The sequence below is a fragment of the Corynebacterium sp. HMSC074E01 genome, assembly GCF_001808885.1.
Classification (GTDB): Bacteria; Actinomycetota; Actinomycetes; order Mycobacteriales; family Mycobacteriaceae; genus Corynebacterium.
This window is the reverse complement of record NZ_KV794821.1, coordinates 222,275-279,945: the sequence shown is the minus strand read 5'-3', so window position 1 is coordinate 279,945 and position 57,671 is coordinate 222,275. Positions and strand designations below refer to the sequence as shown.

45 protein-coding genes, 3 tRNA genes, 1 other RNA gene and 1 pseudogene (1 of these 50 cut by a window edge) are annotated in these 57,671 nt (G+C 61.7%); 15 read left to right on the top strand and 35 right to left on the bottom strand.

Features of this window, described 5'->3' with window-relative positions; genetic code table 11:
* A protein-coding gene (locus tag HMPREF2537_RS02425) for a hypothetical protein (RefSeq protein WP_070525231.1) crosses the window boundary here: on the bottom strand, positions 1 to 62 show its beginning. 1,390 nt of this gene lie to the left of the window's left edge; only the first 62 of its 1,452 coding nucleotides appear in the window; the start codon lies at positions 60 to 62; its stop codon lies off the left edge, out of view.
* Positions 63 to 188: 126 nt separating this feature from the next.
* Positions 189 to 1,745 carry a catalase gene (locus tag HMPREF2537_RS02420; RefSeq protein WP_070525230.1) on the bottom strand — a complete coding sequence of 519 codons (1,557 nt, stop codon included), beginning with the start codon at positions 1,743 to 1,745 and terminating at the stop codon, positions 189 to 191.
* Between the two features lie 174 nt (positions 1,746 to 1,919).
* Here HMPREF2537_RS02420 and HMPREF2537_RS02415 point away from each other — a divergent pair, with 174 nt between their 5' ends.
* Both HMPREF2537_RS02415 and HMPREF2537_RS02410 read left to right on the top strand, forming a co-directional pair.
* Positions 1,920 to 2,468: an RNA polymerase sigma factor gene (locus tag HMPREF2537_RS02415; RefSeq protein ID WP_070525228.1), complete on the top strand. Its 549-nt coding sequence runs from the start codon at positions 1,920 to 1,922 to the stop codon at positions 2,466 to 2,468.
* Between the two features lie 278 nt (positions 2,469 to 2,746).
* Complete coding sequence (locus HMPREF2537_RS02410) at positions 2,747 to 4,069, top strand: YkvI family membrane protein (protein ID WP_070525226.1); 1,323 nt, start codon at positions 2,747 to 2,749, stop codon at positions 4,067 to 4,069.
* A 79-nt stretch (positions 4,070 to 4,148) separates the two neighbouring features.
* Here the strand turns inward: HMPREF2537_RS02410 and HMPREF2537_RS02405 are convergent, their stop codons facing one another.
* Both HMPREF2537_RS02405 and HMPREF2537_RS02400 read right to left on the bottom strand, forming a co-directional pair.
* Positions 4,149 to 5,186, bottom strand: a complete 1,038-nt coding sequence (locus HMPREF2537_RS02405) for an aspartate-semialdehyde dehydrogenase (protein ID WP_070525224.1) — start codon at positions 5,184 to 5,186, stop codon at positions 4,149 to 4,151.
* 19 nt (positions 5,187 to 5,205) lie between these two features.
* On the bottom strand, positions 5,206 to 6,471 hold the full coding sequence (locus tag HMPREF2537_RS02400; protein WP_070525222.1) for an aspartate kinase: 1,266 nt from the start codon (positions 6,469 to 6,471) through the stop codon (positions 5,206 to 5,208).
* Between the two features lie 146 nt (positions 6,472 to 6,617).
* Here HMPREF2537_RS02400 and HMPREF2537_RS02395 point away from each other — a divergent pair, with 146 nt between their 5' ends.
* Entirely contained in the window at positions 6,618 to 7,490 is an 873-nt protein-coding gene (locus HMPREF2537_RS02395) for a DMT family transporter (protein WP_070525220.1), read from the top strand.
* Here the strand turns inward: HMPREF2537_RS02395 and HMPREF2537_RS02390 are convergent.
* Positions 7,487 to 8,689, bottom strand: coding sequence for a mannosyltransferase family protein (locus HMPREF2537_RS02390; protein ID WP_070525279.1), 1,203 nt, complete (start codon positions 8,687 to 8,689; stop codon positions 7,487 to 7,489). The two genes, HMPREF2537_RS02395 and HMPREF2537_RS02390, sit on opposite strands and share 4 nt — an antisense overlap.
* 227 nt (positions 8,690 to 8,916) lie before the next feature.
* Between HMPREF2537_RS02390 and leuA the strand changes: the two genes are divergently transcribed.
* The 5 genes and pseudogenes from leuA to HMPREF2537_RS02365 all read left to right on the top strand — a co-directional run bounded on the left by leuA (position 8,917) and on the right by HMPREF2537_RS02365 (position 16,544).
* The gene (leuA, locus tag HMPREF2537_RS02385) at positions 8,917 to 10,731 is read left to right on the top strand and encodes a 2-isopropylmalate synthase (protein ID WP_070525218.1); all 1,815 of its coding nucleotides are present in this window, start codon (positions 8,917 to 8,919) and stop codon (positions 10,729 to 10,731) included.
* Positions 10,732 to 11,042: 311 nt separating this feature from the next.
* Complete coding sequence (locus HMPREF2537_RS02380) at positions 11,043 to 12,803, top strand: hypothetical protein (RefSeq protein WP_070525216.1); 1,761 nt, start codon at positions 11,043 to 11,045, stop codon at positions 12,801 to 12,803.
* Positions 12,804 to 12,907: 104 nt separating this feature from the next.
* A pseudogene (locus HMPREF2537_RS02375) lies at positions 12,908 to 14,113 on the top strand (DNA polymerase III subunit epsilon); the annotation flags it as partial.
* A 369-nt stretch (positions 14,114 to 14,482) separates the two neighbouring features.
* Positions 14,483 to 15,772, top strand: a complete 1,290-nt coding sequence (locus HMPREF2537_RS02370) for a Mur ligase family protein (protein WP_070525213.1) — start codon at positions 14,483 to 14,485, stop codon at positions 15,770 to 15,772.
* Positions 15,765 to 16,544, top strand: coding sequence for a type 1 glutamine amidotransferase (locus tag HMPREF2537_RS02365; RefSeq protein WP_070525211.1), 780 nt, complete (start codon positions 15,765 to 15,767; stop codon positions 16,542 to 16,544). Before HMPREF2537_RS02370 ends, HMPREF2537_RS02365 begins: the two co-directional genes overlap by 8 nt.
* A gap of 23 nt (positions 16,545 to 16,567) precedes the next feature.
* Here HMPREF2537_RS02365 and recR read toward each other — a convergent pair whose 3' ends face one another.
* The 6 genes from recR to ffs all read right to left on the bottom strand — a co-directional run bounded on the left by recR (position 16,568) and on the right by ffs (position 22,436).
* Positions 16,568 to 17,224, bottom strand: a complete 657-nt coding sequence (gene recR, locus HMPREF2537_RS02360) for a recombination mediator RecR (protein WP_070525209.1) — start codon at positions 17,222 to 17,224, stop codon at positions 16,568 to 16,570.
* Positions 17,225 to 17,339: 115 nt separating this feature from the next.
* Positions 17,340 to 17,720 (bottom strand): YbaB/EbfC family nucleoid-associated protein, encoded by a 381-nt coding sequence (locus tag HMPREF2537_RS02355; RefSeq protein ID WP_010190004.1) that lies wholly within the window; start codon positions 17,718 to 17,720, stop codon positions 17,340 to 17,342.
* A 57-nt stretch (positions 17,721 to 17,777) separates the two neighbouring features.
* On the bottom strand, positions 17,778 to 20,390 hold the full coding sequence (locus tag HMPREF2537_RS02350) for a DNA polymerase III subunit gamma and tau (RefSeq protein WP_070525207.1): 2,613 nt from the start codon (positions 20,388 to 20,390) through the stop codon (positions 17,778 to 17,780).
* A gap of 32 nt (positions 20,391 to 20,422) precedes the next feature.
* The gene (locus HMPREF2537_RS02345) at positions 20,423 to 20,899 is read right to left on the bottom strand and encodes a suppressor of fused domain protein (protein ID WP_083298950.1); all 477 of its coding nucleotides are present in this window, start codon (positions 20,897 to 20,899) and stop codon (positions 20,423 to 20,425) included.
* 85 nt (positions 20,900 to 20,984) lie between these two features.
* A complete protein-coding gene (locus tag HMPREF2537_RS02340) occupies positions 20,985 to 22,256 on the bottom strand; it encodes an aspartate aminotransferase type Ic (RefSeq protein WP_070525206.1) in 1,272 nt (423 codons plus the stop codon).
* Positions 22,257 to 22,337: 81 nt separating this feature from the next.
* Positions 22,338 to 22,436, bottom strand: an RNA gene (gene ffs / locus HMPREF2537_RS02335) — signal recognition particle sRNA small type.
* Positions 22,437 to 22,602: 166 nt separating this feature from the next.
* On the opposite strand from ffs, the gene HMPREF2537_RS02330 reads away from it, so the two are divergent.
* Positions 22,603 to 22,691 (top strand) — tRNA-Ser (locus tag HMPREF2537_RS02330).
* 264 nt (positions 22,692 to 22,955) lie between these two features.
* Here HMPREF2537_RS02330 and HMPREF2537_RS02325 read toward each other — a convergent pair.
* Positions 22,956 to 23,291, bottom strand: coding sequence for a hypothetical protein (locus tag HMPREF2537_RS02325; protein ID WP_070525204.1), 336 nt, complete (start codon positions 23,289 to 23,291; stop codon positions 22,956 to 22,958).
* A gap of 11 nt (positions 23,292 to 23,302) precedes the next feature.
* A complete protein-coding gene (gluQRS, locus tag HMPREF2537_RS02320) occupies positions 23,303 to 24,244 on the bottom strand; it encodes a tRNA glutamyl-Q(34) synthetase GluQRS (protein ID WP_070525275.1) in 942 nt (313 codons plus the stop codon).
* Positions 24,245 to 24,302: 58 nt separating this feature from the next.
* On the opposite strand from gluQRS, the gene HMPREF2537_RS02315 reads away from it, so the two are divergent.
* A complete protein-coding gene (locus tag HMPREF2537_RS02315) occupies positions 24,303 to 25,613 on the top strand; it encodes a hypothetical protein (protein WP_070525202.1) in 1,311 nt (436 codons plus the stop codon).
* 25 nt (positions 25,614 to 25,638) lie between these two features.
* On the opposite strand, the gene HMPREF2537_RS02310 is transcribed toward HMPREF2537_RS02315, so the two are convergent.
* From HMPREF2537_RS02310 to HMPREF2537_RS12980, 9 genes are all read right to left on the bottom strand, one after another.
* Positions 25,639 to 26,136 (bottom strand): hypothetical protein, encoded by a 498-nt coding sequence (locus tag HMPREF2537_RS02310; RefSeq protein ID WP_070525200.1) that lies wholly within the window; start codon positions 26,134 to 26,136, stop codon positions 25,639 to 25,641.
* Positions 26,133 to 27,143, bottom strand: a complete 1,011-nt coding sequence (locus tag HMPREF2537_RS02305; protein WP_070525198.1) for a TRAFAC clade GTPase domain-containing protein — start codon at positions 27,141 to 27,143, stop codon at positions 26,133 to 26,135. Before HMPREF2537_RS02305 ends, HMPREF2537_RS02310 begins: the two co-directional genes overlap by 4 nt.
* Positions 27,143 to 28,102, bottom strand: a complete 960-nt coding sequence (locus HMPREF2537_RS02300) for a hypothetical protein (RefSeq protein ID WP_070525196.1) — start codon at positions 28,100 to 28,102, stop codon at positions 27,143 to 27,145. The genes HMPREF2537_RS02305 and HMPREF2537_RS02300 overlap by 1 nt, the downstream gene beginning before the upstream one ends.
* A gap of 18 nt (positions 28,103 to 28,120) precedes the next feature.
* Positions 28,121 to 29,824, bottom strand: coding sequence for a GAP1-N2 domain-containing protein (locus HMPREF2537_RS02295; RefSeq protein WP_070525195.1), 1,704 nt, complete (start codon positions 29,822 to 29,824; stop codon positions 28,121 to 28,123).
* 2 nt (positions 29,825 to 29,826) lie between these two features.
* Complete coding sequence (locus HMPREF2537_RS02290; RefSeq protein WP_070525194.1) at positions 29,827 to 32,217, bottom strand: SaeA-related protein; 2,391 nt, start codon at positions 32,215 to 32,217, stop codon at positions 29,827 to 29,829.
* Between the two features lie 23 nt (positions 32,218 to 32,240).
* Positions 32,241 to 35,078, bottom strand: coding sequence for an AAA family ATPase (locus tag HMPREF2537_RS02285; RefSeq protein WP_070525193.1), 2,838 nt, complete (start codon positions 35,076 to 35,078; stop codon positions 32,241 to 32,243).
* Positions 35,078 to 38,743 (bottom strand): tubulin-like doman-containing protein, encoded by a 3,666-nt coding sequence (locus HMPREF2537_RS02280; RefSeq protein WP_070525191.1) that lies wholly within the window; start codon positions 38,741 to 38,743, stop codon positions 35,078 to 35,080. Before HMPREF2537_RS02280 ends, HMPREF2537_RS02285 begins: the two co-directional genes overlap by 1 nt.
* A 70-nt stretch (positions 38,744 to 38,813) precedes the next feature.
* On the bottom strand, positions 38,814 to 41,714 hold the full coding sequence (locus tag HMPREF2537_RS02275; RefSeq protein WP_070525190.1) for a VWA domain-containing protein: 2,901 nt from the start codon (positions 41,712 to 41,714) through the stop codon (positions 38,814 to 38,816).
* Positions 41,714 to 42,373: a hypothetical protein gene (locus HMPREF2537_RS12980; RefSeq protein WP_246820194.1), complete on the bottom strand. Its 660-nt coding sequence runs from the start codon at positions 42,371 to 42,373 to the stop codon at positions 41,714 to 41,716. Before HMPREF2537_RS12980 ends, HMPREF2537_RS02275 begins: the two co-directional genes overlap by 1 nt.
* Positions 42,374 to 42,814: 441 nt before the next feature.
* Here HMPREF2537_RS12980 and HMPREF2537_RS02265 point away from each other — a divergent pair, with 441 nt between their 5' ends.
* Together HMPREF2537_RS02265 and HMPREF2537_RS02260 are read left to right on the top strand one after the other, a co-directional pair.
* Entirely contained in the window at positions 42,815 to 43,549 is a 735-nt protein-coding gene (locus HMPREF2537_RS02265) for a queuosine precursor transporter (protein WP_070525188.1), read from the top strand.
* 176 nt (positions 43,550 to 43,725) lie between these two features.
* A complete protein-coding gene (locus HMPREF2537_RS02260) occupies positions 43,726 to 44,451 on the top strand; it encodes a sortase family protein (RefSeq protein ID WP_070525186.1) in 726 nt (241 codons plus the stop codon).
* Here HMPREF2537_RS02260 and tgt read toward each other — a convergent pair.
* A complete protein-coding gene (gene tgt, locus HMPREF2537_RS02255; protein WP_070525184.1) occupies positions 44,439 to 45,722 on the bottom strand; it encodes a tRNA guanosine(34) transglycosylase Tgt in 1,284 nt (427 codons plus the stop codon). The genes HMPREF2537_RS02260 and tgt overlap by 13 nt on opposite strands.
* Before the next feature lie 6 nt (positions 45,723 to 45,728).
* Entirely contained in the window at positions 45,729 to 48,161 is a 2,433-nt protein-coding gene (locus HMPREF2537_RS02250; protein ID WP_070525182.1) for an MMPL family transporter, read from the bottom strand.
* Between the two features lie 181 nt (positions 48,162 to 48,342).
* Between HMPREF2537_RS02250 and HMPREF2537_RS12745 the strand changes: the two genes are divergently transcribed.
* The gene (locus HMPREF2537_RS12745) at positions 48,343 to 48,510 is read left to right on the top strand and encodes a hypothetical protein (protein ID WP_168162394.1); all 168 of its coding nucleotides are present in this window, start codon (positions 48,343 to 48,345) and stop codon (positions 48,508 to 48,510) included.
* A gap of 48 nt (positions 48,511 to 48,558) precedes the next feature.
* On the opposite strand, the gene HMPREF2537_RS02245 is transcribed toward HMPREF2537_RS12745, so the two are convergent.
* The 4 genes from HMPREF2537_RS02245 to HMPREF2537_RS02230 all read right to left on the bottom strand — a co-directional run bounded on the left by HMPREF2537_RS02245 (position 48,559) and on the right by HMPREF2537_RS02230 (position 50,014).
* Positions 48,559 to 48,649 (bottom strand) — tRNA-Ser (locus HMPREF2537_RS02245).
* Between the two features lie 92 nt (positions 48,650 to 48,741).
* The gene (locus tag HMPREF2537_RS02240) at positions 48,742 to 48,939 is read right to left on the bottom strand and encodes a CsbD family protein (protein ID WP_070525180.1); all 198 of its coding nucleotides are present in this window, start codon (positions 48,937 to 48,939) and stop codon (positions 48,742 to 48,744) included.
* Positions 48,940 to 49,032: 93 nt separating this feature from the next.
* Positions 49,033 to 49,476: a nucleoside deaminase gene (locus HMPREF2537_RS02235; RefSeq protein ID WP_070525274.1), complete on the bottom strand. Its 444-nt coding sequence runs from the start codon at positions 49,474 to 49,476 to the stop codon at positions 49,033 to 49,035.
* A gap of 34 nt (positions 49,477 to 49,510) precedes the next feature.
* Complete coding sequence (locus HMPREF2537_RS02230) at positions 49,511 to 50,014, bottom strand: tRNA adenosine deaminase-associated protein (protein ID WP_070525179.1); 504 nt, start codon at positions 50,012 to 50,014, stop codon at positions 49,511 to 49,513.
* 39 nt (positions 50,015 to 50,053) lie between these two features.
* Here HMPREF2537_RS02230 and HMPREF2537_RS02225 point away from each other — a divergent pair, with 39 nt between their 5' ends.
* Positions 50,054 to 51,082, top strand: a complete 1,029-nt coding sequence (locus tag HMPREF2537_RS02225; RefSeq protein WP_070525177.1) for a prephenate dehydrogenase — start codon at positions 50,054 to 50,056, stop codon at positions 51,080 to 51,082.
* Positions 51,083 to 51,544: 462 nt separating this feature from the next.
* On the opposite strand, the gene HMPREF2537_RS02220 is transcribed toward HMPREF2537_RS02225, so the two are convergent.
* The 7 genes from HMPREF2537_RS02220 to HMPREF2537_RS02195 form a co-directional block, all read right to left on the bottom strand.
* The gene (locus HMPREF2537_RS02220) at positions 51,545 to 51,733 is read right to left on the bottom strand and encodes a hypothetical protein (RefSeq protein ID WP_070525175.1); all 189 of its coding nucleotides are present in this window, start codon (positions 51,731 to 51,733) and stop codon (positions 51,545 to 51,547) included.
* 11 nt (positions 51,734 to 51,744) lie between these two features.
* Positions 51,745 to 52,863, bottom strand: coding sequence for a trypsin-like serine protease (locus tag HMPREF2537_RS02215; RefSeq protein WP_070525173.1), 1,119 nt, complete (start codon positions 52,861 to 52,863; stop codon positions 51,745 to 51,747).
* Entirely contained in the window at positions 52,863 to 53,768 is a 906-nt protein-coding gene (locus tag HMPREF2537_RS02210; protein WP_070525171.1) for a DUF418 domain-containing protein, read from the bottom strand. Before HMPREF2537_RS02210 ends, HMPREF2537_RS02215 begins: the two co-directional genes overlap by 1 nt.
* Before the next feature lie 137 nt (positions 53,769 to 53,905).
* On the bottom strand, positions 53,906 to 54,139 hold the full coding sequence (locus HMPREF2537_RS12975; protein WP_246820192.1) for a hypothetical protein: 234 nt from the start codon (positions 54,137 to 54,139) through the stop codon (positions 53,906 to 53,908).
* Between the two features lie 18 nt (positions 54,140 to 54,157).
* On the bottom strand, positions 54,158 to 54,364 hold the full coding sequence (locus tag HMPREF2537_RS12970) for a hypothetical protein (protein ID WP_246820190.1): 207 nt from the start codon (positions 54,362 to 54,364) through the stop codon (positions 54,158 to 54,160).
* Between the two features lie 78 nt (positions 54,365 to 54,442).
* Positions 54,443 to 54,515, bottom strand: a tRNA-Arg gene (locus tag HMPREF2537_RS02200).
* 164 nt (positions 54,516 to 54,679) lie between these two features.
* Positions 54,680 to 56,254, bottom strand: a complete 1,575-nt coding sequence (locus tag HMPREF2537_RS02195) for an SLC13 family permease (protein WP_070525169.1) — start codon at positions 56,252 to 56,254, stop codon at positions 54,680 to 54,682.
* A gap of 412 nt (positions 56,255 to 56,666) precedes the next feature.
* On the opposite strand from HMPREF2537_RS02195, the gene HMPREF2537_RS02190 reads away from it, so the two are divergent.
* On the top strand, positions 56,667 to 57,575 hold the full coding sequence (locus HMPREF2537_RS02190) for a DUF559 domain-containing protein (protein WP_070525167.1): 909 nt from the start codon (positions 56,667 to 56,669) through the stop codon (positions 57,573 to 57,575).
* Positions 57,576 to 57,671: the final 96 nt, after the last annotated feature.

Here is a 57,671-nt window from a genome sequence, read left to right as displayed (position 1 = left end):
ATGAGAGCGCGGGCGCCAATTTTCCGGTTGGCATCTGCAGGGCTGGCTAGGCGTGAGGTCATGTAAAAGAAACTATCGTTCACGCTGCACAAAAGCGGTCAGGCGCGCGGAAAAGCCCCGCCAGGAATGAACCTGGCGGGGCTGATTAGCTCACCGATGCGACGGGATTAACACTCCTGTGTTAATCCCTACTTCTTTTCAGCAAAGAGCTCGCGCACGCGCTTGCCCAGCTGCGGGGAGACAGCGTCCCAGTAAGCGTAGACACGCTCCTCGGTCTCCGGGGACACACCGGCCATAGCGTTGGTGATGTTGTCCGCCAGGCGTTCCTTAGCGCCGTCGTCATAGACGTTCTCGTACAGGTCGGTGGCCTGTACGGTGTCGTTGTCCTCGGCGTGGCGGACGTAGGGCGCGCGAACCAGGTCGATGCCTGCCGGATCCGGGTTGACGTAGAGATCCGGAGCGGTGGTGGTCTCCTGCTCCTTGAAGCGCAGGTTCTCATCGCCGTCCATGTAGCCGCCGCCCTTGGCGTGGCGGTTCGGCGAGTAGACCGGATCCTCCGGGGCGTTGAACAGGTACTGCATCGGGCCCTCGTGCTCATAGGTGTTGACCTGGTTGAGCGGCTGGTTCACCGGCAGCTGCTTGTAGTTCGGCCCGATGCGGTAGCGCTGCTGGTCAGCGTACGCAAAGACGCGTGCCTGCAGCATCTTGTCCGGGGACAGGCCAATGCCCGGGACGATGTTGGACGGATCCAGGGCAACCTGCTCAATCTGCGCGAAGAAGTTGCGCGGGTTGCGGTTGAGTACGAAGTATCCGACATCCACCAGCGGGTAATCCTTCTTGGACCAGGTCTTGGTCAGGTCGAAGGGGTTGAAGCGGTACTCTTCAGCCTCCGCCACCGGCATGATCTGAACCTTGACGTCCCAGACCGGGAAATTGCCTTCCTCGATGGCGTTGTAGAGGTCCTCGCGGTGGTAGTCAGCATTCTTGCCGGCCATCTCCGTAGCTTCAGCGTCGGTGAAGTTCTCCACGCCCTGGCGGGTCTTGAAGTGGTACTTCACCCAGAAGGCATCGCCGGACTCGTTGACCCACTGGAAGGTGTGGGAGCCGTAGCCGTTCTGGTGGCGGGTGGTCTTCGGGGTACCGCGGTCACCCATGAGGTAGGTCACCTGGTGGGTGGTCTCCGGGTTGCGGGTCCAGAAATCCCACTGCATGTCAGCATCGCGCAGGCCGTTGGCGCCCAGACGCTTCTGGGAGTGGATGAAGTCTGGGAACTTAATGCCATCACGCAGGAAGAAGACCGGGGTGTTATTACCCACGATGTCGTAGTTGCCATCCTCGGTGTAGAAGCGCAGCGCGAAGCCGTGGACGTCACGCCAGGTATCCGGGGAGCCCTGCTCACCGGCAACGGTGGAGAAGCGACCCATCATCGGGGTCACGGTGCCCTTCTGGAAGAGCTTTGCCTTGGTGTAGGCGGAGACGTCCTCGGTAACGTGCAGCTCACCAAAGGCGCCGTGGCCCTTAGCGTGCGGGGTACGCTCCGGCACACGCTCACGGTTGAAGTGCGCCAGCTTCTCAATCAGGTGGATGTCATTGAGCACTACCGGGCCGTTCTGGCCAGCGGTGATGCTGGTGTTTTCAGTAGCAACCGGCTGACCGGAAGGGCGGGTAGTGTTCGGGCCGCCCGGGGCGCGCTGCCCCTTATCTAGAACCTTGTCTGCCGCGGACTCATTCGAAGCGTTAGTCATGGGGTTAATGCCTCCTAAATCGGTTGATAATTTGCTTTACATTATCAATCACGGACCTTTCATAGTCTAGCCATAAAAAATGACCTACGCAACAGTTTCTGGGGTTGCCAGAGCTCACGGACTTGAGCCCCTAGTGCCCAAGCCCCTCATCCCCCGACTGGTAAGTTATGGGAGGTGAAACGACACTCCGAGCGCGACGATGCGCGCGTCACCGACCTCGCCCTCAAGGCAGGCCGTGGCGATCGCGCAGCCCTCACGGAGTTCATCAAGTCCACCCAAGATGACGTCTGGCGCCTGCTTGCACACCTTGGGGGCCCAGACATCGCGGACGATCTCACCCAAGAGACCTACCTGCGCGTCATCGGCGCACTCCCCCGCTTCGCCGCCCGCTCCTCAGCGCGCACATGGCTGCTTTCGCTTGCCCGCCGCGTATGGGTAGACAACATCCGCCACGACATGGCCCGCCCACGCAAGTCCAGCACCGAATACGAGGACGCCGCCGCCCTTGCCGCGACCCCCGAAAACTCCGGCACGTGGAGCGAGTGGATCGACGCCCGCGCACTTATCGACGCCCTCCCGGACGACCGCCGCGAAGCCCTCATCCTGACCCAGGTGTTGGGCTACACCTACGAGGAGGCCGCGAAGATCGCCGGGGTTCGCGTGGGCACTATTCGCTCCCGCGTTGCCCGCGCCCGCAAGGACCTCATCGACCAACGCGGCTAATCGTTATCGAGCCGTTACAAATGGGCATGGTCGGCCACAGAACCTGCACCTACATGCGCCAAACGGCAAATTCTCACACCCTCGCCACTGCCGCTCCTTAAAGAAACCGCGGTCTCAGCTGGAAAATACCTATCGAACACACCTAATCTTTTTCGAGGCACACGTGATAAATCGATAGTCGAACCGGGCCCGCGAGGCTTTCCCAATTGCCCGCACCACACCTTGGGTTGTGATGGCATTCCCCCGGCGCGTGTGAGATTGAGAGACCTCTTTACTTTATGTGGAAACGCGCAGTGGCCATTTCCATGGCCTTCATTGGTGTCGTCGTCGGCGCCGGTTTTGCCTCCGGCCAGGAAGCACTCCAGTACTTCGTGGCTTTCGGAAACATGGGCCTGTGGGGCGTGCTTCTCGCCTCCGCCCTCATGATTATTACTGGTGTGGCCATTTTGCAGCTTGGCTCCTACTTCCAGGCCGACGAGCACACGGCAGTCTATGACAACATCAGCGGGCCCATCGTCTCCCGAATCTTGGACTGGGGAACGTTGGCCACTCTGTTCTCCATCGGCTTCGTCATGTTCGCCGGTGGTGGCTCCACTATTAGCCAGCAGTTCGAGGGCGTGCCCATCTGGGTCGGCGGCGCCATCATGCTCGTGCTCGTCCTGCTGGTGGGCCTCCTCGATGTGGATAAGGTCAGTAACGTCATCGGCGCGATTACGCCGTTCATCATTATCTTCGTGGTTCTGGCCACCGGCTACACCATCATCGTGACCGACGTGGATTGGTCCAGCGCCAATGACTTTGCTGTCAGCAACGTCGAAAGCCCCCTCAGCAACTGGTGGCTGGCCGCGTTGAACTACACCGGCCTCAACGTCATGTGCGCGGTCTCAATGTCTATCGTCATCGGCGGCAACATCCTAGATAACCGCGCTGTAGGCATCGGCGGCCTCATCGGTGGCTTCTTCTACCTGCTTCTGCTCGCTCTCCTCGTGGTTTCCCTCTACATGGTGGCGCCGGAAGTCTATAAGCAGGACCTGCCGGTGCTGACGCTGATCAACCACGTGAACCCGGTCCTGGGTTACTTCATGACCTTCATCATCTACGGCATGGTCTTCAACACCGCCATCGGCATGTTCTACGCCATGGGCAAGCGCCTGACCCGTAAGAAGCCGAAGCTCTTCTACCCCGTCTACGCGGGTGCTTGCGTTGTGGGCTTCATCCTCTCCTTCATTGGCTTCAAGCAGCTGGTTTCCAGCGTCTACCCGATTCTGGGCTGGATTGGCCTGCTCATGATCGCCGTCATGGTCATCAGCTGGATCACTCAGCGCGACAAGATCACCTCCGAGTCTGACCGCCGCGTGCGCGCCCGTACCTTGGTCAAGCGCCGCCTGGACCCGCGCGAGCACTTCACCAAGAAGAACGAGCGCGAGCTGCGCAAGCTGGCAGCGGCCTCCAACATGGAAACTGAAGAATTCGTCTCTGCCGTGGCCGAGGAAATCCATGAGGAGCTCGAGGCTGACGATGAGATTGAATACGACCGCGAAGACCCAGACCCCTCCGTGACCTTTGTGGAACACACCAAGCCCGAGGTCCCGAAGGACTAGCGTTTCCTGCTTAGAAAAGAGAAGAAAAGTCCGCCACCAGAGTGATATCTGGGGCGGACTTTTCTTGTTATTGCGGCGCTTAAACCAGGAGCTCCGCAATCTGAATGGTGTTGAGCGCAGCACCCTTGCGCAAGTTATCGCCGGAGACCACGAAGACGAGCCCCTTGTTGTCCTCGACCGTCTGGTCTTGGCGGATGCGACCCACCAAGGAGAGGTCGATGCCAGCTGCCGCCAGCGGAGTCGGCACATCGACAACCTTGACGCCCGGCGCGGCCGAGAGCACCTCGCGGGCCTGCTCCGGGGTAATCGGCTTCTCGAACTCCGCGTGCACCACCATGGTGTGGCCGGTGAATACCGGGATGCGCACGCACGTGCCGGATACCTTCAGCTCCGGGATACCCAGGATCTTGCGGGACTCGTTGCGCAGCTTCTGCTCCTCGTCCGTCTCCTCGGTTCCGTCATCGACGAGGTTGCCGGCCATCGGCAGCGCGTTATACGCAATCGGGGCGACGTAGGGGCCCAGGTCCTCCTCGGAGACCTCGAGTGCCGAGCCGTCGTGCACGAGCTCAACGTTGCGGTCACCGATGGAGGCGACCTGCTTGACCAGGGTCTCCACGCCCGCCAGGCCGGAACCTGAAACAGCCTGGTAGGAGGCGACGCGCATGGTGGTGAGACCGGCGACGTCGTGCAGCGCCTTGGTGACCGGCATGATCGCCATGGTCGTGCAGTTCGGGTTAGCGATGATGCCCTTCGGGGTGTTGCTCTTCTCCTCCGGATTCACCTCCGAGACGATGAGCGGCACGTCCGGGTCCTTGCGCCAGGCAGAGGAGTTATCCACCACGATGGCACCGGCTTCAGCGAAGAGCGGGGCGTATTCCTTCGAAGTGCCACCGCCGGCGGAAAACACGGCGACGTCGATTCCAGCGAGGCTTTCGACGGTCTGCTCTGCCAGGTCTTCCACGACAACCTTGTCCTCGCGGAAGATGAGCTCCTGGCCCGCCGAGCGGGCGGAGGCAAAGAATCGAACCGTATCGGCCGGGAAGTTGCGCTCCTCCAAGAGGGTGCGCATCACGCGGCCGACCTGGCCGGTGGCGCCTACAACTGCAACAGTGGTCATGACCTTAACTCCTTAAACTTTAGCGTCCGGTACCAGCATAAACGGTGGCCTCTTCCTCGCCACCCAGCTGGAACTTCTCGTGCAAAGCAATGGCTGCCTTTTCGAGATCAGCCTCGCGGGTCAGCACGGAAATGCGGATCTCGGAGGTGGAGATGAGCTCCATGTTGACCCCAGCATCACGCAATGCTTCCGTGAAGTCAGCGGTGACACCCGGGTGGGACTTCATGCCGGCACCGACGAGGGAGACCTTGCCCACCTGGTCGTCGTAAAGCACGTTGGCCCAGTGCCCCTCCTCCTTGAGCTTGGCCAGGATCTCCATTGCCTTCGGGCCATCCGAGCGCGGGCAAGTGAAGGTGATGTCGGTGGTACCGGATTCCAGGGAAGAAACGTTTTGCAGGACCATGTCAATGTTGATCTCAGCATCCGCGATGGCGCGGAAGACCTTGGCTGCCTCGCCGGGGCGGTCCGGGATGCCCAGAACGGTGACCTTGGCCTCGGAACGGTCGGTAGCGATACCGGTTAGTACTGCTTCTTCCACGGGGATATCCTCCATTGATCCGGCAATCAGCGTGCCGGGGTCGGTTGAATAAGACGAGCGAACTCGAAGGGGAACGTTGAACGCGCGAGCGTATTCGACGCTGCGCAGGACCAGAATCTTGGAGCCGACGGCAGCCAACTCCAGCATCTCCTCGAAGGAGAGTTGCTCGAGCTTCTGGGCGTTATGGACAATGCGGGGGTCGGCGGTGTAGACGCCGTCGACATCGGAATAAATCTCACACACGTCGGCCTTGAGCGCTGCCGCCAGCGCCACCGCGGTGGTATCTGAACCGCCGCGGCCGAGGGTGGTGACGTCACGCGATTCCTTGTTGACACCCTGGAAACCCGCGACGATGCAGATCTTGCCTTCTTCCAGTGCTTCGGTAAGGCGGCCCGGGGTGACGTCAACAATGCGGGCGTTTCCGTGGCGCTCGGTGGTGAGCACGCCGGCCTGGGAGCCGGTGAAGGATTGCGCCTGCGCGCCCAAGGACTCCACCGCCATGGCAACGAGCGCATTGGAGATGCGCTCGCCAGCGGTCAGCAGCATGTCCATCTCGCGCTGCGGCGGGACGGGGTTGACCTGGGCGGCGAGGTCTAGGAGCTCATCGGTGGTATCCCCCATGGCGGAGCACACGACAACCACGTCGTTGCCCTGTTTCTTCGTCGCCACAATACGCTCCGCCACCGCGCGAATGCGCTCTGCGCTTTCGAGGGAGGATCCCCCGTATTTCTGTACGACTAGGGCCACTGATGGTCCCACCTTTCCTGTTTGTGAGGGCCAATATCTGTTCACTACCCAATACCTATAGACCGGCAGTCAACTCCTTTAGCCTACCGCCCTTTCGCTACCATCGAAACACGTACTGGGTATTAATTCCAGGTAGGGTAGAAACGATGCTTTCAAACCTGGTTGCCGTTGCTTTCGCACTGGCCTCGGCACTAGTCGTGGCCTGGGGCACTGTCATACGCCACCGAATCGTGTTGGACGCCAGCTCCAGGAACGTCATGCGCACAGCAATTCGCACGCCTCTGTGGTGGATTGGCACCGGCGGCGCCGTCGTTGCCTATGCCTTGCAGCTCATCGCACTCCACTTCGGCACATTGCTCATTGTGCAGCCCATCCTCGTCCTGTCCTTGATGTTCACGCTGCCGCTCGCCGCGTGGTATTCCCGCCGGCCGATGCCGGCGCGGGAGGTCTTCTGGTGCCTGGCACTGACCATCGCGGTGGGCATCATGGTGGTCTACGGGCGCCCCACCGCAGGCTTGACGACGCCCACCTGGTCCCAGTGGTGGCCCGCCTTCGCCCTCGGCGCACTGACACTCACCGCACTCTTTGTGGCGGCCTATAACCGGCCGGAGGAAGCCGCACTCGCGCTCGGCAGCGCGTGCGGCATCCTCTACGGCTACGTGGCACTCGTGGCCAAGGCGGTGGTGGACGTCCTCTCACACCAGGGCATTGCGCCCTTGCTGGCTAGCTGGGAGCTCTATGCGCTCATCGGACTGGCCGCTGCCGGCACGGTCATCCAACAGTATTCCTTCCACGCCGGCGCTTTGGCGCACTCCCTTCCCGCCATGACCATCATGGAGCCCATCGTGGCTTTCGGCTTGGGCTACTGGGTCCTGGGTGAAAAATTTCAGGTCGAGAGCGTTGCGGGGTGGTGCGTGATGGGCGCATCACTCATCATCATGATCGCGGCGACGATTGTCTTGTCGCGCGTTCCGGTCAACCCGGGAAGCACTCGGCGCGCGGAGCAAAGCCCGCGCTAAATCGCCCACTCAAAGACCACCAGCATGTAAGCGGAGAACCACGCTGACCACAGAACCCACGCTCCGCAGGCAGCCCACAGCACGCGCGGGCGCCACGCCGCGGCGGCGCACACAACCCACGGCAGCACCAGAATGATCGCGGGCAGGAGGAGACGCGGACGCGAGTGCATGATGCCGTCGGAAAGCAGCACATTCACGCACAGCGCGGCACTAAACCACCAGGCCACCGGGGCAACCCTCCCCCATGCTGCCACCAGCAGCACAGGAACCCCCAGGATCACCAGGGTGGTGAGCAGGTAGCCCACGTCGTTGTTCTCAGTCAGGGTTTCCCACACGAACTGCACGGTTGCCGCACCGCCATCAAAGGTGGAATTCCAGTGCTCAGTTTGAATCCCGAAATAGCCGCCAGCCTCCGCCAGATAGCGCTGCGTCCACAGTAGATATGCCGGCAACGGGAGCGCCGCCACAACCAGGCTGAGCCACGCTTGCCAAGAGCGCCGCCCATATATGAGAACCCACAGGGCAAAGACAGCGAGAAAATCCACGGAGGTCAACCGGACGAAGGATAAGGCGAAGCCGAATGCCGCTGCACGCCACCAGGCGCGATCATCCAGCGCTACAAGCCCCCACACCACCAGCGCCCCGAAGAGGGCCTCGGTGTAGGGCATGGAGAACACGATCGACATCGGGGCGCTGCTCACCACGATGGCGGCCGCGCATTGGCCCCGGCGCCCCGCCCCCAAGCGCTGCGCCAAGACCATGACCCCTGCGGCCATCACCGCGGTAAGGAGAGTGTTGATGATGAGTGCAGCTAGCTCCAGGCTAAGCCCGGTCCACCCCAGCACCCGCAACAGCATGGGAAAACCCGGAAAGAAGGCCATGGTGATCTCATGGACCGGGCCATCCGTGCGGATGTCTGCGTCAAAATAGCCCGAGCGTGCAATTTCCAGGTAGTACTTGGCATCCCAGGCGGTGAGCCGACCCCACAATTCCTGTTCATTAACCGCGGCAATGACGCTGAGAACAGCGATACGCACCGCGGTGCCAACAACCGCGACCAGCACGGCAACTGGCAGGAGCGCCAGCCTCCCCAGCGCACCTGCGGAGGAGGTAGAGGCTGATGAGGCACCTTCTACTGCGGTATCCGCCCCAGGTTCCGGCGTCGTCTTCGTGGAATTCTCTTCATGCACGCCAAGCATCTTATCCGCACCCCACCACGTCCCAATATGTGAAATCAGTTGCCGCACAATGAGAAGCGTTGTATTGTGGCTCACATGACTTTGCGGCACACTCTTCTCCTTAGTAGCCGCGGCGGGATTTAGGTTTGTAGCTTTACGGCCAGCGCCCCGTCGCGGAGCGTGGTGATGCCAACACACACCGCAGCTGGCCGTTCCCCAAGCCTCATACAAGGAAGAGAACAAACACCATGTCCCCGAACGATTCTTTCATTTCCGCACCCCGCGAAATCACCACTCCGGCTGGCCCACGCAACGACAACCAACCTGCCTGGAACAAGCAGCGCAGTTCCTCAATGCCGGTTCACCGCTACCAGAGCTTCGCCGAAGAGGTCGAGCCAGTTAGCCTGCCTGACCGCACGTGGCCGGATAAAAAGATCACCGTGGCCCCGCAGTGGTGCGCGGTGGACCTGCGCGACGGCAATCAGGCCCTCATCGATCCGATGAGCCCCGAGCGCAAGCACCGCATGTTCGACCTGCTGGTCAAGATGGGCTACAAGGAAATTGAGGTGGGCTTCCCTTCCGCCTCTCAGACGGACTTCGACTTCGTTCGCGAAATTATCGAGGGCAACAAGATTCCGGAAGACGTCACCATTCAGGTCCTGGTGCAGGCCCGCGAGCACCTGATTCGCCGCACTTTTGAGGCTTGCCAGGGTGCGAAGAACGTCATCGTGCACTTCTACAACTCCACCTCGAAGCTGCAACGCCGCGTGGTCTTCCGCAAGGACCGCCCAGCCATTAAGAAGCTGGCGACGGACGCCGCGGAGCTCATCAAGAGCATTGCCAAGGATTACCCGGACACCAACTGGCGCTGGGAGTACTCGCCAGAGTCCTTCACAGGAACCGAGCTGGACTTTGCTGTTGAGGTCTGCGATGCCGTCGTAGACATCATGGAGGCAACTCCGGAAAACCCCATGATCATCAACCTGCCCTCCACCGTCGAGATGATCAGTCCGAACGTCTACGCCGACCAGATCGAGTGGATGCACCGCAACTTTGCTCGGCGTGATTCCATCATCATGTCCCTGCACCCGCACAATGACCGCGGCGAGGGAATCGCCGCCGCTGAGCTGGGCTACATGGCCGGCGCGGACCGCATTGAGGGCTGCCTGTTCGGCAACGGTGAGCGCACCGGCAACGTGGATATCGTCACCCTGGGCCTGAACATGCTCACCCAAGGAGTGGATCCGCAGATCGACTTCTCCGATCTGCCCAAGATCCGTGAGACGGTGGAGTACTGCAACCAGCTGCGCGTTCCGGAGCGACACCCCTACGGCGGTGAGCTGGTGTTTACAGCCTTTTCCGGCTCGCACCAAGATGCCATCAACAAGGGCCTGGATGCCCTGGCGCAGGAGGTGCGCCCGGGCGCGAACAACACCGAGGTCTCCTGGGAAGAGCTGCAGGAAACCACGTGGGAGGTTCCCTACCTGCCCATCGATCCGAAGGATGTCGGCCGCGATTACCAAGCTGTCATTCGCGTCAACTCGCAGTCCGGCAAGGGCGGCGTAGCTTACATCATGAAGACCGATCACGGCATCAACATGCCGCGCGCCATGCAGGCAGAGTTCTCCTCTGTTGTACAGGCAGTGACCGACGCCGAGGGCGGCGAGGTCAACTCCAAGAACATGTGGGATATCTTCGCCAACGAATTTTTGGAGCGCACCGCCCCGCTGGAGCTGGTGACTTTCCAGGTAGACAACTCCACCACGGAAGAAGAGGACGCCAAGGTCACCGCGACCATCGTCTTCAACGGCGAGAAGCGCGTTATCTCCGGTATCGGCAACGGCCCCATCGCCGCGTACGCCAATGCCCTGGAGGATGTCGGAATCGACTTCGAGGTCATCGACTACTCCCAGCAGTCCCGCACCGCCGGTGACGATGCGGAGGCGGCCTGCTACATCGCTGCCGAAGTCAACGGCGCCCAGGTGTGGGGTGCCGGCATCGCCGGCTCCACGACCCGCGCCTCCATCAACGCGATTACGTCTGCGGTCAACCGCGCTGACTAGCGCCGACTAACTGCGCCGCCAGACGCGAGGGAGAGGCTCAAACCAAGCACTCGGCCCCTCCCTCGCACTCCCGTGTACAGAATTCCGGCACAATCTTTGCGCCAATGTTGCGTCATGTAACATCGCGCTGTATATGCGCTGTTGTAGGCCGCCCTCGGCGGGTTATATACTGGATACAGACAACACAGAAACAATTTTTTTAAACACCTAGTGCGGACTAAAGGATTAAAGCCCGCACGACGACATTCCCTGCTGCGCACGGTTTCACACCGCGCGCATTTGTCGCGGTGCGACCAACGAAGGCGAATTATATGACGGTCACTAACTACGTGGTCCCCCACAGTGGTTTTGGTGAGCCTCGGCGCCTTACGGTTGACGCCGTCACCCCAGAGATGTTCCTGCAACTACTCTCCTTGGCAGAGGCCAACCATCTCCCCGTGACCTTGTGTGGGCACTCCCGCTCCGGTTTCCGCGTCCGCCATAACGAAGACATCGTCGGTGTCATTCCCGCCTCCCAATCCACCGATTACGCGGAATTGGACTCGATCATCGGCGCGGGATTAACGCCGCAGGCCACCGCAGAAATTGTTCTCCGCGAAGATGCAGCGGAGGAAACCATCCCGGCGTTTGAAGTTCTCCTCCCCGAACCAGGCCTGTGCGTCCCCCACAACATTCCTCCGGCTGGCCGTTGGGGCATGCTCAACGGTGACCGCGCTCTGCGCATCACTGACTTTTCGGCAACCCCGCGCTCCCTGCCGAAGCACCCCTCCCAGCTCCTCGTACGTTTGTCGAATACCCGGTATTTCTTCCGCCGCACTATCGAGATTCACCTGGATGACGAACTCGTCGCCACCATTCCACGTGATCAAGCGTCGCAGTTGAGCGATACCATCACGGGATTCAAGCACGAGGGCCTCATCGCAATCGCCCGCGCCTACTTCACCCCAGACACCGAAGTCCCCACGCTGACTGTCTACACCGAAGATGGAACCCCGGACACTAATTTTGCGATGCGTACCGCGGGTGTCATCGCCGCTGCAGCGGGAGCGGCTGCCGCGACGGCCGCAAGTACTGACAGGGCGCACGCCGCGATCGCACCTTTCGGCAGCTCTCAAACAGCAGGTGCGGCACAGACCGCCGGCTCCACTGCCGCGAAAGGCGCACAGGCCCTGTCCTTGAATTCCGTCGGGGCTGCTGCGACGGCCGGAACGCAGGTCGCGGTAGCTAGCACCGGACTCAAACTGGCCGGCGCTGCAGGCATCGCAGTGCTCATCGGTGGAACAGCAAACTTCGTCTCCTCGGTGCACGCGCTCCATCCCGATCACGATCACATCACCGACTCGGTTTTGGAGGGGTACACCACGTCGCTGCTGGCCCCCAGCCCGGCTAATGATGAAGAAATTGACAGCGAACCTTCCGCTTGGGCAGATGAGCAAACCGAAGGCACCGTCGCAGACACCCACCACCCCCAGGACCAGAACGTCGCGGCTGAGCCAACGGAACTGTCTGAGCCCATAGAACCAGTGGAGCCGACTGCACTGGCTGAACCGTCTGAACTGACAGAACAGCCCGCGCCAACTGAACTAGCAGAGCCCACTCAACATGCAGAGCTGGCTGCGCCTGCGGAAGTAGCTCCTTCCGCTCGCAACAGACACGAAGTGCTCGCAACTCCGGAAGCAGAGAAGGAACCCGAAGAGCCGGGGGAGATCACTCCTTCCACGCACACGAGCGAACCTAGCTCCACGCCGACGCAGAAGGCTACGCCAACTTCGGCGGCTCCGGACACCACTCCGACGACTACCCCACGTACGTCTGAACCAGCTCCGTCGACTACGGCTGCGCCGGTAACTTCCGAGCCGAGCGATTCCCTCACGTCAGAGCCGACCACTGAGTCCAGCGAAACGCCCACGTCGGAGCCAACCACCGAGCCCACGCCTGAGCCAAGCGAGACCCCTACGCCTGAGCCAGAGCGCACTCCTGAACCGAGCCGCACACCGGACCCGACCCCAGAGCCAAAGCCTGAACCAACGCCTGACCGCGACGGCTGGGTCATCATCATCGAATTCGGTTAGTCGCCTCAGCGCGCAGCGCCACCCCTACTTCCATTTAGGTGGTTAGAGCCGCTTCACGTGTGCCCTTTCCAGCTTCCTCGCAGTTGGGTACTAAACTGTGAACAATGACTACGACACCCGGCCCCACCAAGCCTGCAGCGCAGCCTGGCGCAGCAGGGACGCCGGCCGCGGCGTCACCGAACACCAACGCCCCGAAGCCGGGACCACGTCCGCACCAAGCTGCCCACAAGCAGAGCGGGAATGAGCGTCAGGCAGCCCAGCCGAACAAGGACGACAACAAGGACAAAGCCACCGCCCGAGAGGAAGCCCTCGCAGCTTTCCCCTTCGTAGCGCTGACCATCCAAACCACCGGCATCCACCCCTCCACCGGCAGGCTGCTCACCGTTGATGCGCTCACCCTCAACGCCAACGGCGATATCGGCCAAGAGTTTCACGCCGTCATCAATCCGGGCGAGGACCCAGGCCCCAGGCACCTGCACGGTCTGAGCACTGAGGAAGTCCAAGCCGGGCAGTCCTTTTCCATGCTCCTCAAGCCACTGGACCGGCTCCTCGATGGCCGCACGCTCATCGTCCATGACGCCCCCTACACCTGGGGTTTCATCGTCTCAGAGGCACGCCGCGCAATGACCGCCGCCGCCCGCCAGAACCGCGCGCGCAATCGCAACCGCGGCAAGGGCCGGCGCCGCCGATTCAAGGTGGGACACGTTCCTACCCCAGTGGCGATCGTGGATACCCTCGCCACGGCTCGTCGCCAAAGCGTATGGGGCACCGATATTCGTCTGGCAGCAGTCGCTCGCGATACGGGCCTTCCCGCGCCTGACCCCACGGCCAGCGTCGAACGTGCGCAGAGGCCGGAGAAGGAGACCTCCCGCGAAGCAACCCGCCTGCTTGTGGATCTTTATCGCACGCAAGCCGCGGGCCCACGCAGCAGTGCGGCACCGGATGACCTGCGAGCGGACCGTTTTGGACTGCAGCGCTCCCACGTCCGCGTCGACGCTGCTGAGGCTCCCCGCCAGCATCACAACCCCGGCGCGTATGTGCCTGGCAAGGAGCTCATCCGTGGCATGGAGATCGTCGTGGCTCCGGAAATCACCGAGGACCCCGATACCATCATCGCCGCGCTGGCCCGGGAGGAGCTCAACTACTCGGAGAAGCTCACCCGAGAAACCTCCCTGGTGGTCTGCAACATCACCACCAACCTCGTGGGCAAGCCCATGCACGCTCACCGCAAGGACATCCCCCTGATGTCCGATGTTGCCTTCCTCGCCGCTCTCGAGCGCATCGAGGAGCCCACGGAACCAGCGGAAGAATCCGGTTCCACATCAACGGGTAACTCGGGCGGACGTCACAGCAGCGGACAATCCAACCGCAATCGTTCCACGAGCAAGAACCGCCGCCGCTCGCGTCGCAAGTCCTCCGGCACTCAGCACTCCCCCAAGCAGGGACACGCGCAGAAGAAGCACCAGGGCTCCTCATCCGACGGATCTGCGAGTGACAAGCCCGCCCAGTCGGACTCCGACTCGAACAACCGGAACAGGGGCGGCAATAAAGGTCGCCGCCGTCGCCGGCGCGGCGGACGTGGCCGCCGCGGTAGTGGCAACCACCAGAAGCAGCAAAACTCGGGACACAACCGCTCACACAACACCGATAGCTAAGCTCCCCCGACTACTCTGGGGAACATGAATTTTAACTTCCGAAGCGCGTTTTCTTCCGCGCGCACTGCGGTCGCTACCACCGCTGCGGCGCTGGCCACCACCGCCTCGCGCGCCACGGGCCGCGGCGCGGGCGGCATGATTGGCGGGCTCATCGCCAACGCCATCGACCCCACCATCATGCAGAACCTGGCCAAGCAGCGCCCAGCCATCCTGGTGACCGGAACCAACGGTAAGTCCACCACCACGCGCATGCTCGCCGCCGCTGTGCGCGCCGAGCACACCGTGGCTACCAACGATGGCGGCGACAACATGGATGCGGGAATCATCTCCGCCCTCTTGGCCGGCAAAGATGCGAGCCATCTAGTCCTTGAGGTGGACGAGCTCCACGTTCCCCACGTCGCGGATAATCTCAGCCCCACCGCGCTGGTGCTGCTGAACCTTTCCCGCGACCAGCTGGACCGCGTGGGTGAGATCAACAAGATTGAACGCGCCCTGCGCGGCGCCGTCGAGGCCCACCCGGACATGCTCGTCATCGCCAACTGTGATGACGTCCTCATGACCTCCGTGGCCTATGACGCAAAGAATGTCATTTGGGTTTCCGCGGGTGCCGGCTGGATGGGTGAATCAGTCACCTGTCCACGCACTGGGGGCCACATCGTACGTGACGGTGAGGACTGGCGCGCGGTCAAGCCGCTTGCCGACGGCCGCGAGTTCCGCCGCCCCACCCCCACCTGGGCGGTGACGGAGGAAGGCATTGTGAGCCCGGGGGGCGTCGACAAGCTCAAGCTTGCTCTGCCGGGCCGGGCCAACCGCGGTAACGCCGCCCAGGCCGTCGCCGCTGCCGTGGAGGCCTTCGGCGTGGACCGCCACAAGGCTATCGCCGCTGCCGAAAGCGTCAACGACGTAGCCGGACGCTACTCCACCATCACGCTGGGCAAACGCGAAATCCGCCTGCTCTTGGCTAAGAATCCGGCCGGCTGGCAGGAGGCGCTGTCCATGGTGGACCGTGACGCCGATGGCCTGGTCATCGCCACTAACGGCCACGTGGCCGACGGTATTGATATGTCCTGGCTCTGGGACGTGCGCTTCGAGGATTTCGAAGGCATTCCTGTCAAGGCAGCCGGCGAGCGCGGCACGGATCTAGCCGTGCGTTTGGTCTACGCGGATATCTCGCACGAGCTCATTGCGGACCCGCTCACCGCTATTCAATCTTGTCCGGAAGGCCGCATCGAGGTTTTGGCCAACTACACCGCCTTCCGCGATCTGAAGAAGGCACTTACCGCCGCAGCAGCAAAGGAGCACTCGAATGACTAGCCTGCAGATTGGCCTCATCCTCCCGGACATCCTGGGCACCTACGGCGATGACGGCAACGCCTTAGTCCTGCGCCAGCGCGCCCGCATGCGCGGCCACGAGGCGGAGATTGTCCCCATCAAGCTGGGCGAGCCGGTGCCGGATTCCCTCGACGTTTACACCCTGGGCGGCGGCGAGGACACCGCGCAGATTCTCGCCGCGGAACACCTCATCGCTGACGGTGGCCTCACCCGTGCGGCGACCGCTAAGCGCCCGATTCTGGCGATTTGCGCAGGCCTGCAGGTGCTCGGCGAATCCTTCCGTGCGTCCGGTCGCGTTGTGGATGGCGTGGGGCTTATCGACGCCACCACTGCCTCCATGACCGAGCGCGCCATCGGCGAGGTAGCCACCGAACCGACCAAGGCCGGCATCACTGCTGAGCTCACCGAGCCACTCACCGGTTTTGAAAACCACATGGGTGCCACCATCCTGGGGCCCGCCGCCCAGCCGCTGGGAACGCTGACGCGCGGAACCGGCAATGCGGATACCGCCGCCATCCTGGATCTCTCTGACAAGGCTGTTCAGCGCGGAGCCGAGGGTGCGGTGCAGGGCAGCGTCATCGCCACCTACATGCACGGTCCGGTCCTGGCACGCAACCCGCAACTGGCTGACCTGCTGCTGGCCAAGGCCATGGGGGTAGCGCTCAGCGAACTCGAGCCCTTGGATATCCCGGCTATTGACCAGCTGCGTACCGAGCGTTTTAACGCCTCGGAGCCGCCGCGCTCGCAACGCTAGCGGCGCTCGGAGGCACCGCGCCGCTAGACCGTCAGGCGGCCGCTCAAGGCACGCGAGAGCGTCAGCTCATCGACGAACTCAAGGTCGCCTCCCAGCGGCATGCCGGAGGCCAACCGGGTGATCTTTAGCCCTGGGAAGTCTCGTAGCAGGCGCACGAGGTAGGCCGCGGTGGCCTCGCCCTCCGTGTTGGGATCGGTAGCGAGAATGACCTCGGTGATGTCCGGGGAGTCGTCGTAAAGCGGCTCCTCCGGGGTGGAATCCGCGAGCTCTCGGTCCGGCAGTACGCCGCCGAGGCGCTGCAGAAGTTGTGAGATGTTCAGGTCCTTCGGGCCTACGTTTGCCAGCGGGTCCAGTGCGCCGCCCAGCACGTGGTAGCGGCCGTCATATTCGCCGGTGCGCTCGATGACCTGGATGTCCTTGGGCTCTTCTACCACGCAGATGGTAGAGGCATCGCGCTGCGAGTTCACACAAATGCGGCAGACTTCCTCGCGGGAAATATTGCAACAGATGCGGCAGAAAGTCACGCCATCACGCACTGCCCCCAGCGCCTTCTGGAGGCGATCAATCTCCTCCGGATCCTGATGCAACACGTGGAAGGCGATGCGTTGCGCTGACTTCGGGCCAATACCCGGCAGGCGCGAGAACTCATCGATGAGATCCTGCAGAGGTCCTTCAAACACGCAATGCTCCCCTCACTCAACAAACACCCAGACCTCGACGGCCGGGAGACACAACAAAAGGCCGCGCCGCCCTCCACGAAGAGGGCAACAACGGCCTTTAAGTCTAACGCGCGGCTTACTGGTTACCGCCGAAGACATCCTGGATGGACGGACCATCATAGTTCTGCTGGGACTGGCCCATGCCCTGGGACAGCGGGCCAATCTTCTCCTGCGCCAGGCGGCCAGCAGCAGCGTGAGCCTCCTTGAAGGCGCCGACGATGAGGTCCTGGAGGGTATCGATATCCTCCGGGTCGACGACGGACTTATCAATGGAAACGCTCTGCAGCTCAGCGCCACCGGTCATGGTGACCTTCACCAGGCCATTGCCAGCGCTACCCTCAACGGTGGCGGCCAAGATTTCCTTCTGAGCCTTCTCCAGCTCAGCCTGGACGCGGGCGGCCTGCGCCAGGATCTCGTTCATGTCATTTGCCTGCTGCATCGGGTCGTTCTCAGTCATGCTAAAAATCCTTTCACACGGTTATTTTCACTACGCGCCAAGTGTACAGATGCCACGCTAGAGCCGCCGCGCTCCCAACTCCTGTGCGAGGAGCTCCATGGCGACTTCCGTGGCGTTGCGGTGGTCCATCTCGCCGGCGTTCTGCGCAGCCTCCATCATCTCGCGTTCCTCGTCCGCGCGGGTGTACTCCGGCTGCGGTGCGGGCGCTTGCTGGGGTGCGGGTTGCTGCGGCATTCCAGGCGCCTGGCCTGCGCTTTCCGACGCCCCATTCGCCCCCGCCGGCGGACCGTACTCCTCCGGTGGTGCTTCGAACTCGCCCTCGTCTGGACCCGGCTCTGGTGGCAGCGGAACGCCGTTGCCAAACTTGGGAACTTTGGAAAACTCTTCGTCCCGCTGGGCCGCTACTTGGCTCGCTTGCGCGATGCGTGATCGCCATTGGCTACCACGAGCCTCCCTCTTTGGGGGCACTGCTGCCCCGCTCGGGGCAGCGTCCGGTCGCTGCGGTTTAGCCGGCGGTCGCGGTTCTGCCGGCGGCAGCGACTCAGCTGCCTCACGCGGCTGCTCCGTCGTCGTTTCAGACGACGGCCCTTGCTGCCCGATACGACGCGGCGCGCCCCACGGGTCATCGCTAGCGTTGCCGCGTTCCTTCGCCTCGGGCTCGCTGGTCTTGTCTGCTCTTTCAGATTCTGTAGCGTCCGCGGAAGCTGGCGCAGTGTCGGAAGAGTGCGAATCAGTAGCGTTGCCCGGAGTCTCCAGACTCTCTGCCTCCTCGTCGGGCTCGGCGGCCTCACGTGACGGTTGGTTGGGATTCCACTGGGTACGCTGAACTGGCTCAGCCACCGTGAAACCGTGGGCCTTCGGGTCGGTGCCGATGACACACGTGACCTTCAGGTTGCGGTTGAGCTCCTCCTGAAGGACGGTCACGATGACCTCGTTGGTGCCTGGCGAGTTAATGCGTTCCGCCAGCGCGCCGGTGGTGTGACCAAGGACAAGGGTGTCATCACGCACGCCGAGGACACGGGCTTCGGCGAGCATGATTTCAGCGACCTTGTTGCGGCGACCAATCGTGGCGCGCAGATCCGACCACCGTCCGCGAATCTCCGCGGCTGGGTCCTGGGGCTGCTCAGGCTCAGGGTGCTGCTCTTGCGGCTGTCCTTGAGTCTGTTCTTGTTGTTCCGGCTGCTCCGCTTGCTGCGGCTGTTCGTGCTGCTCCTGTTGCTGGTGCTCCGGCTGCCGCTCCGGCTGCGGCTCAGGCTGCGCCTCCGGCTGTGCAGGACGCTCTGGCGCCTGGGGTTGTGAAGCCTCGGGGGCTGGGGGCTGCTGCGCCTGCTGGGCTGCTTCTTGAGCCCTTTCGGCCTGCTGTGGTTGCTGTTGCTGAGCCTCCTGCTTTGCTGCCTGGCGGCTGCGGCGCTGCGCGATGATAGCCGCGGCGGCGGCAGCGGGATCCTGCGCGCTGGCGACTGCAGATTGCTGGCGCTGCGCAGGCGCGGAACCCTGCCCCGCGGGGGCGGAAGGCTGCGCGCCCCCACCTTGCGGCACGGCAGTGGGTGCCTGACCGGCAGCTGCCGCCGCGGGGGCGGCACCAACAATCAAGTGGGCACAGAGGATTTCTAGAAGTAGGCGCGGGGACGTCGCGCCCCGCAGGGAGGACACGCGCTCGTTGACGGTTTCCGCCAGGTAGGCCAGCTGCGGGCCAGAGAAGCGCTGTGCCTGGGCAGTCAGTACTTCCCCGCGGTCAGTCGGTGCCGAGACCAAGCCTTCCTCCAGTGCGGAGGGCACAGCTTGCAGGATCATCAAATCCCGCAAACGATCCAAGAGGTCAATGGCGAAGCGACGGGGATCGTGGCCGGCTTCAATGACATCGTCGACAAGCCGGAAAAGCCCCGCTTTATCCTGGCTAGCCAAGGCCTCCACCGTGTTATCCAGCAAGCCCACGTCCGTGACACCCAGAAGCGGACGGGCCACGTCGTAGGTCAGCCCATCGGGGCCCGCGCCCGCCAACAGCTGGTCCAGGATGGACAAGGTATCGCGCGGCGAACCACCGCCAGCCTGGATGACCATGGGGTACACGGTGTCATCCACGTGGACGTTCTCCGAAGCCACGGTGCGCTCCAGCAGCCCCTTCATCGCCGGCGGGGTTAGCAGGCGGAAGGGATAGTGGTGGGTACGCGAGCGGATGGTGCCGATGATCTTCTCCGGCTCCGTCGTGGCAAAGATAAAGATGACGTGCTCCGGTGGCTCCTCCACCACCTTGAGCAAAGCATTGGCACCGGAGGCGGAAATCATGTGGGCCTCATCGATGATGAAGATGCGGTAGCGCGACTCCGCTGGCGCGTAGTAGGCGCGGTCACGCAGCTCACGCATGTCCTCGACACCGTTGTGAGAAGCGGCGTCAAGCTCCGTGACATCGAGGTTGCCTGGGCCGCCTGGGGCCAGCGAGACGCAGGAATCGCACACGCCACACGGCGTGGAGGTGGGGCCCTGTTCGCAGTTCAGCGAGCGGGCCATGATGCGCGCGGATGACGTCTTTCCGCAGCCACGCGGGCCGGAAAAGAGGTACGCATGGTTAATGCGCCCCGCATCAAGGGCGGCGGACAAAGGCGTGGTGACCTGCTCTTGGCCTACCACTTCCGCGAACGTTGCTGGACGATATTTCCGGTAAAGAGCCACGGTTAGTCAGTCTAGCGTCTCGCCCCGACACGTCACTCCGAGCGCTGCCAATCCAGCAGATCGATACCTTGCTCCGCCACCGCCTGCTGCAGCGCCGGCACGCCTTCCTCGACGGCGTAGGCGTACTCGGCGTCGCTCAGCATCAGCAATTGGCAGACCAGCGTCAGGCGGCCCTCCTCCGCCACTTGTGGGGTCTGGCCGCCCCACAGGTACGGAGCAATGAGCATGCCATGGCGCACGCTGAAGCGAGCGAAGCGCTTGTCATCCTCCGCAAAAAGCTTGGGCAAGAGCAAGCCCGGCTGCGCGGGCAGCAAGCCTGCGGCTTGTTTAAGCAATGCCGCTGCCGCGCTCACCGCAGCGGCAACCTCCGGTTGGCCGGTGCGTGCAACGGTGAGCAGTTCGCAGCGCACGTCGATCCCCTGCTCAGCGTGCGCCAAGCCGGTATCCACATCAGCGAAGCCACACGTGACCGCGAGGGACTGCTCGCCCTCCAGCGAGGCTAAGCCCAAACGCTGCCCTTCAACATTCTTAAACTCGAGGTCAGCGGGAATAATCTGGTCGAGCCAGTAGGCCGTCTCGTCAGAGTTGATTGCCCTATGCCCCCAGCTTCTCCAGTGCGGCGAGCAGCACACAGGTGGCCACGCCGTCCATGGCTGCCTCAACTTCCTCCTGCGGCGGCAGGGACGGGGCCAAGCGAATGTTGTGGTCCTTCTCATCCTTGCCATAGGGGAAGGCCGAGCCGGCCTTGGTCAGGAGAATGCCGGCGTCACGGGCCAGCTCCCACACGCGGGTGGCGGTGCCGTCCATCACGTTGAGGGAGATGAAGTAGCCGCCCTCCGGGTGGGTCCAATCAGCGATCTCATGATGGGTGAGGTTCTTATCCAGGATGCGCAGGACTGCCTCAAACTTCGGCGCCAGCAGCGCAGCGTGGCGGCGCATAACCGCGCGCACGCCCTCGGCGGAACCGAAGAACTCGTAGTGTGCCAGCTGGTTAATCTTGTTCGGGCCAATGCCGCGGATACCGGCGTGCTCCAGGTACCACTCGAGGTTGTCCTCGGAGGAGCCGAAGAAGCTCACGCCGGAGCCGGCGAAGGTGATCTTCGACGAAGAAGACATGGCCCAGAAGCGGTCCGGGTTGCCTTCTTCCGCAGCGATATCCAGGATCGGCAGAATCTCCGGGAAGTCCTCAGTCAGCGTGTGCACGGCATAAGCGTTATCCCACACGATGCGGAAGTCCGGCGCACCAGTCTCCATTGCGGCAAGGCGGCGGGTCTTCTCTTCAGAGATGACAGCGCCCGAAGGGTTGGAGAACATCGGCACAACCCACATGCCCTTGACCTGCGGGTCCTTGGCCAGCTCCTCTACCGCCTCGATGTCTGGGCCGTCTTCTTCCATCGGTACTGAAATCAGCTCGAAGCCGAAGGATTCCGTGATGGCGAAGTGGCGGTCATATCCCGGGGTGGGGCAGATCCACTTGATGGTATCTTCCTTGGACCACGGCTGCTCAGAGCTGTTAGTACCGAAGGTGTAGGCCCACAGGACGAGGTCATGCATGATGTTCAGGGAGGAAGAGTCCGCCGCGATGAGGAGCTCCGGGTCCATGTTGGTGAGCTTGCCCCACAGCTCGCGCAGCTCCTTGATGCCCTTCTGGTTACCGTAGTTACGCAGGTCATTGCCTGCGGCATCGGTGTAGTGGCCGCGGCCCGGCAGGACGAGCAGATCATTGGACAGATCAAGCTGGGCCTTGGACGGCTTACCGCGGGTCAAGTCAAGATCCAAACCCTCAGCCTTGAGGGCCTCGTAGTCCTTGCGCACCTGCGCGGCAAGCTCAGCAAGCTCGGACTTTTCAAGATTAAGAAGAGACATCCGTCTTCCTTCCGGGACGTAGTGCGGACATATGGCAACCATACTAACGCCCCGTTACATCCCCCGTGTTAAAGCACACAAAATAAAAGGGGACCCCGCGCACCCGCCAGAGCCTCCTGACCCTTGCTGCATTCCTGCCCTGGGGGAGTTCAGAGGATGGACGCCACGCGGAATCCTGCGGTCTAGCCTAGCGTGCCTTGCTTGCCGACGCCAAACCGCTCCCCCACCACCCAGCTCCCACTCCGCCTCCAGGCGCACTTCTTACCTCGAGCACCTAAATGCTCAAGTTCTTTGCGCTGACCTGGCGATTTTGCTTCATTAGGGGGCTCATGTAATGTTTTCCAGCGGAGGATTCGACTAGCGGCCTATGTCACACGCCTGGAACGCGTGCGGGAGTCACATCCCTCAGGGGTTCAAATCCCCTATCCTCCGCCACTGGGAAATCCCGGTCTTCACAGCACCACGCTGAGAGGGCCGGGATTTTCCGCATTTGGACTTCGCAAGCTTGTGCATGCGGCGCGTTAGGCCCCGACCAAGGCTCCTTGGCTTAAGGGACATTTCGTGTGGATTTGCGGCTCCTTGAGCAAGGGGACCAAAGCAAAGGAACCATCTGTAGACCCAAATCCAGAAAACCCCAGGTGATTACATGCCTTACTTCGCATAAGGTTCCTATAGTTTGGTTCCTTTGCAGCGCGCCCCCTACTCGAACGCGGGAGCCTCGAAGCCATCTTCCTTGAGCCACTCCACGTGCGGCGGGGTGTTCATGCCCCATTCGGTGCGGGCAAGCAGGAAGGCCTCGTCCACCTCGGGCTCCGTGTAACCGCCATCGCGCAGGTACTGACGGAACCCGTTGGGCCCCGGTTCTTTGATCCACAGCCACACGTAGTCATCCAGGGTGCTATCGCCCAGAATGTCCTCCATGCCCGCCGGCAGCAGCTCGCGCCCGGCACGTACGCGCTCCTCCAGGTCCTCATCGAAGAAGTCGTAGAGATAATCCAGGCCCTCTTCCCGCTGGGCGTACTCATAGGCTTCCATGCTGCTCCGTTCTACACCGTTCCATCCCAGACGAAGGGCTCGCGTGAAAGCTTATCGGGACTAAAGCGCTGGAGCAGATCCTTTGCGCTTTTGAGCCCCTCGGCGTCATATCCCAGGGAGTGCGCGAGTAGGCGGATCACATCGCTTACCTCCCGCTCCGGCTCCGCGAGTAACTGGCGGAGAGTCACCGCCCCATCGCGCTTGGACAGGCGGACGTTGTTCGAATTCAGCACGAGCGGCACGTGGACGAACTCCGGCTCCGGATAGCCCAGTTGGTGCGCGAGGTGCGCCTGGCGCGGGGCCGAAGACAGCAAGTCATCGCCGCGCACGATCTGATCTACGCCTTGGAAGGCATCGTCGACAACAACCGCCAGGTTATAGGCCCAGTCCATGCCCTGGTTCGGGTCGGCCGGGGGCTGCCCGCCACGGCGCAGGATGAAGTCATCCACCTCCCCGGTGTACTCGCCCGCGAAGGCGTCGTGGATGGTGAAGGAGGAAACGTCGGCAAGCAAGCGTATGGCTGGCACGCGGTTCTGGGCGGCGAGTTCAGCGCGTTTGGCGGCCCGTTCATCGTCGCTAAGCGCACGGCACGTTCCCGGATACTGCCCGGGGATGGCATGCGGGGCGCGGGAGGCTTCCTGGATATCTTTGCGCGAACAATAACACTCGTAGGTAGGAAGCTGCGCCAGCGCCGCCTCATAAGCCGCGTAGCGATCCTGCTGGTAAATGACCTCCCCATCCCAGTCCAAGCCAAGCGCGGCAAGGTCCTCTAACTGACGCTGCGCCGACTCCCGGGAGGAGCGCTGCGTGTCAATATCCTCCACGCGCACAAGGAAGCGGCGCCCGCTGCTTCGGGCGTAGAGCCAAGCCAGCAACGCTGTGCGCAGGTTACCCAGGTGAAGATCGCCGGACGGGCTCGGGGCATAGCGCCCGGCGGGGCTGAGAGAATCCATGCCCACGAGTCTACGAGGAGGCCCGCGCGCGTCGGAGTCCTCTACTAGAATCTCCCCCATGGCTTCTGACGCGACGTATCCCCTGCTTGATTCTGCCGACGCCGAGCGCATGCTCGCCTATGCGCGTGCCCAGGCGCCGGGGCTTTCTCTTCCCACCGATGAATCCGCCCACATTGATGAGCAGATCAACCGAGTACTCGCAGATGACAGGTTCCTGGGAAGCGTGGAGGACGCCCTCCCCGCCGCCCAATACTTGGAGGCCCGCGAAACCCTTCGCGTGGCTGCCGGCACCATCGAGAACATCGACGATTCTCTCACCATTGCCTCACTAGGCGCGCTGACCGGACAGCCCGCGCTCGTGGCTACCGGCTATACCCGCGTGGCCCGCGCCTGGTTGGATAACAACAACACTGAAGAAGCAGAAAAATTTGCGGCCAAGGCAGCTGCAGCTGGCGACGACACGGCGTTGAATGAGATTTCCGCAGCGCGCACCGCGGCCAGCCAGAAAGACTTCTCCGAATCCGCTCCCGCCAGCGCGGAGGTGTCCTCCGGATCCGCAAGCAACACATCGCTGGCCGAGCTACAAGAGCGCCTAGAATCCGCCAAGAGCGGTGATGCGAAGACACACGCTGCTGAGTTCGTGGCTATCAACGACGCCGTCACCGGAGGAGATTTCGACGGCGCAGGGGCCACGATGGGTGACATCCTCCGCACCATCCTCGAATCCGCCGTGGGCGCGCTTTGGGCATCTAATTCTGCCGCCGACTGCGAGCGCGTGGCTACGCAATCTTTCACCATCCTCTCCAACGCACGCGCGGACGAGGAGTACCAGCAGCTCCCCGCAGTGATGCTGGCCCGCTTCTATAGCGATGCTGCACAGCACTCTTCTTCAGACTTGGAGCAGCGGGTGGCCTGCTTTGCCGCTGCTGCCCGCGAGTTCCAACGCTGCGGAGACCTCGATGGCGAACTCCATGCTTTGCTCAAGACCGTGGCCCTCGATATTCGCCACAGCGATCCAGAGGAGGCCTATGACATCCTGGCCTCGCGCTACGTGGATTCGCTGAAGCTCGAGAGTCTTCCCGTATCTGCCAAGTGGACCGTCCTGTATTCCGAAAGCCTCCGCGTGCAGGCGCAGGACATGTTTAAATCCACCCAGGTTTTGCTCGACTTCTTGGACCGGCACCCTGTCTCCGAAGCGACGACGCCGTCGGAGCACAACGCCATGGCGGAGGTCGCCGAGCTTTTAGGTGATCGCTACTCTTCCGCCGACGCAGCAGACCGCGCGCGCAAGATGTACCACATTGCGTTCAACCTCTTTGCCGCGGCCAACAATGTCCGCGCGCTCGAGGAGCTGCGCAAGAAGGCCTAAGCCCCGCTATGCACGGGGCCTAGCCTTATCGCGCTTGGCCGCCGAACCACTGCCGGTTCGCCGGCAGCCACAGCAGCACAATGACCACCGCCGATGCAATGGACGCGGGCATGACCGAACTCGCCGGAATGAGCAGCACCACGATGGCGCTGATAACGGTCAGCGCAATCCGCGCGGACTGCTGCGCGTGCAGCACATAGGTGGTGAGGGCGCACACCAAGAGAACCAGTACGGCGAGTAACACGCCTAGCTCGGTGGAGAGCTGGTCCGTGCGGCTTACCGCCGCCGGGCTGTTTTCAAAGGCGATGAGCCGGCAGATGTTATATACCGCGTAGCTCGTGATGAAGACCTCCAGTACCGCTGCAATCTTCAGCGGCCACGGTGCCCATTGCGCCTTCATATCAGCTGCGCGGCGGGTCTGACGGACCGATTCGGTGACTTCGCCGTAGCGATAGTCCGGCGCGGGTGCGGCAGGCGAGCCCGGTTGCGGGGTTCCTGGTGGTTGTGGGCTACCGAAGGTCATGACACATCCTGCGCAAAGACACCGCGGCGGCTCAGCAGCCAGCGGATGGGATCCAGAACGCGGTAGGGCGCAATGCCGCTGCGCGCTAGCTGGCGACCCGTCGGGGCCTCCCCCAACGCGGAGACCACGAAGAAGCTACCGTCGCGCGGTGCTGCCGAGTAGAGCTTGTTGATGAGGTCATTAGCACCCAAGAAGCGCAAGAGCGATTCGGCTTCAAGGTGGACCATCCAACGGTCCGAATCGCGGAAGTTCCATCCGGTATCCCTACGGAAAGCGGAGCCGCGGTTGGCCATGAGCTTCTTCCAGCGCACGTCATCCACCTGCTCAAGTTTCTGCACCGTGTCGAACTTCGAGATGGTCACGGCCAGCGGCGGCGGAGTATCCGTATCGAGCAGCGCCAGCAGGTTGTCCAGAACCCGCAAGGAATCCGCACCGAGCTCACCAATATTGGGAATCAGGCCGTGGATAAAGTCCTGAATCTGCTGCACACGCAGCGGGTCAAAGAGGAAAATCACCAAATCCGCGTGGGAGAAGAACGCGAGGTTCTCACGGTCGGCTTCGCTCTCCGGAGGATTCTCCAAGTCCTCACCCGCCACGTCACGGAAGACCAAGTAATTCATGCGCTCGTGTCCCTGCTCATCAGGCCACTTGCCGAGCTCAAAAATCAGCGGGTCGCGCTGGTAGGCGTCTGTAGCCACCGCACTTGGAGTGGGGTCCATGGCACGCATCTCCTCAAAGAGCGGCTTCTCATAGACCTCGGCGTAACGCTCGCGCGTGGATTCATCCGCCGCTTGGACGGAGCGGTTGTGCTTGTGCGCCAGCTGCTTGAGCTGCTTGATCATCACCGCGGTGTAGAGCGACTTACCGGAGTTACGCGCACCGGCCATGGCCACGCAATGTGTCACGGCGTCGGTCCATCCCTGCGGCAGCTCCCGGTTGGTGTACGGGCTCACCGTCACACCATCCTCGAGCGGTTTAAAGGTCCACGGGCAACGTGCCTGGCTCATTAGTTCCTCTCTTTCAGCATGGCGGTGACGCGATCAGTCAGTTCCGAAAGCTCAGTGTTGGCGCCGGATTCGAGCTGCTTGACGACGTCCTCGTCGATCACCGCATAGGCCACATGAGCCGGGGTTCCGTTGATGCGCGCGAGCTCCAGTTCCTGACGGCCGATGGCGCTCGTGATGAGCACGACGGTGGGGACTTGGGTCTCCAGCATGGAGGCCACGGGAGAGTCGGTGACGTAGATGACCAGCGAGGACGTGGAGGTGAGAGTCGGCAAGCGCCACGGCCGCTGGCCTACGCGCTCCGCTCCACTATCAATCACACCCGCGATGAAACGGGTCAGCTCATCCACCTTATGGGTCTCGATGCTGTCCTGCCCGTCAGTGGCGCGGAAGTGCCGGAAAGCATCAGAGAGCGCATCGATGTATTTGGCGGTCGCCTCGACGATCTTCGGTGTGACATTGACCTGCATGGAGGCGGAGCCATCGACGACCACGGTGACATTATCGAGGCCTGCGACATCCAGCTCCGCGCGGCGCATCTTGGAGCGCACCTCACGGGCTGAATCTGTAATTCCCGCGCCTTCAGTCGTGCCGAATGCTTCCAAGCGGTAGCTGCCGGATTCCGGGGTGACCTCGGCGAGGCGTTCGGCGGAGTCCTCGGCGGCGTCGATAAGCACGCGCGGGAACGTCACCGAATCACTCGCGTTGCTCACCGTCAGGCGCACTTCGCTGCGCAGTCCGAAGGTTCCGCCCCGCTTGGGGCGAACGACGATGGTGGCGCGCTCAGGCAGAGAGTGCACCATGATGGAGAGGTCGTGGACGCGCACGGCATCAACACCTTCTCCCAAAATCGCCAGCTCCATGGAGGCGCCGCCGGTTCCCATCTCGAAGGCTTCGACGCGCAGGATGCCGTCTGAGCCGATGCGGCGGGACTCTCCGTCCCGCAGTGTGTATTTAGCCATGACGCTTCTTTCCTTCTCTTACCTTCCAGGGAATCCCGTGTTTTGACCGTGACCGGGAGCTGCTCCCCGGTGTTGCCATGCTGTGTTCGGTTCAAAATGCGATGGACCCGGTCGTTGCTGCATAGGAGCTGAGCGCTCCGCCAGCAACTGTGTCGTGCCATCCAGCAACATGGCGACGCGCCCCGTGGCATAGCGCTCGCAACGATCCAGTGCGATGATTCCCGCAAAGTGCGTAGCGGTGAGGTATCCGATGTGCTCGAGCTCGCGGTTCTCCCAGGGCTGCAGGGCATCCTCTGCCAAGAGGTTGAAATCCCGCGGGAAGTAGAAGACCCAGGAAGCAACAATCGCGGACATCAGCAGCTTGTCCAGACCCTCACCCAGTGAGGATTTGTCGAGGTAGGCCAACTGGATTGAGCGACCACGGTTGACGTCTAGGTGCTCGATCCACCAGCGCGGATCGAAATCCTTGAGTCTATGCCACTCCTCGGCGCTGAGCCCAGGAACGTAGGCGTTGCCGCCCGATGCCATTGCCGGCGCGGTGTCTGCACCAGCAGACGGGGCGGCCTCCGCCTTCGTGGCAAAGGGGTTCTCCTGCGACGTGCTCAACTCAGGCGCATCGAGGGGATTCGACGGAATACCCGCAGGGCCAGTGCCCGAGAGTGCGAAAGGTGAGGAGTCTGAAATAGGCGCTCCGAAATCAGCTGGGTCCTGACCCCAGGAATCATCAAAGCTTTGGAAGCTTTGCGCGTCTCGCTGTGCAGGTTCGCTACCGGTTGCAGCGTTCTCCTCTGCTGTGGGTGTCGAAACAGTGCGCTGCTCGGCCTGCCCTTGCTGTAGCTCTGGAGCCGCAGACTCAGCTTCTTCCGTGGCACTTGCTTCATAGGAGCTGACGTCTGGAAGGGCCTCATCGAGAGCGAACACGACTGGATTACCGGGGATCGCCGTCTCCGCGAGACGCTGCTTCTCGCTCGGCGGCACCACGAGCATGGTGGAGGTGCTCAGCGGGAATTCATTGATGGCGGCGGCCTTTTCGAAAGTAGAGAAGCCGAAACCATCCTCCCCCACCTCGCGGGCGGTGGCAGCAATCCACAGCGCTGCCTGGTTATCCGGGGCCACGAGAATGACTAGGCCGTTGCGGGAATTCAACACCGTGGCCATGGCAGAAACCAGCGCACGGTTGAAGCTCGGATTCGGGTTCGGGGTTACCGCCTTGAACGGTGCGGGAAGCTTCTCTGGGTAGCGGAACTCGCCATCCAGAAACTCTTCTAGCAACACGTCCGAGTGCAACGGTCCGCGCGCTGAGATCTTTTCCGGAATCTGTACCTTGTCCACCTCGTAGATGGAAAAAGGCGCTGGGACGTCAGGAGAAAACAGAACCGTCGCCGGTGTCGGCGGGGTTCCCGTGCGCGAAATCGACGTGTAGGTGAAGACGTTGCCTCCGCGGCCGGTCGCATCCAAGCCCGCGGGGACAGACACCATGGTGACCCACTTTTCCGCCTCAGGGGTGAGCGCAAAGACCGCGGTACGACGAACCAGTTCCGCGCGCTGCTGGGCAGAGGGGAAATCCGGGATCGTCGTGCCGTTATTGAGAGAGGTCGGTACGAAGGACACGAGCTCAGCCAGCTCTTCCTGGGTGATATCACCGGCCTTCTGACCTACTCCCCAGCCACCGGCGCGGCCATTGGCACGGGAAAATGATGCATAGCTAAAGGCGCCGCCCATAACTACTGGCCTCCTTGGAAGTACTGATCCTGCGAATAATCCTGCCCGTAGTTCTGCTGCTCGTAGTTCTGCTGCTCATACTGCGCCTCATAGTTAGGAGCCTGATTCTGCACGGGTGGGTACAGCCCCAGCCTGTAGGACACATCGCCTTCCACCACCACGGCTTTATCCGATGCGCTCAGCGTCGAGGAAGCATCGCTATAGCTCTCCGCGAAGCCACTGAAGGCATCATCACCGCCGAAGCTGTCGAACGAGGTATCAACCTGGCTATCAAAGCCCTCGACGGCGAACAGGCGGATGAAGCCACCGCGCTGAATGCGCTCCCCGAGCGACACCGTGAAATCTGGGTGCTGCCCGCGCATCGGGCCCAAGCCATGAGCCACGTGCGTGGTGCTCTGCAGGTTGGTCTCCACAATGCCGAGTGCCTCGCCGTCTTCGGGGAAGAGCGGCAGGCGGTCAGCACGGTAGACCACCTGGCAGGAGAACTGGCGCTTATCGCCGTTGCCCAAACTCCAGAGGAACACCCTGACTTGGCCTTGGGAGTTATCGACCTCAAAGTCATAGGTCACTGGGCGCAGACCCTCGTACTGGATCACGCGCTCGTTGCCCTCGGTGCGCTTGCCCGCGAAGACCGCGTAAGGCTTCAGCCGCACGGTATCGCCGTGCTGATCGAGGTGCAGGCGGATGCCTCCCTGGAGGTCGTAGTCCTCTTCGCGGATCTGATCGTGCTCGCGGTTGGTGGAGTACTCCACCGCCGTCGCGCCCTTCGGCCAATCGAAGGTGATGAGCTGGCTGTCCACGCGCTCAATGAGCCGGAACTGGTCATCCTCAATAGACTGCACGCGCTGCAGCACCTTGGATTCGCCCACCCAGGCATCAGCATCGTTGAAGTTCACTGGGGTGATGTACACCTCGTACCAATCTGGCGGCCACGGCACCGTGGTGGTTTGGAAGGAACCCGGTTCGGACACACCGCGGGTCTCACTGATAGCACTCGACAGCGCGCTTTCGACGTAGGTCTTCGGCACTGCGGACGTGCGCAGGTCCGCCTGCGGAGCGGTGGGCGTGAGATAAATCTTTACCTCGCCGGTCTTGGGCGAGTACCAATCCACCTCAATGGTGTCCTGCCCGTATTCACTGCGGCGCTCACAACGGGAGAGCTCCAGCTTCTCCAGCTCGCTGGCGAGCTTCACGGAGCGCTGGACTGCGACTTCGTCTTGGCTTTGCTCAGTAGCGCCGTGGAACTCCGCCTGGCCCAGCAGAGAGATGACGACGGTCTGTCCGGTCTCTTGCACCGGAATAGTCGCTTTGCGCCCGCTGCTGTCCACGTCTTGTTCGAAGCGCGGGGACAGCTTTTCCTTCTCGCTATCGCGGCAGGCATAAACCATGGCGCTCGAGTGTCCCGGCAGCAGGTCCCAGGACACCTGGATGGCTCCCTTGATAGTGGACACCTGAACATTCACCGGCGGGAAGACCACGCCCGTGTCTCCCATGAATACCGGCTGGCTGTTGACGAGCTCGCGAAGGTTGCGGCCCTTATAAGCCCATACCGCGTAGTGGCGCAAGCCTGTCTCGCCCGGCTCGTGTTCGCGGTACGCGGTTCCCTTGGTGTAGACGAGGGTGTCACCGGCATCCGGGGACGCCACCATCTCTGCGTCATCGGCGACGACTCGGTAGAACACCACCTCATCCGGTGCGTGCTCCAGCTCCGGCCACCACAGGCGCACCGGATGGCGCTGATCAGAATCCTCCGGCTCCGGTTCTGGTTCTATGCCGTATCCAGGCTCTTCTTGAGATTCCTGCTCCAGCGCCGCCTCTTGTGGCACCTCAACTTCAAAGTCGATGCCAGGGGCTTCCCAGTTCGGGTCCTGGCGGAACTGGTACTCCGCCTTAATCCCAAAGTCTGGGATTTTGATGTAATCATCTTCGTTGACCTGAGTCTTTTGCTCTTCCTCAGCCTGCAGTGCCTCCCACTCGGCGAAGAAATCGTGCGGCTGTGCCGCTGCTGGCACCGGTTGGGGTTGAGCCGCAGAGCCTGCCTGCGCTACACCGCCGGCTGCAGCGGCACGCTGTGCTTGCTCGCGTTGGCGAGCCTGCGCTTCAGCTTGTGCGGCGCGCTCGCGTTCTGCGCGCTCCTGTGCCGCCCTCTCTTGTGCCGCGCGTTCCTGCTCGGCACGTTCTTGGTCCACCACAGCATTGCGCGCCTGCGCGCTCATCTCCGGATACTCCACCGCTTCGCCGTTATACGCGGCGGCGATCTGCTCGGCGAACTGCCTAAACGGCGCTGATACAGCCGCGCGCACATCGTCGGCGTTTACGCGCTTGAGCTGGTGCAGGGACTTAAGCTCACTCAGCGGCACATCCGCAATCGAAGGTTTCTGGTTGTGTGTCATCAACGTTCCTTAAGAAGGTCTCGTCAGAAAGTTTCGTCGAGGTCTGAGAGGTCCGGTGCTTCCGGCTGGCCAAACGTCGGCGGCATGGTCGGGGCTTCGCTGGTGCTCTGCCCCGGCGACTTAAAGCCCATGTGGTCCATGTCATCCAGATCATCCAGAGAGAAGTCCGAGGAATCCTTAAAGGACGGAGCACCAGACGCCGCATCCGGGATCAAGTACTTGAAATCAGTGATCTTTCCGTACTGCACCACCGTCACAGAACGTGAGAGCTGACTGGTCAGTGCGGTCTGGCTGTCCACCTCCACGATGCGGGTGCGGGAGCCGTCGATTTCGGTATATCCTTCAGCGCCACCCGCGTTGGTCAGCGCATTGGGGCTAAAGGCCTGAAGAGCGCCCTTTTCCTGGTTCATGCCGTCGAGGAACTCGGCGGTACTCTGAACGCGGCTGCCGCCTTCCTCACGGAAGGTCACGCGGCTGAGGTATTGCTGCAGGCTGCGGGCCATGCGGGGATCCGTAATAACCTTCTGCCATTCCTGTTGCTTGAGGTCGCGGTCCTGCATATAAGGGTGGTCAAGGCTGCGCGATAGGTTATCCAACGCAGTGCTGGAACCGAGGCCAGCCATGCCCCACATCTCATTGAGTGCCACTGCCGAGTGGCCAGTGCGGTTGCGCTCAAAGGTGTCATTCATGTCATCGAGCAGGGACTTGAGCGAGCGGTGCGCCCACTCCGTCTGGAAGATGTGGGAGCGGATTTCATCCGTCATGCGCACGGCATCATCGCGGTTGAGCACGGCCTGGGCAATGCGAGCGTTCTCCGGAAGACCCGACTGCGGTGTCCGCAGATGATCGCTCGACGTCTCCTTGCGGCCAAAGGGCGCGTAGATAGCGCGGCCCAGCAATGCCGACCAGCTCAAGAACTGGTTATAGGCATTGGAGATACGCGAGATTTCTGCCGAGGCCGTCGCCAGATTCTGCGCGGCGATCTCTTGGTTGCGGTTCAACAGCTTGCGGCGCTGCACGTAGTCAAAGATCTCGCGCTGGGCCTTGGTAAAGACCGCCCAAGAACACACGAGGAAAAGAAGAACAGCCAGGATAATACCCACGACGTACCACGGCCAGTCGAACCACTGCAGGTACTCACCCAACGGCAAGTCCGCGTTGTAGCGGCCGGCCACCATGTAGGTCATCAGAGCAAGCACCACGAAGAGCACGATCCACATCGTGCGCAGCTTCCGGGTCAGCGCTTTGTTCTCCGCATTGAAGTCACGCGCTTGGAAGCTGTTGGCCAACTCTTGCAGTTCGCGTGCCTTGGCGTGCGCGTCGCGGTACTTCTGCTGGGCGTGCCCCAGCTTCTCCCAGAGGCCCTGGCCCACCTTCCACGCGAAAGTGGTGCTGTTCTTTGCTCGCCACGAAGCAAACTCGTGCTTCTTGCGGCTGACTGCTTCATTGCGGGTCTGCTGGCTGGTGTACTCAATATCGGCAGCGAAGCGCTCGGCACCCACCGGATCGAAAGGCGCAACGGTTGCCTGGGACTCGTGCGTATAGCCCAACGTGCTGGTCATGAGCGGATGGAAGCCCTCGAAAGAAGCGCTGACATCCTGCACGGACTGGCCACCGTATTGCACGATGTACATGTTGCCCTGGTTATTGCGCAGGCCCTTGGTGTCGATGCTGTCGCGCCAGGATCCGTCGACAAGCCCGAGCGCATAATCGTGATAGGCCTCCCACGTGCGCGAGAGCTGCGGCTCCTGGCCCAAGGAGAACTGTTGCTCGCGGGCGACCCGCATGGTGTGCTCACTGGCTTGGCGCAGCTCGTCGACGCTCGTCGCGCCGCTGCCCTTGCCGGAGTGCCCGGCCAAGACGACCTCCACGCTGGAGTCCGCACCGTAGAGCATCTTCTGCAGGAAGGTAGCCGCGTTCTTGTTCATTGCGCCGCGCTGGCCCTCGACCCAATCTTGCGGCTTGCCCACCACGGTGGACCAGTACAAACGCAAGTTATCCTTCAGCGCCGCCCAGCCGCTGACCTTGTGGGACTGCAGCTCCTCATAGGCGGTCGGAGCGCTCACCAACGGGGAAATCTCCTGGTTGATGAACATCTGGGCGCACTGATCCGTCAGTTGCTCCGGATTGGCGAAGTGCACGGCGCGGGAAATGTTATTGACCTGCGGCTGCGGTAAGCGCTGGCCGGGATCGAAGACGGCCTTCCTGACCTTGTCCTCGATATCACCGGCATCGATGGTGCGGTGGAAGGCGCGCACCAAACGGAAGCGCTGCCGGTCACCGGTCTCAATGACGCGATGCGTATCCGGATCCAGCACTGCCGGCTCGGGCATGCCGCGCCACAGACCGAAGATGCTGGCTACGGCTGGGGCCGCAAACTGTGCAAGCTCGAAGCCATCTGCGGTGCGCTTGATGGGGCGAATACGCGAAGAAGCCGGGGTTCCACCCTCCTCCGGGGAGAGCACGAGGTTGCTCCAGCCCTGCAGCGGAGCGATGTCCACGCTCTCACGTGGCAGGGCGGAGAGCAGCAAACGCACGCGCAGGTTGGAGGCTTGAATCAGGCGCTGATCGACGGCCCCGACCCACTCCGTGAGCTTGGCGACGTCCTGCGGTTGTTCCGCATCCATCGGGTCAATGGTGGCGAGGAGGACGTCCCCGCTGAAGCTGCGGAGGGCATCGTCGAGCGTCGACAAGCGCGCCGTGCCCTCCTCCGTGAAGGAGCGCACAACAGCCCCGTTGGTGGGGTGGGCATAGTCAATCCAGAGGAAGTCCTGCAGGAGGCCAACCGCACGCAAATCGCTAAGTCGCGAACGGATGTCATCCGCGGTGGCGCCGTGTCCGAAAAAGATTACGTTCGTCATTAGAAGGTGTCATCCAGGTCGTTGAGGTTGAATTCCGGTGCGACGTCCTGGCCAAAGCCGGAATCGGAGCTGCGCACCTGCGGGGCAGGCTGGGCGACGGGATTTTCCGCCACAGTCTTAGCCTGGTTCAGGTAGTTGCGGATAACCGGAACTACCTCGATGACGTCCAGCGCCAAGTCACGGTAGTACGGCGTGTGCGATGCGACCTCGCGGGAGCGTACCTCCGCAAAGGGCTTTTCCTTACGTCCCTGTCCCGGCAAAGAGTTGGTGTGGCCCGGCACAAAGTGATCTGCACCGCGGGTGAACTTATCCAGCTCCTCCACGAAGGATTCGTAGCGGTCCTGGATGGAGGTACCCATGACTCCACGGTTCGGAGCTTCACCGGATGCCAAGAACTGCGCGAGGCGGTGAACCACCGGGTGCGTGGACGCACCGGAGTGGGCGAAGTCCAGGCCGTCGTCGAAAAGCCCACGCAACAGCTGGTACGGGTAGAGCGAGGAAGCGAATCCGTAGCGCCCGGTTTCCTGCACCTTCGCGTAGGCGATGAAGATGGACTCCAGAACCGAAGGCATCCAATCGGACTTCTTGATCATGCGGCGCGGCGAGATAAGCAGCGGATCCGGGAAATCAACCCAGCCATTCACGCCACCATCCGTGTCATCAAAAATGTGGGCTGCTGCATTGGCTGCATCGGCGTTGGAAATGTAGACGCGGCCGGTGATGCGTCCGATGATCCAGCCTGCCACCATGGCCTGGCGCTCCGTCTTCGTCAGCGGCAGGGCTGCCGACAGCGGGCGGGTGCGGCGCTCCGACCACCAGGAACCGTCGAAATTGTCCTGCTTCTCGATGTCTTTGGCGATGTAATTAAACATCGAAGAGAAGACGATCGGCGAGTAGTTGGGGTAGGAACCGAAGATCTCGATGTGCTGGACATGGTCCGACATGTTCAGCGAGTTGCGCAGAGCCACCGTGGAAGGCCCGTCAATCTCCGGGCGGCTGAGCACCGACTCCAGCTGGGAGGCAATGCCAGTTTCTGCAGAGCCGAGCTCCGCAAACGGGATATCGGAGAAGGAGTAGGTGTACTGCACGGACTTGCCGTGAATGCGCTGCACCATGTCATCGTTAACAGCGGCCAACGGGCGGGCATAGCTCAGGGCCAGCTGGAAAGCCTCGATAAAGCGGCGCTGGCGCTCTGCGTGCTCGACCTCGTTGATGTCCGGGGTAAGAGTGAGGTAGCGGCGCAGATCCACCGAGTTGAACTTTTGGAACTCATAGTCACGGCGGTTAATCCACTGGCGCGAACGCTCCAGAAGATCAGTCGGGCGGATCTTGGCGTGGTAGTGCGCGCGCTGGGATTCGCGGGATTCACCGGTTTGCGGATGGCGCGAGAGGTGCTTGGATACCCAACCAGCCCGGTTGGAGTAGTCATCGTTGGTGCGCTTCTGCGGGGCTAGGGTGTCATTCGGTGCCTGGGCCGCATCGAGCGATTCCCATTCACCGCGGATGACCGCACGCACCGCAAAGGGATAAGCCTGCTCGTAGTTGGTGGCATCCGAGGTGGACTGCTGGCCCTGGATGGTACGCAGCATCTGGTCACGGTAATCCGAGATGAAGGTATTGACGTCCGTCAGCATAATCTCGTTCTCGGCACCCTTGAAGCGGGTTTCCACGACTTCATCGAGCTCCGTCGGCCACGAATTAACTTCGTCAGTGCGGACGTCCGCCAGCTTGTTGGTCTCCGGGCGCTTCGACACGGCCTTCTCCAGCACCGCGTGGGCATCCCCCAGCTCGCGCTTGAGATGGAAGAGGTTCTCATCGGCGTAGTCCTGCAGGACACTCTTGAGCAGGTGCGCAATCGCCATGAGCGCGTAGCTGTAGAACTGGTTGAAGTACAGGCCCATCAATGCGTTGACCGTAGGAGTCGGGTCCGTCATCTGGCCCTTGCCGGTCAACGGGCTAAGAATAGGATCCGCGCCTTCCGGCTTCGCCAGCACGCGGGTGTTTTGGTAGTAGCCGGAGTACTCAGACAGGCGCGGCAGGAGGCGGTCGGAGTTGGTGAGCACATCCGTGATCTTGGAGAGCATCTCGCGCACATAGGGCACACCCACCGCAGCCAGCTCCGACTCCACGGTGGCGAGGACACCATCGCTGAAGAAGTTGGCGTAGCGGTAAACAATGTCATAGGCGGCATTGTTCAGAACCGATGCGATGGCCTGCTCATTGCGAGGATCTGCCATGTTGCCCTCAAACTCTTCACGCCATTCGTTGACGTTGCGACCCTGGCCCACCGGAATAAAGTTCTGCAGGTGCTTCGCAGCGCTGTCCGCAGCCTGCTGGGCCTGACCGCCGAACACGCTGTTGAGCCAGTTCCAGACGCTGCCGCTATCGATTTGTCCGCCCTGCGCCCAGGAAGGATCAAGAGTCATAGAGCTAAAGGCGTTGGGCAGACGCTCCTCTAGCTTCTTAGCAATCTGCATCTCACCGGCCTCGGGGTTCTGCGGGTCGAGGTGCCCGTTGAAGAGGCGCTCGAAGGCGCTGCGGGCAAGGCGCTGGGACGAGTATTCGGCAAAACGGTCGCGGCCCATCGAAACCTGGGCATAGCCCAGCGAGCCCCACGGTAGACGGCCCCACGGCGTGCCGTCTGGGCGATCCCAGCCGAAGAAGCGGCGGCCGCCGTCACCGGCCGGGGTGTTAGTCAGCGCGTAGGACACGAGGTTATCGCTGGCCTTGGTGGAAGCCATCAGCCCCGCCAACGCACGGCCCAGGCCGCGGTAGATGGACATGGCGGAACCATCGCCGAAGCGAGCGCTGGTAGTACCCATCTTGGAACCGATGGGGAAAATACGGCCGAAGGTTTGCCCCTCCGGCGGGGTGCCCATGTCGAAGGCCTCGAAGATAGCGCGGTCATGCTCATAGGCGTTGCCCATCTGCGCGGCGACGACCTCACCGAACATAGCCAGCGAGTTCGGCCACGCGCCGGCCATGTCATCCGCCTTGTTATCGGCGAAGATTTCCGGGGTGTACATGAAGATGAGGGTGCCCTGCGGGTTCACGTTCGGAATAGTGGTGAGCACACGGCACACATCCAAGAACATCGAGGCACCCGCGCCACCCGCCATAGATGAGACAACGAGAACAACCGGCTGGGAATCACCGGTATCGGTGTCCAACTTGGTCTGCTTGTAGTTGAGGCGGTTGAGCTCCTGGATTGCCTCCTGCGTGAACATCTCATCCACCGCTTCCTTGAGCGACTGGCGGATCTTCTTGAGATTCGGAAGGGTCAGCATGCGGCCAATTGCGCGGTACTGGCCGGCGCCGTCAGCCAGCTTCACGTCGTTGGTGGAGGGGTTGCGGGTGGCCCACGTTGCGATCTCACCGAGCTTGCCGGCACGGCCCAGGATGCTGGACACGCCCTCATCGAAGGTGTTGTAGTTCTGGCGGGCACCAATGCCTACGTAGTGGCCGCCGTTCTGGGTAACATTCGGCAGCTTCTGCGGGCCCGCTTCCTCTTCGAGCGGCACATCGATGTTGACGAACTGCCAGGCCTTGGGCAACTCGGTCATATCCGGGTCAATGCTTCGCAGCTCGGCCTTGAGCTGGTCCATCATGAACGCCAGCGTCTTGGCGCCGGAGCCACCGCAACCGACGACGAGGAACTTCTTCATCTTTAACTACCTTTCGAAGGGGAGGTTCGCTTCTGTGCTGTTTATGGCTGTTGTGTGCTGCTCAACCGGCTTAGCCCTGGGAGCCGAATCCCGGGGCTGGGGGCCAGCCGCCGTTATTACCAGGGTTACCAGGATTGTCTGGGCGCTGCTGGCCCGGTTGGCCAAAGCTCGGGCCGCCGCCGAAACCAGATCCACCACCAAAGTGTGGTGCTCCGCCGAAGCCGGGGCGCCCCGGCTCTTCAGCACGACCTGGCTGGCTCTGCGGTGATGGGCCCGAAGGCTGGGACTGGCCGAAACCACCAGGTTGCGGCGCCTGTTGCTGCCCACCAGGGCGGGGAGCCCCAGGTTGCGGAGCACCCTGCTGCGGGGCGCGTTGCGGCGGCGGACCGCTCGGCGGCTGGGAGCCAGGCTGGTTCTGCGGGACCGGCTGCCCCGGCTGGCCTACCTGCGGCGGCGTCTGGGCCTTCTCAGCCTTTTCGGCTGGGAATTCGACTTGGTCAAAGAGTTGCAGGGCCTGGCGGCTGATTTCCTTCGACATCTCGTCATACGCGCTGGCCTGGGCCAGCGTATCGATGGTCATGACAATCTCGCCGGAATCGCGGTCCTTCTTGTTGCCAATGAAGAACCACGTGTTCTGCACCGCAAGTGGCAACACTGCCCGGTAACCGGACTTCTTGCCCTTGCCGGAAATAGTGCCATCGCGCTGGACCTCCACGTGGGCCGCAGTGAAGGGGCTCAACCCCATCTTTACCTTGGCATCGTTGCTGCCCAAGCGCGCAGAGCGTCCGGTGGTCTCTACCGGAACAGCGCCCTGGAACTCTTCCTTGGACACCGCGAACGGGCGGCCATTGTCGGTTCGCACGAGGTTAGCGCCCTCGCGGCGTACCGGGATGGTCTTCGCAAACATTCGGGGCTTTTCCGGAATACGGCCGCTAACCCACTTCATGAGGTACAAGATGGCCAGCGGAATCAGCAGCGCAAGCAACACCGCGAGGACAAAGGAGAGGCCAAAAGCAGACTTGCTCAATGGTGCGGTCATGGAGCCCTGCAGCGTCAACGGCAGCTCCATTTGCTGGTTATCCTCAGCAGATTGCAGGTTAATGACCGGCTCCACACGCAGCGGGCCATCCGCCATCTCTTCCACGCTGAGGGTTACCGGGATGGTCGCCTTCTCATCCTTGGAAAGCTCGAGCGCGGAATCTTCCGAGTTGTGCTTGGAACTCACCGCAACGGAAGGAACTCCTGCGGGAAGCATTCCGCCCTCAGAATCCATGGTCTGGTCCGCTACCCACACCTTGCCGGGGCCGGTCACGGGGACGTCGACAGTAATCTCTTTCTCCGTCATGGTGATCGTCTGTGCTGAGCCCACCGTTGGCATATTGACCGGGGTAACGGTCAACGGCGTTTCTGCATTGATGGGATCCAGCTTCGAGCCCGGACGCTCACCGGTGTCCTTAGTGGTGATCTCCACGCGGGTGACGAGCTGACCAGATGCTGCGCTTTCCACCTTCTCCAGCGGAATATCTACCTGCTGCCCATCAGTGATCGGCGCATTCTCCACGAGGGTGACCGGGGAGCCGTCCTCTGGTACGAACTCCGCATACAGGGTTCCCTCACCCTCTAGCGCACGGGGTTCGCCTTTGCCATCGACCAGCTGTCCCTTCAGGATCTTGTCCGAGTTGATGCCGCCTTCTACCTTGGCCCCGTCTTCGGTCTTGAGGTTCAGGTTAAGGCCCGGCACCATGACGACGGATGCGAGGTACTCACCTTCCGTGCCTTCAGCCACCTTGTAGCCAAAGGTCCAGGCACCTTCCCAGGCGTCGCCCTCCTTTTCCATGGCGATATCAACCATGCCCGGCAGCTTGTTGTTCTCCGTCACGGAGACCTTCGCGCCGGCGACGCTCGTGGTATCAGGTTTAAGCTCCACGGTTTCGCCATCGGGACCAGTCAGGGTCGGGATAAGTTCGCCCTCACCCACCGAATTCTTCGGCACCGCGGACAAACGCACGGGAGACACGGAGTTATCAAGGACGAAATCAAACTGGTCCTTGAAGTTACCGTCCTTAGTTACACCACCCGAGGTAGGGATGAGGTTACGGAAGGCCGCGAACAGCGCTGCTGGGTCCTCACCCGCGTCAAAGAATGCACCGTTCGGGGCACCCTGGCCGCAGTCCTCACCCTCCGCCATGCGAGTGAGCTGGCGAACCTGATCCTGAGCTTCCGCAGCTGGCACGAGGCCCACGTTAAAGAGGCGGATATTGGAGTTACGGAACGCGGTGACAGAGGAATTGACCTCACACAGCTTGTCCTGAGCGCCCTGAAGATCGTTGGCCTCGGCGTCGGTGTAGTACTTACCATCGGTAAAGAACACGATGCCGCGGCAGCTACTGCCTTGGTGAGAAGCGAGTTCCTTCAACGCGCCTTTGTAGGCCGCGCCATAGTTGGTCTCTAGATCCGCAACGCGGTCCTCCTTGCGGAATTTATCCAGTTCACCCTGCAGGGCATCAGCCTTACCGGAGACATTGGTCCATCCGCCATACTCGGCCGGATCGCTGTAGTAGTCGGATCCAAAGCCAGCGAGTTTCACGTTAATGTCAGCGCCATTGTCTTCCCCGAGGTTGGCCAGCTGCTTCACGATGTCCGCCGTGGCATCAACGCGGAAGGCATCGGCGTCCGTCGGCTGCGAGCCCTCATAGCCCACCAAGGACGCTGATTGGTCAAGAACGAAAAGCAAGTCCGCAGACTTCTCGCGGGCAATACAGGAGCCGAAATCGGAGAGGTTCTTTTGTGAGACTTCTGAAAGTGCGGATTCGGAGCCGATTCCCTCAGGGCGCTCTTCCGGCTGCGCTTCCGGGGCGTCCGGGGCTTCCGGGGGCGGCGGAGCATCCTGCGCTACCGCTCCCAAGCTGCCACCGAACCCAGCGATTGCCATCGCAGCGGATAAAGCAAGTACTCGTGTGAACTTCTTCATTAGGCGCCAACCGCCTTTCCTACGTAGAAGGCGATTTCCACCGCAGCAACAATGACAAGAACAAAGCTTCCACCCATGATGATGCGGTAAAGCAAAGTTTGCGTGGTGTCCTCAATATAAAACGTCTCAGCTTGGCGCTGCGTATTCTTCAGCGTGTAAAGACCCAAGAGGATAAAGGACACGATTCCGGCAAGCAGCCATCCGCCGATAGCCAGAACAAAGAACAGAGTCTGCGTCGGTGAAGCGACGAGCGGCGCAATCACCAACAGGATCAGCGCGATAACTGCAGAAACGCCAGCGGCAATGAGCAGCGGCCACGGCCCCTTCGTTGGGCTCGTCGGTGCTGCCACCTGACGGCGATAATCTGGCGCGGGCGAGGATTCACCGAAACCGTCAGACGAGCCCGGCGCGCCGAAAGAGCCGCCTGCCCCTGAACTAGGGTTAGTACCTGCAGGGCTTCCCTGGGCAGAGCCGAAACCGGAGCCTTGACCAAAATCAGGACCGGAGGAAGGGTTCTGCGCCGGATTCGGGGCACCAAAGCCACCAGGGCCCCCAGACCCACCGGGCGCGCCGAACCCGGAACCTGCACCTGGCTGATTAGCTCCTTGCGGCGGGCGCCCGCCAAACTGCGGCGACGATCCTGGGGAACCAAACGTCATATCGATGACCTTCCCTTAAACAAAGTTGGGCCACCGGCGAACCTGGTGCCTCCCCCATCTAGCGACGCAGAAGGTAGAAGATCCGCCGGAAAGCTCTAAGGATTAGAAACCAAGGTAGCCGCACCCCCTGACATGACGTGTCTTTCTCTGGCTTCGAAATTCGAACGCGCCCGAATCTCTTCGAGCGCGCACCACGCACACAATAGACAGGAAACGTTCAGGGAATACGAAAACGTTGCAAGCAAAAGAATGCCATACCAGAGGCGTTTTTTCTGCCCACTTCGTAGATCTTTATGGGCTCATCGCCGAGAGCACACCCCCGAAACAGCCAGTTCCACTGCAGGTTCTCAGGAAACAGCTGGGTGAGGGAGCACTCCCCATTGAAGGAGAATCAAACTCCCCATTTCTACTTCCCCCAGTTTCGTGGAAAAATGCTGTTCCATGACAACTCAATCGGCAACCGCAACCACCACAAACGGTGGCGAGAGCATCCGATTCATCCCGGTACATTCCACTTTGTACCCGTGGCTGGTCGCGGTGTTCGTCGTTACCTTCCTCATCTCGAACATCAACGCCACGAAGGGCGTCCAGCTCGGCCCGCTCATCACCGATGGCGCCTTCTTCCTCTTCCCCATCGCCTACATCGTGGGCGATGTTCTCTCCGAGTGCTATGGCTTCAAGTCCACCCGCCGCGCCGTTTATATCGGTTTTGCCATGGCGCTTCTGGCCGCAGTTTCCTTTTATATTGCAATCTGGCTGCCCGCGGCTGATTTCTACGAAGGCCAGGAAGCTTTCGAAGCAACTCTTGGCCTCGTTCCGCAGATCCTGCTGGCTTCCCTCGTCGGCTACGTCGTAGGCCAGCTGCTCAACTCCTTCACCTTGGTGAAGATGAAGGCTCGCAGCGGTGAGAAGGGCCTCATCGCCCGCCTTGTTACATCCACTGTCGTCGGCGAATTCGGCGATACCCTGCTGTTCTGCGCCATCGCAGCACCCGTCATCGGCATCGACTCCTTCAGTGGCTTCCTGAACTACGTCATCGTGGGCTTCCTCTGGAAGACCGCCTGCGAGGTCATCATGCTTCCGCTGACCACCCTGGTTATCTCCTGGGTCAAGCGCCGCGAGGACTACGTGCCTATCGACGAGGCCGAAACCTCTACGGCAGCGCCGTCTAAGTAGCAGCGACCCGTCCCGAATTCCCCCTTGGCACGCACTGTGCTGAGGGGGTCTACTTCTCTCTTCCCTTCATCCATCATGCGTAATACGATGCATTCACAGGAGCAAAGGAGAATAAATGGCTGCAGAGGATTCCGGCGAGCGGTTTAATCTTGATGAGGTCTTAAAGGACATCGACAATGCATAAGCATCTACGAACTTCCCTCCTCCCCATCCTTGGCCTGGCCACAGCCTTCAATCTTGTGGCGTGTTCGGGCACGGAAGAAGAGTCGTCGCCCGAAACGACGAGCCACGCGGCACCGGAAACGACGACGGTGAGCAGTGAGGCGTCGTCAAGCGCAGCGCCCACCCCTCCCCCGCTCAACCAAGGCCCAGCACCCGCCCTGACCGGTACGTTTGAGATGGACGGCCCAGCCACCATCACGGGCGCGACCTATGATTCGATGCCCTTCGTCGTGCCCCTCAACCCCGCCGGGCCACAAGAGACCATGGTGCGCTGGGTGCAAGACTGGGGTGAGTCACCCGCCACGGCGGAGCAGGGCACCACCTACGTATTGGGACATGCCTGGGGCCAGCAGAAGCTGGTGTTCAACCCCTTCTCCGAAGTGGTCACCGCCGACGTAGACCTGAGCAGCCCCACCACCGTGGAGGGCCTCGAGGGCATGGAAGTGCAGCGCTTTGCGACGCCCATCCTCAACGGCTCCCACATCCGCATGACCTCTGCCGATAGTGCCGGGCGCGAGTGGATCGTGGATAACGCCTTCCTCGTGGACAAGGAGCAACTCGGCAGCGACGCCGACCTGATGAATACCGAGGTTCCCGGGCGCATCGTACTCATCGCCTGTGCGGTAGACGGCGCAACAGACTTGGAGTACAACGTCATCGTCACCGGTCACTTGGCGTAATAGCGCCCCAGGAATTCATCGCGATACGCCTCGTAATAGCCGCCGTCGATGGACTCCCGGATGTTATCCACCAGCCGAATCATGAACTCTAAGTTGTGGATGGTGCACAGCGTTCCCGCCAGGAATTCCTTGGCTTTGAGCAAGTGGTGGATGTAGGCGCGGGAGTAGTTCTCCGAGACGTAACCGCCGAATTCCTCGTCCACGCCAGCAAAGTCGCGCTTGAAGCGCGCATTAGTGAGGTTGAGGCGTCCGTCCAGGGTGTAGACGCCACCACGGCGCGCCAGGCGGGTCGGCGCCACGCAGTCGAAAGTATCGGCACCAGCCTCAACGGCGGTAAAGATGTCATCCGGTTCAGAGATACCCAGCAGGTGCCGGGGCTTATCGACGGGCAACTCATCGCACACCCAGCCCACAATCGTGCCCAGGTTCTCCTTCTCTAAAGCGCCACCGATGCCGAAGCCACCGAAGCCGCGACGACCATTCGCCTCGGCGCGATCGGAAAGCTCCACCAGCCCGCGAGCGGCCTGACGGCGCAGGTCCTCGTATTGCGCGCCCTGTACCACGCCCCACAGGGACTGGCGCGGCTTCTGCGGGCCGCGGGCAAGCGTCAGGCGATCGTGCTCATCCAGGCAGCGCTGCGCCCAGCGGCGCGTGCGCTCCACAGATTCCTCCTGGTAGGTACGGGTATCCACCAGCGTGGTGAGCTCATCGAAGGCAAACATGATGTCCGCGCCCAGACCATGCTGGATCTGCATGGAGACCTCTGGAGTGAAGCGGTGCGTGGAGCCGTCGATGACGGACTTAAAATCCACGCCATCCTCATCCACCTGCGCCATGCGTTCCTTCTTGGCCGCGCGGATGTCGGAGTCCGTCAGGTCCGCCACATCCATGGCGAGGACCTTCTTAAAACCCACGCCGAGGGACATGACCTGGAATCCGCCCGAGTCGGTGTACGTCGGCCCATGCCAATTCTCGAAGGTAGCCACGCCACCAGCCTCGTCCACGATGTCGTGGCCCGGCTGCAGGTAGAGGTGGTAGGCGTTGGACAGGATGGCCTGCGCGCCGGTCAAGCGAATCTGCTCCGGGGTCAGCGTCTTCACCGTGGCCTTGGTGGCCACCGGGATGAAGGCCGGGGTCTGAATATCACCGTGCGGGGTATGGATAACACCGGTGCGGCCGTGCTTCCCCGGTTGTGCTGGACCGCTTAAGTCCAGCTCCTTCTTCACGTCGAAGGAAAGGTCGGTCTCAAGCTGCGGCTTAGGGTGAGTCATAGGGAACTATTCTACGGGCTGCGCTGCCTTATCCTCTGCTTCACGGGATACTGCCGCGTGTTTGCGCTCCCATTCTTCCTCGAGTGCGGTGCCCTCGATGTCCAGCTGCGGGATCAGCTTGTCCAGCCACTTCGGCATCCACCAGGTGGTGTGCCCCATGAGGAACATGGTGGCGGGGACAAGCGACATGCGGACTAAGAATGCGTCGAAAAGCACGCCCGCCGCCAGCGCGAAGCCGAAGATCTGGATGAAGGGCAGGGGCTGGCTGATGAACGCCACAAAGACGGAAATCATGATGATGGCTGCGGCGGTGACCACGCGGGCACCGGCGGTAAAGCCGGCGATGGTGGCCTCGTCGTTGGCGTTGTACTTGCTGTACTTCCCGCCGCTGCCCTGCGGGTAACGGGAGAAGTGCTCGCGCATGCGGGTGACCAGGAAGACCTGATAGTCCATGGCCAGGCCGAAGGTCACGCCGATGAGGAAGATGGGCATGAAAGAAATCAGCGGGCCGGGTGCTGGCACCAAGCCGGTGAGGCCGTCTTGCCACACCAAAACGGTCAGGCCGAAGGCTCCGCCGACGGAAAGCAGGAAGCCCAGGCCCGCGACCAACGGCACCAAGATGGAGCGGAACACTGCCAGCAGCAGGAAGATGGCCAGGCCCACCACAATGGCGAGGTACGGCCCCATGGCTTCCTCGAGGCGCTCGGTGATGTCGAGCTGCACCGCGGTCAGGCCCGTCATGCCGATCTCGGCACCGGTGGCATCCTCCAGCTCCGCACCGGCAGTACGCAGGGCGGCGGCGGTGCCAACCGTGGCCTCATCCGTAGGCGCTGTGGTGGGGCTGACCATGATCTGCGCGGACTTCATATCCTGGCTCACGCCGACGAGCTGGGCGTGCTTGACCCCGCCCACCTGGTTGAGGCGCTGCACGGAATAGATGAAGGAGGAAAGTGCGGCCTTCTTCTGCTCATCTTCCTCACCTTCTTGGCCCTGGATATAGGGCTGTAGCGCCGCGGATTCCGGGTTGGCATTGGCGCCATCCACGATCACCAGGAAGGGGCCGTTGATGCCGGGGCCAAAGCCTTCGGACAGGAGGTCCGCCGCCTTGCGCTGGGTGGTATCCGGGTTGGAGGTGGTATCCGCTGGCAGGGCCAGCTCCATGTGCAGAACCGGGGCCGTCAAAGCTCCGAGGCCAAGCACCACCAAGGCCATGACGATGCCCGGGGCGCGCTGCACCGCGCGCACCCAACGGTTACCCATCGTTGGCTTCGTGCGGCGCGGGCGGCGCTTCGTGGGGTTGCCGGCAACGCCGGGGATGCGCCCGGCGAAGGCCTTATCACCGAGCAGGCCCAGCATCGCGGGCACCAAGGTCAGCGCCACAAGCACAGCCATGAAGACCGTGCCCGCAGCGGCCAGGCCCATGGCGGTGAGGAAGCTGATGCGCGCCACGAGCAGAGCGAAGAGCGCGATGAAGACCGTCGCGCCGGCAAAGACCACCGAGGAACCCGCTGTACCGACGGCCATGCCGGCGGCATCCGGCCCGTCCATGCGGGAGCGCTCCTGCCGGTAGCGCGACATGATGAACAGCGCATAGTCGATGCCCACGGCCAGGCCAATCATGACGGCCAGCACCGGAGTGAGGTTGTTGAGCTCCATCCAGTGGGTCGCAATCATGACACCCATCGCTCCCAGGCCCACGCCCACGACCGCGGAGATAAGCGGCATGCCCGCGGAGGCCAAGGAACCGAAGGTAATAATGAGGACGATAAACGCCACAGCTAGGCCAATGACCTCAGAAATCGAGTTGACCTGGATTTCATCACCGAAGCCCGCGCCGCCGGCCTCTACTTCCAGACCCGCCGCACGGCCAATATCCATGGCTTCATGGACCACGTCTTTATCCGCAGGCTCTACCGAGTAGGGGCTTTCCGCATCAAAGTCGAAGGTGGTGTAGGCGATGGTCTCATCAGCATTGACCATGGCTAGGTTGTCGGCATCCGCCCGCGCGGTCTCCTCCGGCAAGCCCATGGAAGTGAACTGCTCAATGACCTGCTGCTGAAGTGCTGGCGATACGTCGAGCGGGTTACCCCAACGCTGCTGGCTGCCCTCTGGGATATCAAGGCCTTCAGCAATGTGGTGCACCACATCCTCGACAGCTTCTTTGTTCTGCGGATCGCTGAGCTTCTGCCCTTCTGGGGCCTTGAAGACGAGGTTGACCGACGGCGCATTGGCCGGGTTACCGTTCTCCGGGAAGAGCTCCACCGCGCGGCGGGTGGCGTCAATAGCGGGCGTGCCGCTGATGGAGTACTCCGTGGTCATCGGCTTCATCAAGCTCAAGGTCGCTCCGCCCGCGGCCGCCACAATGAAGATCCAGGCGATGATGACCTTCCATCGGTTGATGTAAGACCAGCGGCCTAGGTGGTAGAGCAGCTTTGCCACGGAAATTCCCCTTCACATGCGCGATTGTTGCTCGCGGAAGCTTTGGTGGTGGACACGAATGTGCACCAGTTTAACCAGTTGGGCTGTGAAGCCCTAACGGTCTCGTAAGAGTTCAACCAACCCTCCAGAGCGTGACCTGCGTTACAATGCAGAATTACTGAAATACCCTAGGAGACTCGCTATGTCTACTTTCATCATCATTGCCGTCGCGGCCATCCTTCTCATTGCCATCCCAGCAGGCATGATGAACCGACGGATTCACAAACGCACGGAAGACCACGACCCCGAGGCACGCCAAGCCGCGCTGGATTTCCAAAAAGATGTTGATAGAGGGCGGGCCGGCTTCTAAAAAATAAAAAGTCCGGCACTCCAGAGCTAAGAACTGGAGTGCCGGATCTGGCGGTGGCGGCGGGATTTGAACCCGCGGTTGGGGGTTACCCAACAATCGCTTTCGAGGCGATCACCTTCGGCCGCTCGGACACGCCACCGCGTTCCAGATTACGTCGAGTAACCCCGAGCGACAAAATCGCTGCCCATACCACGCGGCGCGGACAGCGATTCAGCTATTTGAGGCTAGGAATTAGTCCTTGAGGTTACCGATGACCTCGTTGGCCTTATCCTTGACGCCCTCAACGGCATCGGAAGCCTTCTGCTTGGCCTCAGAGGTGACCTGCTCAGCCTTGCCTTCGTTTTCCAACTTCTCGTTGTCGCTTACGTTGCCAGCAGCTTCCTTAGCCTTGCCGACGAACTCGTCCTTCTTGTTCTCGAAATCACCCATGGTGTTCTCCTTACTCTCTACTTCTCTCACGTGGACCACCCAGCCTACACCTAAATTGCAAGGCGGCTCCGGGGCCATTAACCAGTTCAGGGGCTAAACGCCGCTGCTACGAAGACCCCCGAAGAAGCCCGTGAGCAGCTCCGCGCATTCTTCCTCCAGTACACCGCCGCGTACCTCGGGAACGTGGAGGGCACCGGGGGCGCGCAATACCTCCACCAGCGAGCCGCACGCCCCCGTCTTCGGCTCAAAGGCACCGAAGACCACCGAAGACACCCGGGACGCCTGAATCGCGCCAGCGCACATCGCGCAGGGCTCCAAGGTGACAACCAGCTCGCAGCCCTCCAGCCGCCAGCCATCGCCGTGCACGCGCACCGCCTGGCGGATGGCTTCCACCTCTGCGTGTGCTGTTGGGTCATTCAGCTGCTCGCGGCGGTTAACGCCGGTGGCGAGTTCGTTGCCGGAGGCGTCGTAAAGCACGGCACCCACCGGGATATCCCCCGCCGGCGTCGTGCGCGCGACCTCCAGGGCGCGGCGCATACGGGCCTTCGCGCGCACCAGCCCCTCCGCTGGTTTAAGAGTCATCCGAGTCGAGGCCGTCAATGAAATCCTCCAGCTCATCGCCAAAGCCCAGCTCGCCGGCGATGCGCAGGAGCATGTCGGAAGGCCAGTCCTCTTCGTTATCGATGATGTAGCCCAGCTGGTTCTCATCGAGGCCGAGGTCAGCGAAGATATCGAAATCGCCGTCACCGTAGGGGTCGGCGTCCTCCCACTCGTCCTCGTCCAAATCCGGGCTATCGATATCGCGCAAGTCCAGGAAATCCGCGGCGAAGTCGTCTTCGGAGGCATAGGTGGCGTCGGAAAGCAGCATGCGTACATCCCCCGGAACCGGGCGCACGACGACGAAATAGTCATCCTCCACGCACAGCAGCGCAAATGCCGCGCCCTCCGAACGGAGGTTGCGCACCGCCTTGATGGAGGTGTTGACGTCGGTGTAGTCATCCTTGAAAGGGCGAATCACCCAGCCGCCTTCGGCACTGGCGACGGTGATGGCAAAGGACAGATCGTCGTGGCTCATACCTCGTCAGATTAGTCGGGTTGTGCCACAATTGTCACCGTGAGTTCTCAAGATGTTCAACGCCCCGTCTGCATTATCGGCCTCGGTCTCATTGGAGGTTCCCTCCTGCGCGACCTAGCTGCTGCACGCCATTCCGTGTACGGCTATAACCACTCCACCTCTGGTGCGCGAACGGCCATTAAGCAGGGCTACGACGTCACCGATGATCTGCCGGCCATCCTGCGCCGCGCCGAGGAGGACAATGCGCTTATTGTCATCGCGGTGCCTATGGATGCGGTTGCTTCGGTCCTCGACGCTATCCAGGCACACGCCCCGAGCTGCGGGCTGACCGATGTCGTCTCGGTCAAGACCGAGGTGCGCCAGCTCATCGTGGAGCGCAACATGGAGGCGCGCTACGTGGGCGGGCACCCCATGGCCGGTACCTCCAAGTCCGGCTGGGAGAACTCCCACACCGGGCTGTTCAACCGTGCTGCCTGGGTTATCACCTATGACTATGCCGCCGAGTGCGACGCGCGCGGCGAGCGCATCCCCGCCGCATGGGAGAACATTTTTGCTGACGTGGTCCGCATGACCCAGATGGTTCACGCGGAGGCGGTTCCGGTGCGCGTGGCTAACCACGATGCCGCGGTTGCCCGCATTTCGCATCTGCCTCACGTGCTGGCGGAGACCCTCGCGGTGGTCGGCGATAATGGCGGCATCCTGGCACAGTCCCTGGCGGCTGGCTCCTTCAAGGACGGAACCCGCGTGGCAGGCACTCGCCCGGACCTGGTTCGACAGATGTGCGAGACCAATGCACCCGCACTGGTCCAGGCCCTCGACGAGGCCCTCGAGTTGCTGCACGATGCGCGCGAATCGCTGGCCTCGGATCAGCCTTCCATCGCCGCGCTTGCCGACGCTGGCTTCCGCGCCCGCACCCGCATCGAAGCCCGATCCGGTGCTCGGAAGGAATCGGTCTCCCCGGTGAAGATCTCTTCCCGCCCGGTCTTGCGGCTGCACCCGGGTGCGCCGAACTGGGTGGCGCAGCTGCGCCAGACCGAGTCTTTGGGCGGGCGCATCGAGATTTTCTAGCCCGTCGGCCAGCTTCGAGCTCTGACCTTCCGCCCTAGCAGGCGGTTTCCCAACGGGTTCCCCTCACCTGGTTCCAGTCAAAAGGTTTGTTTGCCCCCAAACGAACCTTCTACCTGGTTAAAGATGATTTACTTGCCCCCAAGGGAACCTTTTGACTAATGACTTCTGAGTGGAACCTTTTGCGTACTGCTGGGCATGGGGCGGTTTCCAAAAGGCATCTTGCAAATGGCATTTTGCAGATGGCATTTGTCAAAAGGCGTTTTCTCGCCTGAAAACGCCTTTTGGGGTGTGCACATGGCGTTTTTGGCCCCAAAGACACCTTCTATCAGATGCCTTTTGTGGGGTGCCATCTGGTGACCGGCTGTGAAGCAGCATGCGCCGCAGCGTGGGACGGCGCGGGGCGGCACGACACGACGCGGCGTCGGGCGGCGTAGTGCGGTGGCGTGGGGTGGTGCGGGGCGCTTAGTCGCGGAAAGTGTCGTCGCGGCGCTTGCGGGCTTGGGACTCATCACGCGTGATGCCGAGCAGCGGGTATCCCGCGAGGCCCGCTGCTAGGCCCACCGGCAACATCCACAGCATGCCGGAGGCCAGCCACAAGACCACGCCGAGAATGGCGCCAGCGATGAGACACGGAACGATTTTCTCCTTCATGGAGAAACAGCCTAGTTGCTACCCTGCTCAGCACCAGACTTGCGGCGAAGCAAACGTGAAGCGATGGCCAGCACGATCAGGCCCACCACCCCGGTCACGCCGGCCGTTAGAGCTACGGGCGCACTGACCTGCATCGTGGCTGGCGGTTTCGGGGAATTGTCGGCATTGAGGACGCCGTCGGTATCGCGGCCGCTAGTGACGTCCTCGATCCAGTCGCGAACTTCGACCACGGACGTAATCGCTGCGGTCGGGGAAGGCAGGTCCGGATCCGCATTAGACGTGCCAGCCGTGGCCACGCCCACGAGGCGGCCGTCGACAAAGAACGGTCCGCCCGAGTCGCCGCCCTGCATTCCCTCACCATTGAGGGACTTCACGTCCATGATGGCAGCCGCAATCATCGGGCCCACTCCCCCGAGTTCACCGGCCGGGATACTTTCCGCGCCGTCGGGTCCAACAGCGATCTCTGGCATGTCGCCGCCCTCCATCACCTGGGGCGCGTCGGACGAACCAGGGGCGGGAGCGACCATACCGCCGGGGGCAGGCACTGCCATTTCGCCAGGAGCCATGGCCCCGGAATCACTCGGAGCCACCGGCGTCATCTTCTGGCCAGACTCGTCTGGGGTGGCCGGCGGGGTGCCGCCGGAGAGCAATTCGCCTACTTCCATCTCCGCCATCGGTAGCTGGCCTTTACGGGCCATGCGGGATCTGCTGCTCCAGCCGTAGAAGTGCCCCTTCTCGCCGGCGGTGGGGACCGCATCCGCGAGCTTAGCGGGCTTGATGCCCTTGACGGGCTCGGTCAGGTGCATGAGGCCGGCGTCGATAGTCGGCGAAACAGCCCAGGAATCCACGTCATAGACGCGAGTGTCCTTGCCCTGGCCAAAGCGGGCCTGCGAGCCCTCGTTGTTGACGGACTCCAAGCAGTGGCGGGCGGTCAGCACCCACTGCTCAGCCACCAGCGTGCCGGTGCAATCGCCGAAGTTTCCGATTTTGCCCATGCGCAGCGCAGCCACGGCGGCGCTTTCCTCCGAGTGAGGTGCGGGCTGGGCGAATTCCAAGGCCATGGCCGGCGCAGCGCCTAGCCCCACGACCAGAGAGCTGGCCACAACAGCAGTTATCTTTCGTGCCACCATTACGCAGCCACCTCCTTGATTGCCCAAGCCACGACCCTCTCGGCCGGACCCTTTCCACAGAACTTCTTCCACAGCGCGCTCAACAGTAGGAACGCGAGCACAAAGCCCAGTGCCGCCATGGTGTTGTGCAGCGAGACGTGCGCTTGCCAGAAACGAGCGGTGAGAATGTGCAGGATATAGATGGTCAAAGACATCGAGCCCATTGCCGCGAAGGGGAAGGTCAAGCGCGGCAGCTGACGGCCGATGATCAGGCACAGGTGCAGCACCACCGCAGTGACCGCCACGGAGAGAAGGATTTCACCGAGCACACCTGTATGCCCGGTAAAGCGCAGCCAGCCGGCGATGTCAGGGTTAAAGCGCTGCCACAGGCCGATGCCGGTAACGACGACGGCCACCGCGCTCGTGACGATCTGGGTGCGGGTGGGGCGGGTGAGGTAGACGTCGTAAAGCAGCATGCCTGCCACCATGTACGCCAGGAATGCCACGAGGGGGTAAACCTGCGGGAGGGTATAGGGAGCGTAGAGCACCGTGGCGCCCGCGGTGGCCAGCGCGAAGAGCAGGACCTTCCAGACAGTGGCGAGCGGCGGCACCCACGCGGTGAGAGCCATGGCCGCGCCCATCACGACGAGCACCACCTGAATCTCACCGCCGACGGGCAACAGCGCCACGCCGATGAGCATGACTATCAGGCCGCGGGCGACCAGCTTGAGGAAGACCCGCAGCGAGTAGTCGCGAGCAAGGATCATCATCGTGGTTCCTGCAATGATGGCGAACCCCGCCGCCGGCAGCCCAGAGAGCACCACTTTGGCGCCCCAGACCAGATTGGCCATGTGCAGAATAATCATCCCGATGATGGCCAAGGAACGAGCAATATCGAGGCCCACTATTCGGGCGCGCGCTGACACCTATTCATCTCCTTGCAGTTGAAAACGTTTAAAGACCGACCAGTGGCTCTGGCCGGTCTTCTTTTTTGTGTCCGTTTTCAGCTCTGCATTTCACCCAGCGCTGCGTGATATGCGTCTCAGCTACTAAGGGCGATCGCTTACTCACCGCGCACAAGGTAAATGCGCTCAGGCGTTGCGGATGCATCGGGGTCCACCATCACCGTTACTGGTCTTTGAAGAAAATCTATGAGGGCCCCGTCCGATTGCGGGCCAAAGCAGATGTTGTCTGACATCAAATCCCACGTGATATCACTCTCACTAGCCTCGTTGCTCTCAAAGTGGAAGCCGGCGTTATCGCAGGAGAACTCCAAGTACTGATCCCAAAAGTCCACGCGAAAGGAATCCGGCTGCTACGCGGACTCCCACTCGGAATTCACCACGAACTCCATCTGCTGCGCATTGGCGGTGACCAGGTCTGCGGGCACGCCAGTAACAATGTTGCGCTGCGAGGATCCAGCTTCCGCTATGCCCGAGCTCCCCGGCAGCTCCGAGGAGCCTGCACCCGAGAAGAGGGAGGAAATGAAAAGCAGGATAGCGGAGAGAATCGCTTTGATCATGTTTCAGCACATTACCGGATTTGCCCAGCCCACAGAGCTAAAAACGAGAAAAGCCGCCTGAAGGCGGCTGAAATTTAGTGCGCCCGGAGGGATTCGAACCCCCAACCTTCTGATCCGTAGTCAGATGCTCTATCCGTTGAGCTACGGGCGCAGTCCGTTGGCCTGCAGTGCTTCACACCTTAAGTGCGCGCCCTGCTGTGCAACGAGATGTAACTATACCCACGCTCCGGAAAACAAACAAATCACGACGTAGTTGCCCGTTTTCGACGGCAGCGCAGGACAGCAATTCATCTGCCGTTTACCTCGCAGGAGAGGCTACAGAACTAGTCCGAACACCGGAACGGCAAGCAAATAGACGGTGATGGTGATGAGCACGCAGCCAATCAGGTTGAGGCCGATACCGCCCTTGATCATGTCGCCAATCTTGACGTAGCCCGAGCCATAAGCAATGGCGTTCGGCGGGGTCGCCACCGGCAGCATGAAGGCACAGGTTGCAGCCAGTGCCACCGGGATGGTGAGCAGCAGGACGTTGATGTCGCCATTCTCGGTCAGGCCGATACCCACGGCCACACCGCCCATAATCGGCAGGAAGGTCGCCGCAGTTGCGGTGTTGGAGGTGATCTCCGTCAGGAAGAGCACGAGCAGGGCCACCGAAGCGATGAGCAGGATGATGGGCAGGCTGCCCAGCCCCTTGGCCATCTCACCAATCCACAGAGACAAACCGGACTTGTTGAACATCGAAGACAGGGACAGGCCACCACCGAAGAGCAGGAGCACATCCCACGGCATTTCGCTCGCAGTCTTCCAATCCAGCAGGCGCACGCCAGTCTTCGTGTCGGCCGGGATGGTAAACAGCAGCAAACCAGCGGCAATGCCCACAATGGCGTCGTCGTAGTTGGATTCCTTGCTCACAAAGAAAGGAATGATCACCCAGGCCAAGGCGGCACCGAGGAAGATAATGCCCGTCATGATCTGCGGGCCGGTCCATGGGCCAAGCTTTTCAATCTCGGAATCGATGAGCTCGCGGCCGCCTGGAATCTTGTCCATCTCCGGCTTGAACACGGTAACCAGCATGAACCAGGCAATAAACAGGAAGATGAATGCCAGCGGCATGCCCACCATCATCCACTTGCCAAAGCCGAGGACGATGCCGTGAGTTTCCTTCATGTAGCCCATCAGCAGGGTATTCGGCGGGGTGCCGATGAGGGTGCCGAGCGAGCCAATCGACGCCGAATACGCGATACCGAGCATGAGCGCAGTGGCAAACTTCTTCTGGTTAGCCATGCCACCGACGGCGTCGGCAGTCAGCGAAAGCACCGAAATACCAATCGGCAGCATGACCACTGCGGTAGCGGTGTTGGACACCCACATAGACAAGAAGCCGGTGGCCAGCATGAAGCCGAGGATCAGCTGCTTAGGCGAGGTACCTACAACCTTGACCACGAACAGCGCCATGCGGCGGTGCAGGTTCCAGCGCTGCAGCGCCAACGCGATGAGGAAGCCACCCATGAACAAGAAAATCGTGGACGAGGCATAGGGCGCGCCCACATCCTTAATGCTTCCAACGCCGGCCAGCGGGAAGATGACCAGTGGTAAAAGCGCGGTGGCGGCCAGCGGGATAGCCTCCGTCATCCACCACACGCCCATCAGGATGGTCACCGCGGCGACGGCGCGTAGCGCACTTTGAGTGTATTCAACGTCATCCTTGGCACCGGGTGATTGCAGCACAGTATCCACGGCGTTGCTCGGGAAAATAAACCACACGAAGATGGCCAATGCGAGACCGACAAAAAGGCCAATGGCCATGCGACGCCATTCGCGCGTATCGACGCCGCGGTCGTCTTCACCTTCTGTGTGTGCGGTTGAGACGTGAGTGTGCGGGGTAGTCATCTGCCCCCTCCTTTTCCTGGTTAACCAGCCCCCATTCAGCTGAGAGAGAGTTATTAGGATCGCCGAATGGGCCTACAGCTTCAGGTTATCGAGGTCACAGACTGCCAACAAACGCTTTCCGGTTATTACCCCCGCTAGCGCCATAAATCACCCCTGTTAGCAAACTCTATTGCAGAACAACTGCAAAGTTTGCTCACCAATGTGTGGGCAGCCCGCACGCCACAGCCTCCCCACCCAATTCCCCCTCCTCCGCAGATCCCCAGACCTCGTTCCCGCAACCTGCAGGTGGGCGTCGCTAAGCGCTTGCCGACGCCCCACCGCCCACCAGGGAGTTTCGGGATCGAGGTCTGGGGCTTTAGCGCTGCATACCGCTCGCCGCGCGCGATCCACGCCAATGCGCTAAAAGTAAGCCATGAACAACCTAGGCATATTCCACTACATAGACACCCACATGGTCGATCTGCGCACGCTCACCAACGACGACCCCCGATGGGGCAAAATTCACGCGAGGAAATTCCATAAGCTCGCGTGGTGCTATGTCATTCCCCTGCACCGCTGGCTGCAGTTGAAACCCTGGGAGCGAGAAACCGCAGAGGTCTATGCCCATGCGCGTGCCGCACCGCGGGCAACCCTGTTGGGCAAAGCGGCTGCTCGCATCCACGGTATCCCAACGCTTACAACGCCGAGCGAGTATTTCGCGACAGTCCCCTCAAACTCCGTTCCCCAAAGGTCCAAGCGCCAGTACTTCCGCTACAAGCAAACGAAACTCAACAATCAGGTCACAGAAGTCCACGGCATCCGGGTCACTTCTCTCGCGCGTACGGCGATTGATATCGCACGATTCGATGGGTTCGTCGAAGGACTCGTCGCCGCAGACCACGTGAGGTCACGACGGGTATCAAAGGACACCCTCAACTGGGTACTTGGCGACATGGGCCGCGTGAAAGGAGTCGCGAATGCACGGCGGGCCGTGGAACATAGCGTCAACAGCTCCGAATCTCCCTGGGAGTCCTACGCGCGGGCGCTCATCCTTGACGCGGACCTTCCCGCGGTTCGCAGCCTGCGCGCCCAATACCGAGTCAATCAGTACTACGCCGACCTCGCGATCAATGACTGGCTCCTCATTGAGATCGACGGCAATGTGAAATACGAGAACGAGCTGGAAGAGGTGATTCGGGCCGAGCACCAACGCCAAAAGGCACTCCTCAACCAGGGGTTTGTCGTCTTACGCTTCTCACCCCAAGAATTGCGCGAAGCTCCAGACGACTTCATTAACACCATCGCGCGGCACTTAGCTGCAGGCCCCCGAAACTTCCGCTAGATCCCCAGACCTCGATCCCGCAACCTGCAGGTGGGCGTCGCCAAGCGCTTGCCGACGCCCTACCGTCCACCAGGGAGTTTCGGGATCGAGGTCTGG

Coding starts and splice junctions, on each gene's coding strand:
- HMPREF2537_RS02420 (WP_070525230.1), bottom strand. CDS start 1,745: ATGACTAACGCTTCGAATGAGTCCGCGGCAGACAAGGTTCTAGATAAG.
- HMPREF2537_RS02370 (WP_070525213.1), top strand. CDS start 14,483: ATGAATTTTAACTTCCGAAGCGCGTTTTCTTCCGCGCGCACTGCGGTC.
- HMPREF2537_RS02235 (WP_070525274.1), bottom strand. CDS start 49,476: ATGCGCCGCGCCCTGGAGGTCGCGCGCACGACGCCGGCGGGGGATATC.
- HMPREF2537_RS02390 (WP_070525279.1), bottom strand. CDS start 8,689: ATGCTTGGCGTGCATGAAGAGAATTCCACGAAGACGACGCCGGAACCT.
- HMPREF2537_RS12970 (WP_246820190.1), bottom strand. CDS start 54,364: ATGATCAAAGCGATTCTCTCCGCTATCCTGCTTTTCATTTCCTCCCTC.
- HMPREF2537_RS02395 (WP_070525220.1), top strand. CDS start 6,618: ATGCTTTCAAACCTGGTTGCCGTTGCTTTCGCACTGGCCTCGGCACTA.
- gluQRS (WP_070525275.1), bottom strand. CDS start 24,244: ATGGATTCTCTCAGCCCCGCCGGGCGCTATGCCCCGAGCCCGTCCGGC.
- HMPREF2537_RS02315 (WP_070525202.1), top strand. CDS start 24,303: ATGGCTTCTGACGCGACGTATCCCCTGCTTGATTCTGCCGACGCCGAG.
- HMPREF2537_RS02265 (WP_070525188.1), top strand. CDS start 42,815: ATGACAACTCAATCGGCAACCGCAACCACCACAAACGGTGGCGAGAGC.
- HMPREF2537_RS02380 (WP_070525216.1), top strand. CDS start 11,043: ATGACGGTCACTAACTACGTGGTCCCCCACAGTGGTTTTGGTGAGCCT.
- HMPREF2537_RS02295 (WP_070525195.1), bottom strand. CDS start 29,824: ATGGGCGGCGCCTTTAGCTATGCATCATTTTCCCGTGCCAATGGCCGC.
- HMPREF2537_RS02240 (WP_070525180.1), bottom strand. CDS start 48,939: ATGGGTGATTTCGAGAACAAGAAGGACGAGTTCGTCGGCAAGGCTAAG.
- HMPREF2537_RS12980 (WP_246820194.1), bottom strand. CDS start 42,373: ATGACGTTTGGTTCCCCAGGATCGTCGCCGCAGTTTGGCGGGCGCCCG.
- HMPREF2537_RS02230 (WP_070525179.1), bottom strand. CDS start 50,014: ATGAGCCACGACGATCTGTCCTTTGCCATCACCGTCGCCAGTGCCGAA.
- HMPREF2537_RS02195 (WP_070525169.1), bottom strand. CDS start 56,254: ATGACTACCCCGCACACTCACGTCTCAACCGCACACACAGAAGGTGAA.
- leuA (WP_070525218.1), top strand. CDS start 8,917: ATGTCCCCGAACGATTCTTTCATTTCCGCACCCCGCGAAATCACCACT.
- HMPREF2537_RS02190 (WP_070525167.1), top strand. CDS start 56,667: ATGAACAACCTAGGCATATTCCACTACATAGACACCCACATGGTCGAT.
- HMPREF2537_RS02260 (WP_070525186.1), top strand. CDS start 43,726: ATGCATAAGCATCTACGAACTTCCCTCCTCCCCATCCTTGGCCTGGCC.
- HMPREF2537_RS02325 (WP_070525204.1), bottom strand. CDS start 23,291: ATGGAAGCCTATGAGTACGCCCAGCGGGAAGAGGGCCTGGATTATCTC.
- HMPREF2537_RS02310 (WP_070525200.1), bottom strand. CDS start 26,136: ATGACCTTCGGTAGCCCACAACCACCAGGAACCCCGCAACCGGGCTCG.
- HMPREF2537_RS02215 (WP_070525173.1), bottom strand. CDS start 52,863: ATGGTGGCACGAAAGATAACTGCTGTTGTGGCCAGCTCTCTGGTCGTG.
- HMPREF2537_RS02280 (WP_070525191.1), bottom strand. CDS start 38,743: ATGAAGAAGTTCCTCGTCGTCGGTTGCGGTGGCTCCGGCGCCAAGACG.
- HMPREF2537_RS02305 (WP_070525198.1), bottom strand. CDS start 27,143: ATGAGCCAGGCACGTTGCCCGTGGACCTTTAAACCGCTCGAGGATGGT.
- HMPREF2537_RS02290 (WP_070525194.1), bottom strand. CDS start 32,217: ATGACACACAACCAGAAACCTTCGATTGCGGATGTGCCGCTGAGTGAG.
- tgt (WP_070525184.1), bottom strand. CDS start 45,722: ATGACTCACCCTAAGCCGCAGCTTGAGACCGACCTTTCCTTCGACGTG.
- HMPREF2537_RS02405 (WP_070525224.1), bottom strand. CDS start 5,186: ATGACCACTGTTGCAGTTGTAGGCGCCACCGGCCAGGTCGGCCGCGTG.
- HMPREF2537_RS02285 (WP_070525193.1), bottom strand. CDS start 35,078: ATGACGAACGTAATCTTTTTCGGACACGGCGCCACCGCGGATGACATC.
- HMPREF2537_RS02340 (WP_070525206.1), bottom strand. CDS start 22,256: ATGTCTCTTCTTAATCTTGAAAAGTCCGAGCTTGCTGAGCTTGCCGCG.
- HMPREF2537_RS02410 (WP_070525226.1), top strand. CDS start 2,747: ATGTGGAAACGCGCAGTGGCCATTTCCATGGCCTTCATTGGTGTCGTC.
- HMPREF2537_RS12745 (WP_168162394.1), top strand. CDS start 48,343: ATGTCTACTTTCATCATCATTGCCGTCGCGGCCATCCTTCTCATTGCC.
- HMPREF2537_RS02275 (WP_070525190.1), bottom strand. CDS start 41,714: ATGAAGAAGTTCACACGAGTACTTGCTTTATCCGCTGCGATGGCAATC.
- HMPREF2537_RS02220 (WP_070525175.1), bottom strand. CDS start 51,733: ATGAAGGAGAAAATCGTTCCGTGTCTCATCGCTGGCGCCATTCTCGGC.
- HMPREF2537_RS02300 (WP_070525196.1), bottom strand. CDS start 28,102: ATGGCTAAATACACACTGCGGGACGGAGAGTCCCGCCGCATCGGCTCA.
- HMPREF2537_RS02355 (WP_010190004.1), bottom strand. CDS start 17,720: ATGACTGAGAACGACCCGATGCAGCAGGCAAATGACATGAACGAGATC.
- HMPREF2537_RS02365 (WP_070525211.1), top strand. CDS start 15,765: ATGACTAGCCTGCAGATTGGCCTCATCCTCCCGGACATCCTGGGCACC.